This window comes from Pseudomonas sp. UF-293 (assembly GCF_058245595.1).
Genome location: NZ_JBSICA010000017.1, coordinates 57,672 through 115,342, shown reverse-complemented (window position 1 = coordinate 115,342; position 57,671 = coordinate 57,672). Strand labels below are relative to the sequence as shown.

The window sequence follows — 57,671 nt, the reverse complement described above, 5'->3', positions numbered from 1 at the left end:
CGAGATCGCCTGCCTGCTGCTGGACCTGCGCATGCCCGGCCTGTCCGGCATCGATGTCATGCGCGAGCTGCCGCGACAGATTCCGGTGATCTGCATGTCCGCCCATTGGGACGAGGCAGCGCTGGCCGAAACCGGGCATTACCAGGCGTTCGAGTGCCTGTGCAAGCCCTTCGAGGAAGAGGATCTGCTGGCGGCACTTGACAGGGCCCTTCAGCGCTGACGCTGATCGATTCAGCTGTCTTGCGTGGTTTTTTCAGCCTCTTCGATGGCCGGCAACGATGCGGTCATTTCAGCGTGACACACCGCCAGAATCTCATCGGCCAGCGCCGAGTCGTCCGGGCAGGCTCGCGACAGCATGATCGCCCCGACCGCACGGGCCAGCAGGTCGATCATCCGGGTTCTGCCCTCACCTTGCGGTGCATCCGCTGCCGTCGGGTATTTCTCGCCGAGCGTCTGCAACGTGCGCTCCATGCCTTCAGCGAACGCCGCTTTCACATCCCCCGACTGCCTCGCCGCATCGCCGCACAGCGCCGCCATGGTGCAACCGGTGGAACGGCCGTCGCGATGGTCGCGCGACACGTACACATCGATGAAATCCTGCACGCTCATGCTTTCGGCGGCGGCCGTCGATTGCGCCAGGCTATTGGCCGAGGCTTCGGCCATCAGGTCGGCCTTGGAACCGAAGTGTTTGTAGAAACCACCGTGAGTAAAACCGGCGGCCGCCATCAGGTCGGCCACGCCGACCCCGTCATAGCCGCGCTCGCGGAACATCAACGAAGCGGTTTCGACAATGTGCTCGCGATTGGCCTGAGCCTGAGCCTTGGATACGCGCATGTTGAATACCTCCAGCGCTGAAAAATCATGGGCCGATGATACATAGATGTTGGCCATAATCAAAACTGTTGACAGTTTAGATTTCGGTCATCATCCTAAAAGCCCGCAATCAGTCATTTACTGAAAAAGAGCCCACACCATGACTACTCGCCCTACTGTTCTGATCACTGGTGCCTCCTCCGGCATCGGCGCGGTCTACGCCGCACGTTTCGCCCAACGCGGGCACGATCTGGTGCTGGTCGCCCGTGACCAGGCGCGTCTGGACACCCTTGCCGCCGGTTTGCGCGCTGAACACAACGTCAATGTTGAGGTGCTGCAAGCTGACCTGACCCGTCTCAGCGATCTGCAAAGCGTCGAGGCGCGTCTGCGTGACGACGCGCGCATCGGCATCCTCGTCAACAATGCCGGCGCCGCGCAGTCCGGGACCTTCATCGAGCAGAGCACCGACAGCGTGGCGCAACTGGTCGCGCTCAACACCACGGCGCTGGTGCGTCTGGCCAGTGCTATCGCCCCGCGTCTGGCCAAGGCCGGCGACGGCGCGATCATCAATATCGGTTCGGTGGTGGGCCTGGCGCCGGAGTTCGGCATGTCGGTGTATGGCGCGACCAAGGCGTTCGTACTGTTCCTCTCCCAGGGCTTGAGCCTGGAACTGTCGCCACAGGGCGTGTACGTGCAAGCAGTACTGCCCGCCGCGACCCGCACGGAAATCTGGGACCGCGCCGGCATCGACATCAACACCCTCAGCGACATCATGGAAGTCGGCGACATGGTCGATGCCGCTCTGGTCGGTTTCGACCGTCGCGAAGTCGTGACCATCCCGCCGCTGCACGAAGGCGAGCGCTGGGATGCCCTGCAAACCGCGCGGCAGGGTCTGTTGGGGCAGATTCGCCAGTCGGCTGTTGCGCAACGTTATCTGACTCAGGCCTGACCTCATCCACACCCGCCGCTGTGCCGGCGGGTTTCTACCGACAAGAGCATCCGCAATGAAGGCATTTTTCATCGAGCGCTACGGCAAGCAGAACGGCCGGATCGGCGACGTCCCGGAACCGCAGGTCGGCGCACACGACGTGTTGATCCAGGTCCACGCCAGCAGCGTCAACCCGCTGGATCTGAAGATTCGCAGCGGCGAATTCAAGATGATCCTGCCTTATCAAATGCCTTTGATATTGGGCAACGATGTCGCCGGCGTGGTGATAAGCACCGGTGCGGCGGTCAAGCGTTTCAAGCCGGGCGATGGGGTTTATGCGCGGGCGCCTGAAAACAGGATCGGCACGTTTGCCGAACGCATCGCCGTCGACGAACAAGCGGTCGCGTTAAAACCCGCCAATCTCGCTATGACCGAGGCGGCTTGCATGCCGCTGGTGGCGTTGACCGCGTGGCAGGCACTGGTCGAAGTCGCCGGGCTGCAAAAAGGCCAGAAAGTGCTGATACACGCCGGCTCCGGTGGCGTCGGCACGCTCGCCATTCAACTGGCCAAACACCTTGGCGCTTTTGTTGCGACCACTACCAGTAGGGCGAATGTCGAGTGGGTCAAGGCGCTGGGCGCTGATGTGGTGATCGATTACAAGCAGCAGGATTTTGCCATTGAGCTGCGCGACTACGACGTGGTGCTCAACAGCCTCAGCGGCGACGTACTGGAGAAATCGCTGAAGGTGCTGAAACCGGGTGGGCAACTGATTTCCCTGTCCGGGCCGCCGACTGCGCAGTTCGCTCAGGAGCAGGGCTTGTCTTGGCCACTTGGGCTGGTCATGCGCCTGCTCAGCAGCGGCATTCGCCGTAAAGCACGCAAACACGGGGTGGGTTATTCGTTTCTGTTTATGCGTGCCGATGGCGTTCAGTTGCAGAAAATCACTGCGTTGATTGAGGCTGGGGTGATCAAACCCGTGATCGATCGCACCTTCCCGTTCGATCAGATAGCTGACGCCTTGAACTATGTCGAACAGGGCCGGGCCAAGGGCAAGGTGGCGATCACTGTTGATCAGGCTTCGCAATAAATGCCAGAGGACGATCAACAACTGCCCCCGGACCCTGAATTCGATCCACCGCCGTTGGAAGAACCTCAGCCGCAAAAACCACCCCTGATCGAATGGCGACCGCTGCTGCTCGAGCCTTGAGAAAACCGTCTCGCCTTGCATTTTGCCCAACCTGCACCACGCTTGATTCACAGAAGTGCACGTTTTCATGGCAAAACTGCGGTTAACTGAATGGTTAGTTACCGCTATAATCCCGCGCTTCATTCAAACGGGACTTTCAATGTGAACCACAGTCAACGCGTCTCAGGCGTTTCAACGTTCATTCTGGTCGGCCTCGGCGTGATCATCGCCCTGCTCGGCCTGGCGCTCGCAGCCGGCGGTGTGAAGCTGGTCAGCCTGGGCGGTTCCTGGTACTTCCTGATCGGCGGTCTGGCGATGACCGTTTCCGGCGTGCTGATCGCCCTGAGGAAAACTGCAGGCGCCTGGCTGTTCGGCGCATTTCTCGTGGCCACCGCGATCTGGGCCGTCGCTGACGCCGGGCTGGTGTTCTGGCCGGTGTTCTCGCGGCTGTTCATGTTCAGCGCGATCGGTATGGTCGTCGCTCTGGTCTACCCGCTGCTGGCGCGAGCCAATGGCCGCGTGGCCGGTCGTGGCGCGTATGCCGTGGCCGCTGTGTTGGCGGTCGGTGTGGCCGTTGCGGCGGGCAACATGTTCGTCGCTCACCCGACGGTTGCCGCGACTGGCACTGGCCCGGGCCTGACTCCGGTCGAGCCGGCCAAGGCGCAGAAAGACTGGGCGCACTACGGCAACACCGAAGGTGGCAGCCGCTTCGCCGCGCTCGATCAGATCAACCGCAACAACGTCGACAAGTTGAAAGTCGCGTGGACCTACCACACCGGTGACGTCGCCGAGAGCGATGGCAACGGCGCCGAAGACCAGCTCACCCCGCTGCAGGTCGGCAACAAAGTCTTCATCTGCACCCCGCACAACAATCTGATCGCCCTCGACGCCGACACCGGTAAAGAGCTGTGGAAGAACGCGATCAACGCGCAATCGAAAGTCTGGCAGCGCTGCCGTGGCATGGCCTATTTCGACGCCACTGCGACCATCGCTCAGCCGAGCAACTCATTGATCATCGAAGCCAAACCGGCGCCGGCTGCCAACTGCCAGCGTCGTCTGCTGACCAACACCATCGATGCTCGCCTGATCGCGGTCGATGCTGACACCGGCGAGTTCTGCCAGGGTTTCGGCAACAACGGCCAGGTCGATCTGAAGGCCGGTCTGGGTGATGTTCCGGACAGCTACTATCAGTTGTCGTCCGCACCATTGATGGCCGGCACCACCGTGGTGGTTGGCGGTCGTGTTGCCGACAACGTGCAAAGCGACATGCCCGGCGGTGTGATTCGCGGTTTTGACGTAATCACGGGCACCATGCGCTGGGCGTTCGACCCGGGCAACCCGCAGGAGCGCAACGCACCGGCCGACGGCAAAACCTACGTGCGCAGCACGCCGAACAGCTGGGCGCCGATGTCCTACGACGCGGCGACCAACACGGTGTTCCTGCCGATGGGCAGCTCGTCCACCGACATCTATGGTGTTGAGCGCAGCGAACTGGACCACAAGTACGGCGCCTCGATCCTCGCGCTGGACGCCAGCACCGGTGAAGAACGCTGGGTGTTCCAGACCGTGCACAACGATCTGTGGGACTTCGACCTGCCGATGCAGCCGAGCCTGATCGACTTCGACAAGGACGGCCAAAGCGTTCCGGCGCTGGTCATCGGCACCAAGGCCGGGCAGATCTATGTGCTCGACCGGGCCACGGGCAAGCCACTGACCGAAGTCAAAGAAGTACCGGTGAAAGCCGCGAACATCCCCAACGAGCCGTACTCGCCGACCCAGCCGAAATCCGTGGGCATGCCGCAGATCGGTGCGCAGCACCTGACCGAATCGGACATGTGGGGCGCCACGCCGTACGACCAGTTGCTCTGCCGCATCGACTTCAAGAGCATGCGCTACGACGGCCTGTACACCGCACCGGGTACTGACAAATCGCTGAGCTTCCCGGGTTCGCTGGGCGGCATGAACTGGGGCAGCATCTCCACTGACCCGGTGCACGGTTTCATCTTCGTCAACGACATGCGCCTGGGTCTGTGGATCCAGATGATCCCGTCGCAAAACAAAGGCCAGGCCGCTGGCGGTGGCGAAGCGCTGAACACCGGCATGGGCGCTGTGCCGCTCAAAGGCACGCCATACGCGGTGAACAAGAACCGCTTCCTGTCGGTGGCCGGCATTCCGTGCCAGGCGCCTCCGTTCGGCACTTTGACCGCGATCGACATGAAGACCCAGAAAGTCGCGTGGCAGGTTCCGGTCGGCACCGTTGAAGACACCGGTCCACTCGGCATCCGCATGCACCTGCCGATCAAGATCGGTCTGCCAACCCTCGGCGGCACCCTGTCGACCCAGGGCGGCCTGATCTTCATTGCCGGCACCCAGGACTTCTACCTGCGCGCCTTCAACAGCGGCAATGGCGAAGAAGTCTGGAAAGCCCGTCTGCCGGTCGGCAGCCAGGGCGGCCCGATGACGTACGTTTCGCCGAAAACCGGCAAGCAGTACATCGTCGTCACCGCTGGCGGCGCACGCCAGTCGACCGATCGTGGCGATTACGTAATGGCCTACGCCCTGCCGTAACTCGCTGCTGCACGACCAACCTCCTCCAAGCGCGCGGTGCCCCAAAGCACCGCGTCGCCGTTTTATTGCGTTAAAGATTTCAGCAGGAAGGATTCACATGTCATCGGCTGTTCGCTTTTCTCGTACCAAGCTTTCCACTGGCCTGTTGCTGGGCCTGAGCTGCACCACTGCCCTACCCGCGCTGGCCGCCAGCGACTCCGATCTGCTGACCCGCAGCACCCTCACCGGTGATTGGGGCGGCTTGCGCCATCAACTCGATGAAGACGGCATCAAGTTCACTGGCGATTACAGCGGCGAAACTGCTTACAACGCCGACGGCGGCCTGCACCGTTCGGCGCGCTACTCGCAGAACATCAAGCTCGGCGTGCAGTTTGATCTGAGCAAGATTTATGGCGTCGACAATGCCGGCAAGGTGCAGCTGACGATCAACGACCGTCGTGGCAACAGCGCTTCGGAAGATCTGGCCGGCAACCGCTTGCCGATTCAGGAAAACTACGGCGGTCTGTACACGCGCCTGACTGAACTGAGTTACGAGCGCAGCCTGTTCACCCCGGCGCTCAATGTGAAGCTCGGCTACATGGCGATGGGCAACGACCTCGGTGGCCTCGACAGCGGCATTCTGTGCAACTTCATGAACGCCGGCTTCTGTGGGCACCCGCTGAACATGTCCGGCGGCAGCGGCTGGACCAACTACCCCAACGCGCGTCTGGGCGTGCGGGTCAAATACGATTTGTCGCCGTCCTGGCAATTGCGTGTGGCGGCGTTCAACGTCGACCCCGAGAGCAATGGCAATTCCAGCCGCGCCTGGCATCTGGGGCCGAAGCACACCACCGGCACTGTCGTCCCGATCGAGCTGGTGTACAAGCACGCCGGCGAGCTGCCGGGCGAGTACAAGGTCGGCTATTACTACGACAGCTCCGACGTAAAGCGCATTGGCAGTGACGATGAAGTCTCAGGTCGTGGTGGGCATTATCTGCTGATCGATCAGGCGGTGTGGCGCTCGCCGACCTCCGAAGGCCGCAGTCTGCATGCGTTCGGTCAGTATTCGGCGGCCAGTGAAGCGGCTTCGCCGTTCAGCAAGTGGTACGGCACTGGCGTGGTTTTGTACAAACCGTTCGAAGGCCGCCCGCGTGACACCCTGGCGCTGGGCTATGGCCGCGCCGTGCCGAACCCGCGCAGCCGCGATGTACAGCAGGATGCCGCGCTGGCCAGCGGTGGCGCGTACCCGAATCTGGACAGCGCCGAGCAGTTGATTGAATTGGGCTACGGCTACCAGGCCACCCCATGGCTGACCCTGCGGCCGAACCTGCAATACATCATCGAACCGGGCGCGTTTTCCGGCCAGGACATCGACAATGCGCTGGTGGTGGGCTTGCAGGTCAAGGCTGCGCTTTAAGAGTTGTAGTGAATGTGCTGCCGCCTTCGTGGGCAAGCCCACTCCCACAGGGCTCGGCGGCGTGCATTAAATCCCCGCCCAACACCACGCCACTGTGGGAGCGAGCCTGCTCGCGAAAGCGCCGGGTCAGCCGACTGTGATGTTGGATGTGCCGCCGCCTTCGTGAGCAAGCCCACTCCCACAAGGGATTTGGGTCAGGCAGGAGAATTGGATTCGCCGCTGCAATTGTGGGAGCGGGCTTGCTCGCGAAAGCGTCGGGTCAGGCGACTGCGATGTTGAATGTAACGCCGCCTTCGTGAGCAAGCCCACTCCCACAGGGCTCGGCGGTGTGCATTAAATCCCCGCCCAACATCAAACCACTGTGGGAGCAGGCTCGCTACCACAGGGCATACAGCGGGCTTGCGTCGGGCGGGAAATTAATTCCTGCCATCGGTGAATTATTTCGTGTCTGCATGTATCTGAGCCTGAAGAGCCGGCGCCATCATGGAGATGGCATCGCAGCGGTAATCTGGATCAGCGAGCGGGAACAGCGCAATGAAATCACGCAAGAACACTGTCAAACCGATCGGTTTGAAAGACATCACCATTGTCGACGACGCCAAGATGCGCAAGGCGATCACCGCCGCCGCACTGGGCAACGCCATGGAATGGTTCGACTTTGGCGTTTACGGCTTTGTCGCCTATGTGCTCGGCAAGGTCTTCTTCCCCGGCGCCGATCCCGGCGTGCAAATGATCGCCGCGCTGGCGACGTTCTCCGTGCCGTTCCTGATTCGTCCGCTTGGCGGGCTGTTCTTCGGTGCACTCGGCGACAAATACGGGCGGCAGAAAGTCCTTGCCGCGACCATCGTCATCATGTCCCTGAGCACCTTCGCCATCGGTCTCATTCCCTCCTATGCCTCAATCGGCATCTGGGCGCCGATCCTGCTGTTGCTGGCGAAGATGGCTCAGGGTTTCTCAGTCGGTGGCGAATACACCGGTGCCTCGATCTTCGTCGCTGAATACGCCCCGGACCGCAAGCGCGGTTTCCTCGGGAGCTGGCTGGACTTCGGCTCGATCGCCGGTTTTGTCTTCGGCGCCGGCGTGGTGGTGGTGATTTCGACGATTCTCGGTGAACAGCGCTTCGAAGAATGGGGCTGGCGGATTCCGTTCTTCCTCGCCCTGCCGCTGGGCATGATCGGCCTGTATCTGCGTCACGCCCTCGAGGAGACCCCGGCGTTCCAGCAGCACGTGGAAAAACTCGAACAAGGCGACCGCGAAGGCCTCGCCGGTGGCCCGAAAGTGTCGTTCAAGGAAGTCGCGACCAAACACTGGCGCAGCCTGATGACCTGCATCGGCGTGGTCGCGGCGACCAACGTCACCTATTACATGCTGCTCACCTACATGCCGAGTTACCTGACGCACAACCTGCATTACAGTGAAAACCACGGCGTACTGATCATCATCGCGATCATGGTCGGCATGCTTTTCGTGCAGCCAATGATCGGTTTCATCAGCGACAAGATCGGCCGCAAACCCTTCATCGTGGTCGGCAGTATCGGCCTGTTCATCTTTGCCATCCCGGCGTTCATGCTGATCAACAGCGGCAGTATCGGCCTGATCTTCTGCGGCTTGCTGATTCTCGCGGTGCTGCTCAATTTCTTCATCGGCGTGATGGCCTCGACACTGCCGGCGATGTTTCCCACCCATATCCGCTACAGCGCCCTGGCCAGTGCCTTCAACGTTTCGGTGCTGATCGCCGGTCTGACTCCGACCGCCGTGGCCTGGCTGGTGGAAAGCACCAACGACCTGTACATGCCCGCCTACTACCTGATGGTCATCGCCGTGGTCGGCCTGGTCACCGGCGTAACCATGAAAGAAACCGCCAACAAACCCCTGCGCGGCGCGGCCCCGGCGGCCTCCGACCTCGAAGAGGCCAAGGAGCTGCTGCAGGAGCACCACGACAACATCGAACAGAAAATCGAAGACATCGATGCCGAAATCGCCGCGCTGGAAGCCAAGCGCAAGGAACTGGCGCTCCAGCATCCGCGCATCGATTGATCAGTGCAGCGTCGGCAATCGGTCCGACGCCGCGCCGAGCTCGAGCTAGCCTTGAACCCGGTCGCATGCTTCAAGGAGTTCATATGTTCAAGCTGATGAGAAGTTCGGTCGCTGGCGGATTGCTCTTCGCCAGCCTCCAGGCCGAAGCCGGCGGCATCATGATTTACCAGGCCGGCCACGACGGTGGCAACGCCTTGAAGTAACTGCCCGGCTCCAGCTTCTTCATCAGCCACCAGCTCGATGAGCGTTCCTCGATCGGCTTCGGCATGTACGGCAATTCTGGTCTGGCGCTGGACTACGACGATGAGTGAGGTCGGCGCCTCGCCAGGAATGGTTGCACGAAACAGCATGATGCAGCGGTTGACCACTTTCAGTTCTACCGCTTCGTCCGTTGCTGTCGTGGTGTCTTCCAGTGCCTGGCCGAGCCCGGAGCCAGCACCATCAGCCTGTTAGGCATTTGCCGTACCTTATGGCTGATTGTCGTGAGAGGTTTCGTCCAGCACTTCGCTGACGTCGGCCGGCTGATAGACCCAGCCGATGAACAATTCATAACCGACCGCCAGAATCACCGGCCCGGTGAACAGGCCGATGATGCCGCTGGTGACCATGCCGCCCAGCGCGCCAATCAGCACCACCGGCATCGGCACGGCCACGCCACGCCCGAGCAGCATCGGCTTGAGCACGTTGTCGGAGAGCCCGGCGATCACCATCCACACGGCGAATATGATCGTGCCGGGACCGACGCCGTCATGGGCGAAGACGAACACCACCACCGGTACGGTAACCAGCAGCACCGGCAGTTGCATGATGCCCAGCAGCAACACCATCAAGGCCAGAATGCCGGCAGCGGGCACACCCATGATCACCAGTGCCACGCCGATCAGGATCATCTGGATAAAAGCGATACCGACCACACCCTGCGCCACCGCGCGAATAGTCGAGGTGCACAATTGAGCGATCTGCGGGCCACGCATCGGCCCGGAAATCCGCGTGGTGATCGCCACCGCTGTGCGATGGCCGCGTTCGCCGTGGGTCATGATCAGTCCGGCGACAATCAGCGCCACGACAAACACCACGATGCCTGCGCCGACGCCGGCGGCCTGATGCAAAAGCACCCGGCCCCAACTGGTCAGATGCGGCGCGAGCTCCTTGAACACCCAGCTCAGATCCTGCGAGGCGTGCATCCAGATGCCATACAACGGCGCACCGATCAGCGGCCAGTCGGCGACATTGGCTGGTGGCGGCGGAATCTCGAACTGCCCCGCTTCCACCGTATGCATGCCCGCCTTCACCGAATCGGCCACGGATGCGCCGAGCAGGCTCAGCGGCACCATCAAGATGACCAGGCCAAGCAATACCAGCACAATCGCCGCCCAACCGTAGCGGTTGCCCAGTTTGGCACCGAGTTTCTGGTTCAGCGGATACAGCGTCACCGCGAGGATCAGCGCCCACAGCATCACATTCAGAAACGGATGGAAAATGTCGTAGCAGAACAGCACCAGGGTCGCGATCAAGCCGGCGCGGATCAGCACGTCGAGCAAGGCTTTGGAACTGTTGAAGGCAATCAGCGGTTTTTCTTCCATGGCAACATTCCTGAGCGGTGCAGCATTCGGGATGCTGCTGAGCCTAGAACATGTTGGCCCGGTCTTCCTGTGAGGCGCGGGATTATCGGTTTTAACCAGACGATGTGGGAGCGAGCCTGCTCGCGAAAGACGTATTTCAAAGCCGTGACCCTTTGCATCTGCCGGCGCCTTCGCGAGCAGGCTCGCTCCCACAGGGCTTTGCGTTAATCCTCAATCTCAACCCGCCCACAAATCCAGTGCGGGAGCGAGCCTGCTCGCGAAAGCGCAAGGTCAGGCAGGACGAATGCTCAGGCCATCTACCAACAAAACCATCACCCCACCGATTACTCCGCCCGCCGCTTGGTGTTAAATAGGCGCCAGTCTTGACCTTGTCGCTTAAAGCCGTGCAACGAGAACCGCTATGAATACTTCTGCCCAGAACACCCGCGCTCTACAGGTGACCCAATGATCGAAGTCACCGAAGTCTCCATCGCGCAATTGCGCGCCGCCCTCGAATCCGGCCAGACCACTGCTGTGGAGTTGGTGCAGGCCTATCTGGCGCGCATCGATGCCTACGATGGCGCCGATACGCCGACAGCCCTCAACGCCGTCGTCGTGCGCAATCCTGAAGCGCTGAACGAAGCCCGTGCCTCCGACGCCCGCCGTGCCAAAGGTCAAACCCTTGGCCCGCTCGATGGCATTCCCTATACCGCCAAAGACAGTTATCTGGTCAAGGGCCTGACCGCCGCCTCCGGCAGTCCGGCGTTCGCCGATCTGGTTGCTCATCGCGACGCTTTCACCATCGAGCGCCTGCGCGCGGCCGGCGCGATCTGTCTGGGCAAGACCAACATGCCGCCGATGGCCAATGGCGGTATGCAGCGTGGCGTTTATGGCCGCGCGGAGAGCCCGTACAACGCTGCTTACCTCACCGCGCCGTTCGCCTCCGGCTCTTCCAATGGTGCCGGGACCGCCACCGCTGCGAGTTTCGCCGCGTTCGGTCTGGCTGAGGAAACCTGGTCCAGCGGTCGTGGCCCGGCGTCAAACAACGGCCTGTGCGCCTACACCCCGTCGCGCGGGGTCATTTCGGTGCGCGGCAACTGGCCGTTGACCCCAACCATGGACGTCGTCGTGCCGTTCGCGCGAACCATGGCTGACCTGCTCGAGGTACTCGACGTAGTTGTCGCCGAAGACTCCGACACCCGTGGCGACCTGTGGCGTCTGCAACCGTGGGTGCCGATCCCGCGCGTCAGCGAAGTGCGCCCGGCTGCGTACAGCGAACTGGCCGCAGATGCCAAAGCCCTGGCCGGCAAACGCTTCGCCATCCCGCGCATGTACATCAATGCCGACCCGGACGCCGGCACCAGCGAAGCCCCCGGCATTGGCGGTCCGACTGGCCAGCGCATCACTACCCGCGCGTCAGTGATCGACTTGTGGAAACAGGCGCGTCAGGCCCTGGAAGCCGCTGGCGCCGAAGTCATCGAAACCGACTTTCCGCTGGTCTCCAACTGCGAAGGCGACCGCCCTGGCGCGCCAACCGTGTTCACTCGTGGGCTGGTGTCGAAAGAATTTCTGCATCATGAACTGTGGGACCTGACGGCCTGGGCGTTTGACGATTTCCTGCAAGCCAACGGCGACCCGAAACTAAATCGTCTGGTCGACGTTGACGGGCCGAAAATCTTCCCCCACGACCCCGGCACCCTGCCCAACCGCGAAGGCGACCTGGCCGCTGGCATGGACGAGTACGTGCGCATGGCCGAACGCGGCATCACGCCGTGGAATGAAATCCCTACCGTGCCTGATGGCTTGCGCGGTCTGGAGCAGACCCGGCGCATCGACCTCGAAGACTGGATGGAAAAACTCGGCCTCGACGCTGTTCTATTTCCGACTGTTGCCGACGTTGGCCCGGCGGACGCCGATGTCAATCCAGCCTCGGCGGACATCGCCTGGAGCAATGGCGTCTGGGTGGCCAACGGCAACCTCGCGATCCGCCACCTCGGCGTACCAACGGTCACCGTGCCGATGGGCGTCATGGCCGACATCGGCATGCCGGTTGGCCTGACTTTCGCCGGCCGCGCCTACGACGATTCAAACCTGCTGCGCTACGCCGCCGCCTTCGAATCCACCGGCAGCAAACGCCAGATCCCACCGCGCACGCCACCGCTGTCCTGATCGAGGCAACAGCAAGCCCGCTCTCGGCATTGATCAAGTGTTGAGGACGGGCTTACTGATCCGCAGTCTGCATCCCTGCTCGCGTCGATTTGCCCAGCGCATGGGCAAAAAACCGTCCCGCTTCGGAAATCAGGTTGCGGTGAATATCCTCGCGATCGACTCCATCAGCATCGGTGCACAACGCCGGCATGGCGCGAATCTGCTCTTCATTGCATGGCGCCAGAAACACGAAGTGCCCTGCCCCGGCCAGCAGTTTGAAGTCCGGCGCGGTGGGCAGCTTGCGCGCGAGGGCGGCAGCGTTTTTATCAAAGGCCACCAGTTTGTCGCCGTCGCCGCTGTAGAGCAGCACCGGTACGTGCACGTCAGCGAGGGTATGACGGCCGAATTTCAGGCTCAGCGGCGCCATCAGCAGTAACGCGTGAACCCTTGGATCGGCCACCGGTTGCAAATCTTCGCGATCGACAATCAGCTCACCCTGGGTGTTGCAGGCGTCGTGATCGTCCGGGCGTTCCTGGCAATAGCGCCGTAGACGATCAAGATCCGGTTGCGCCCCGGAAAGAATCAATGCGGTCTCGCCACCAGCCGAATAGCCAATGACCCCGACCTGATCAGCATTGACGAACGGCGCCAGCATGCTGTCGCCGAGCGTCGCGGTGATCGCTTGGGAAATCTGAATTGGTCGCCCATATAGATTGCTCAACGTGCCGAGACGGCTGTGGTCCCGCCAGTTGTCGCCGGGATGAATCACCGCCACCACTACGAAACCCTTGCGCGCCAGCGATGTGGCCAGATCATGCAAGGCCAGCGGCGTGCCGGTGTTGCCGTGGGAGAGCATCAACATCGGAAAGCGGCCGATGGCGACTTTAGTGTCTTCTCCGGCCTCGACCGAGTAACCCTCAAGCAAACTCATGTGCTCGCGGTCACTGGACGGGTAAAAGGCGATAGCGCGCATCGGTTGCAGATCGAGCGGGTCGAGAAAGGTCATCTCGTGATAACCGACGCTCCAGACAGGGTGCCGCCCCGGCGCGGCCTGCACTGAATTCAGGCTGCCCAGCAGGCAAATCAGCAACATTGCACAAAGATGCCTCATGAATGCCCCACCCTGTTGGACCACATCATCGGATGTGTTGGAACTGCATAACCCGGGCCAGATTATGTAACAGCTGGAAACAAAAAACTCCGTATTCGGCCCTTGCGGAACCAGAATACAGAGTTTTTTGCGGATTACCTGAACATCAGCTGTTCTTTACGCAAGCCTTACGCGGCTGCAAACAGTTGCTCGCTGATCTTCGCTTGAGCAGCGCTCATGGCGTTGTTGCGCACTTCTTCGCCATAGGCCAGACCTTCAGCGCGAACGATTTCGATGTCGGTGATGCCGAGGAAGCCCAGCACCAGCTTCAGATATTCCTCGTGCGCGATGCCGCTGGCCTGACCGGCGTGGATGCCGCCGGAGGTCGACACGATGACCACTTTCTTGCCACCGCACAGGCCTTCAGGGCCGGCTTCGGTGTAGCGGAAAGTCTGGCCGGCGACGGCAATACGGTCGATCCACGCTTTCAATTGGGTTGGCACAGTGAAGTTGTACATCGGCGCGGCAATCACTACAGCGTCGGCAGCGATGAATTCGGCCAGAGTCGAGGCACTCAGCTCGGCTTCGTGCTGTTGCGCAGCGTCGCGCAGTTCGGCGGTGGTGCCAGCGGCGACCAGCGTGGTCGACGAGAAATGGCTGATGGCATCGGCAGCCAGATCGCGATAAGTGACCACGGCGCTCGGCTCGGCGGCTTGCCAGGCGTCGGCGACCTGACGGCTCAACTGACGGGAAGCAGAGTTGTCGCCCAGAATGCTCGAATCGATGTGCAACAGTTTCATGTGGGTTCTCCTGAAAGAATCGCCGGTGGCGACGGAATGGAGACAATCCTACGCAACAAACCAATAGCTGATTAGTCGCCGGCAATGCGATAGTTCGTCCCATTGATAGAACGACTGGAAACGCGCATGCAGGACCTTAACGATCTTTACTATTTCGCCAAAGTGGTCGAAGCCGGCGGTTTTGCCGCCGCCGGGCGATTGCTCGGAATTCCCAAGTCACGGCTTTCGAGGCGGATTGCCGAGCTGGAAGAACGTCTCGGCGCGCGTCTGCTGCAACGCACCACCCGCCAACTGAATCTCACCGCTGTCGGCGAGCGCTATTTGCGCCACTGTCAGGCGATGTTGCTGGAAGCGGAAATGGCTGACGAAGCCGTGGCGAGCATGTCCAGCGAACCACGCGGGCGCTTGCGGGTGTCGTGTCCGACCGGACTCGCCCATGAAATGCTGCCGACGGTGATCAGCGACTTTCTTGGCAAATTTCCGCAGGTGCAACTGGAGGTCGTGCTGCTCAATCGCCGTGTGGATCTGGTCACTGAAGGCATCGATGTCGCCTTGCGGGTGCGCGATCACGGCGATGAAGATCCGTTGCTGGTCACTCGACGTTTGCGTCAGGCCCAGGCGGTGGTAATCGCCAGCCCGGATTTCATGCAAGGCAAGACCATCAATCATCCGCAGGACCTCAAGAACCTGCCGGTGCTCGGCGCGCTGGAAGCTGATCGCATGGTCCATGTGCGTCTGCTCGACCAGCAGGGCAAGAGTGTCGATCTGAGCATGGAAGCGCGGCTGGGCATCGATGACTTTGTCGTGCGCAAGGCCTGCGTGCTCGCCGGTCAGGGTTTCACCGTGCTGCCGATGATGTTCTGCGAGACCGAACTGCGTAACGGCACGCTGGTGCAGGTGCTGCCGGAATGGTCATTGCCCGGCGGCTGGTTGCAAGCGGTGTATCCGCACCGGCGCGGGGTGATGCCGGCGGTGCGTGCATGGATCGATCATCTGGTCGAATCGTTCGATGCCTGCGGGGAGCGGTTGTTATGAAACAGGGAAAGATGAGCGAAGCCGAGGTTGGCGCATTTTGTCTGGCTCTGCCGGGCGCGCGGGAAGATTACAAATGGGGCGGCGTGCGGGTGTTCTCGATTGCCGGCAACAAGATGTTCGCCTTGCAGGGATTACGCGGCGATTCGCTGGCGTTCAAGGTCGACAAGGATCTGTTTCTCGGCCATTGCGACCGCCCGGGGATTCATCCGGCGCCGTATCTGGCGCGCGCGCAGTGGATCATCATGCACCCGCCCTACCCGCTGAGTGCCGAGGAATTGCAGGGGCTGTTGCAGCGATCACATCAACTGGTGGTGAGCAAGTTGCCAAAGAAAACCCAAATCGGCCTGCGTTTGTAAGCACGCAAATCCTGTGGGAGCGAGCCTGCTCGCGAAGGCGGTTTGTCAGGCGTCTCATCAGCGAGGATGAGATTGCTTTCGCTAGCAGGCTCGCTCCCACAGGGGATTTTCGGTGGACTTTAGATCAGCGACAGCAAGTTCGATCCGAGAAAAATCTGGTCAATCCAGAACACCTGATGCAGCAGCACGATCACCCAGAACAGAATCTGAAACGACACCTTGCGGGTCTTGTGCCGAAACACTTGCTGCGCGATCAACGCACCGGGCCAGCCGCCCGCCAGTTCTACCGCATGCAGGATGTTTTCCGGGGTGCGCCAGGCATCGGCGCGGGCCTTGCGCTTGTCGGCCCAATACAGAAAAAACGCCAGCACACTGACAATCCCGTACGCCGCCAGAGGCACCCGCGAGATGCCGCTGAGCCACATCGACAGTGAGCCGAACAGCGGCAGCGCGCAGACGATCAACAGCACCACAAGCTTCAACTTCACATGCTGAAGGCGCCCGCCAGAAGCTCGTCCTTGCGGGCGCTGCGCGCGCGAATCGTTCATGGCTTGGCCGCCGACCAGTCCACCCAGCCGAACTGCCAGGTCGCCAGAATGAACAGGCCGAACGCTATTCGGTACCAGGCAAACGCTGCGTAGCTGTGGTTGCCGATGAACTTCAGCAAACCGCGCACAGCGATCATGGCGAAGACAAACGCGGTGACGAAACCAATCGCGAATACCGGGAAATCCGCTGGCACAAACAGATCACGGTATTTGTAGCCCGAATACACCGCCGCACCCACCATGGTCGGCATGGCGAGAAAGAATGAAAACTCGGTTGCAGTCTTGCGCGACAGGCCGAACAGCAAGCCGCCAATGATCGTCGAGCCGGAGCGCGAAGTGCCGGGAATCATAGCCAGGCATTGCGCGAAACCGATTTTCAGCGCATCGGTCCAGCGGATCTCGTCAACGGTTTCGGCGTGGACTTCATGCTGGCGCTGTTCGGCCCACAACATGATGACCCCGCCAACCACCAGCGCTGCCGCCACGTTGATCGGGTTGAACAGGTATTCGTGAATCAGATCGGCGAAGATCACACCCAGCACCACCGCCGGCAGGAAGGCGATCAGCAGATTGGCGGTGAAACGCCGTGCGCTTGGCTGGGTCGGCAAGCCGATCACCACGTCGAGGATCTTGCGGCGAAACTCCCAGACCACCGCGAGAATCGCGCCGAGCTGAATAATGATGTTGAACGCCATGGCCCGTTCGCCGCCGAAGTTCAGCAAGTCGGCGACGATGATCTGGTGTCCGGTACTCGAAATGGGCAAAAACTCCGTCAGCCCCTCTACAACTCCTAGAATCAGTGCCTGCAAGGCGGTCCAAAGATCCATCAATCCCCCAGAGAGCGATGCGCAAGGCATGCCCCGATAGTATTTTTTCGTTCACTGCGTCCAGCGTAGCCGGTAAAAGCTGTAGCGATTGCGCGCACAGGATCCACACGAAACGGTAAAAATTCCGTGAAATGTCAAAACCGGATTCAGGTTTTTGCGCGCGGGGCCGAAATCCTAACAGACAAGCCTCAATAGCGCTCTGCGCGTTGGAAGGCTTGAATCGCGCGGTCCCGGACACTCAGCTGTGGCCGGATGCTGGCGATCATTTATTACAAGAACAAGAATCCCGGAGTGACAGCGTTATGAACAGCTTGCGCAGTGTGTCGATCAGCCGACGCTTGTGGCTCATCTTGATCGTGGCGGTGGTCATGTTGCTGACCTTGGGCGTGCTGATGCTCAAGCAGATCCACGACGACCTCTACCACGCCAAGGCGCAGAAAACCCAGCACGTGGTGCAGACCGCCAGCGGCCTGCTCACGTATTACCAGGGTCTGGAGACCGCTGGCACCCTGACCAGGGACGCGGCGCAAAAGCAGGCACTGACGGCGATCCGTGGCCTGCGCTATGACCAGAGCGACTACTTCTGGATAAACGACCTCACGCCCGTGATGGTCATGCACCCGACCAACCCCAAACTCGAAGGCCAGAACCTCTCGGCGATCCGCGACCCGGACGGTTTTGCGGTGTTCAACGAGATGGTCGCCATCGCCAAGGCCAAAGGCGCGGGCATGGTCAATTATCGCTGGCCGAAACCGGGAGCGACTGATCCGGTGGCGAAGACTTCGTACGTGAAGCTGTTTGAACCCTGGGGCTGGGTGATCGGTTCCGGTGTGTACGTCGACGATGTGCAGGCCGAGTTCCAGGGGCAGATGATCAAGGCCTCGGCAATCGGTCTGGCGATTGCGCTGATCATGGCGCTGCTGGTGATTCTGATCGCGCGCAGCATCGTTCGTCCGTTGCAGGAAACCGTGAATGCCATGGCCAACATCGCCAGCGGCGAAAGCGACCTGACCCGCAGCCTCGATACCCATGGCAAGGATGAAGTCACCGAGCTTGCCCATCACTTCAATGCCTTCACTGCCAAATTGCGCCGAGTGATTGGAGATTTGCAGATCTCGGCCAGCGCCCTGGGCCAGTCATCCAGCGAGCTGGGTAACGATGCCTCGCAGGCACAGCAGCGCAGTCAGCAGCAATCGCAGCAAATGGAACTGGTGGCCACGGCGATCAACGAAGTCACCTACGGCGTGCAGGACGTGGCGAAAAACGCAGAACATGCCGCCGCAGAAATGCGCGACGCGGAAGCGCAGGCGCAGCAGGGGCAGATCAACATCGACGGCAGCCTGCAGCAGATCGACAAGCTATCCGGCACGATCGATCAGGCGGTGGAAGTGATCCGCACGCTGGCGGCCGAAAGCACGCAGATTGGCAGCGTGTTGGAGGTGATTCGCTCGATTGCCGAACAGACCAACCTGTTGGCGCTTAATGCGGCGATTGAAGCGGCGCGTGCTGGTGAACAAGGTCGCGGGTTTGCCGTGGTCGCCGATGAGGTCCGATTGTTGGCGCAGCGCACGCAGAAATCGACGGCGGAGATTCAGTCGATGATCGAGCGTTTGCAGAACCACTCCGAAGCTGCGGTGAAGGTGATTGGCGACAGCAGCAAGGCTTCGCAATTGACCATTGAACAGGCGGGACTGGCCGGGGCGAGCCTCAATGCGATTGGCCAGGCGTTGCGTAATCTCAACGGCCTGAATGCTTCGATCGCCAGCGCCACGTTGCAACAGGCGCATGTGGTTGAGGACATCAACCAGAACGTCACCCAGGCGGCCGGGCTGTCGCACAGCACGGCGTTGGCGGCGGAACAATCCAGTGCAGCCAGTCTGCGCCTTGGGCAACTGAGCGAACAACTGAACGGGTTGCTTCGGCAGTTCCGGGTCTGACTCAAAACCTGTGGGGTAGTCTGGAATCTGCGCATATCCTTAACCCCTGTGGGAGTGGGCTTGCCCACGAAGGCGGCGGGTCAGGCGAATTTTATGCGTCTGACACACCGCCTTCGCGAGCAAGCCCGCTCCCACATCAGATTGTTGGGGTTGTCGGGAATTTGCGGACAACCACAAATCCTGTGGAAGTGGGCTTGCTCACGAAGGCGGCGGGTCAGGCGAATTTTCTGTGTCTGACTTAATGCCTTCGCGAGCAAGCCCGCTCCCACATCAGATTGGTGTGGTTGTTGGGAATTGGGGACAACATCAAATCCTGTGGGAGTGGGCTTGCTCACGAAAGCGGCAGGTCACGCGAATTTTCTGTGTCTGACTTAATGCCTTCGCGAGCAAGCCCGCTCCCACATGAGATTGGTGGGGTTGTCGGGAATCTGCGGACAACATCAAACCCTGTGGGAGTGGGCTTGCTCACGAAGGCGGCGGGTCACGCGGAGAAGATGTCGACTGGACGGGCCCTTTCGCGAGCGGGCTCGCTCCAGCAGGGTTCTTCAGTGTTTGGGTGAATGCAGTACAATCCGCCCCCTTCTTCATTCCCCCAAAGGAATCTTCATGTCCGGGCTTGAACTGTTCGCCGCTGCCCTCGGTGTCATCGCCGTGTGGCTGACGGTCAAACAGAATCCGTGGTGCTGGCCGATCGGGCTGGTCATGGTGTTGCTCTACAGTTGGATCTTCTTTGAGGTGAAGCTGTATTCGGACATGTTGCTGCAAGTGGTCTACGCCGCGCTGCAAATCTACGGCTGGTGGCAGTGGACCCGCGCCGGGACGATGCATGACGGGCGCCAAGTCACCCGCCTCGACACGTGCTCAATTCTGCGCGGCCTCGGCGTCGGGGCCATCGGCAGCCTGCTGCTGGGCGCAGCGATGGCGCACTGGACCGACGCCGCACAGCCGTGGCTCGATGCGGCGCTCACCGGTTTCAGTCTGGTGGCGCAACTGTGGATGGCGCAAAAACGCCTGCAATGCTGGGCGCTGTGGTTTGTCCTCGATGTCATTTTTGTAGGCCTGTTCATCTATAAAGGTCTGTACCTGACCGCAGGCCTCTATGGGCTGTTTACCCTGCTCGCGGTGCAAGGCTGGCGTGAATGGCGCGCTGATCCGGCGTTGCGCACATGAAAGTCGTTGTTCTCACCGGCCCGGAATCCACCGGCAAGAGCTGGCTCGCGGCAGGCCTGGAGCAGCGTTTCGGCGGTGTGCGCGTTGATGAATATGTGCGTCGGTTTATCGAAGAAAACCCACGCGACACTTGCCTCGCGGACATCCCTGAAATCGCCCGAGGCCAGTTGCAATGGGAAGATCAGGCGCGAGCGAAGCAACCCTCACTGCTGATCCTCGACACTCACCTGCTGAGCAACATCCTCTGGAGTCAGACCCTGTTCGGCGATTGCCCGGACTGGCTTGAAGCCGAATTGCTCGCGCGCCATTACGACCTGCACCTGCTGCTGTCGCCGCAACAGATCGATTGGACCGAAGACGGCCAGCGCTGCCAACCGGATATCAAGGATCGCATGGCGTTCTACGAAGCCACTCGTGACTGGTTGACTCAGCATCAACAGCCGCTGCAAGTTATTGAAGGCAACTGGGTCGAACGCCAAGCCCAAGCCTATGCGGCGGTCGAGCATTTGCTGTCCCGCTGAGCCGCCACGGCGGCATTCGAGCAAATCTGTCCGTTTTTGAAACACTCCTGATCGCGCAAAGCCCCGTCCAAACGCTGTTCATCACTCCGTCATGCGACCTGTTACGCTGATGAAACACATCGGCGCAAACCCTTGTGCCAGAGCTTTCCGGTGCCAATCGCCGGCCAAGCGCTCCTTCCTGTGTTTCAGCGGTGAAACAGTGGCCGCGACACCATAACTTCCAAAGCCGCCAAGCCATTGAAATAACAAGACATCCCAAAACCGGCACAGCTTTCGCTCTCTCCTTCACAACGCTGAAACCCAGCCCACTGAAGAAGGAATTGCAGCCGTGGGGAATTTCAATAAAAGCCTGACCTGCCTCCTGCTGATCGGATCAGCCGCCAGCGCATTGATCAGTGTCAGTGCCCAGGCCGAAGGCAATGGAGTGATCGTCCTCAACCGCGACGTTCAGCCAATCCCGATCGGGCGCAACGGCGGCAAAGATCCCTATCCAACCACGGTCAACGCCAACCCTTCGGCGCGGATCAACCAGACCCTCAGCAGCACCGAACTCACTGACGGTGATTTCGCCAGCGTCGCCAGCGGCTCATCGATTCGCGGCAACATGACCACGCCCAGTTCCAACCTGCCCGGCATGAACACCCTGACCAACCAGAACGGCCTGCCTGGCATGCGCACGGGCAGCGGCGGCGGCTCCGGGGCGTCGATCTCCAACACTGTCAACCGGGCGATGAGCACCGGCCTGGCGCCTCTGACTCGCATGGCCGGAGGCCAATGACATGAATCGCACCCTGCTGCTTCTCGCCCTGCTCGGCTGCACCAGCGCCATGGCCGATTCGGCTTCAGTCAACAAGGCCAATATTCAGGATTCCGGTGCGCAGTATCGCGGCAACTTCAACGTCAACCAGGCCGCCGGTGACCAGATGCAACAGGCCAACACCAAGGCGATTGCCATCGGCACCGAAGCCCATGCCACCACCAACGTCAGGCAGACCATCGACACGCCCGCCAGCCGCGCCATCGACGCGAGCGCCAATATCGGCGGCAATTCTTTCAGCAATGGCAACGGCATCCTCGGTGTGAACCAGGGCGCCGGTGCCAACAACCAAATGGCCAACGTGACGCGCGTCAGCATCAGTGCCGGCCCGCAAAGCGTTGACGACAGCGCCCTTTCACAACAGAACGTGGCGTTTGTACCGAGCTCAGGAGCAACTGGTACCTCAATCGGCAGTCGCCAGGTCACGACCAGTGATCAGGCCTTCACCGGCAGCCGCGGGGTAATCCAGGTGAACCAGAGTGCCGGGGTGGGGAACCGAATGGCTAACACCCTGAGCATCCGGGTCGCAGACTGACCCAAACAAAAAGCAGTGCAATTAGAAAAGTCCCAACACTTAACCAACTAATAAGCACGACGGAGAAACACCATGAAACCTACAATGGCTCTCAAACCACTGGTTTTCGCACTCGCAGCAGTGATGGCAATGGCAGCACAGGCCGGCGGCCGTGGTGACGATAACGGTCATGGTAACGGGCACGGCAATGGTCACGGCCAGCCACAAGGTCCGAATCTTGAACAACTGCTGCAGATCACCGCAGGCGCCGGCGCCGCTGTACTTGACGCACAAAACAGCGACGGCAACGTGGTGAAAAACCAGGGCACCCTGAACAATGCCAATGCCAGCGACTCGCTCAACGGCTCCAACGGCAACATGGGTGCCAACGTGGCCGCCGGCGACGCCAACCAGCAGGACAACGCTGCTGCACTGGCCACCGCTGACGAAAGCTTCATCTTCGGTAATGCTGTTGCCGCCTCGAGCGCGACTCAGGTGAACAACAACAACTACGTGAAAAACTCGTCCACCTTCAACAACGCCACGCTCAACAATGCAGGTAACAATGGTTCCGGCAACATCGGCATCAACGTGACCGCCGGCAACTTCAACCAACAGAAAAACAACCTCGCCATCGCCGTTTCCGGTGGTCGTGTAGCGCAGGCTGCTGCCTCTGCCAACCAGTCCTCGACTGGCCTGGTCGTGGAAAACAAAGGCGTGCAGGCTTACAAAACCGACACCCTTACCGGTACTTACGCAGCCGCTGGCGTATTCAAAGCCAAAGGCACCGCGACCATCGAAGACGACAACCATGGCGGTTGGGGTAACCGTGGCGGCGGCCACGGCGGCAACGATGATCAGAAAGCCAAGTTCGAAGCCGTGGGCAGCTTTGGCCTCGCTGGCGTCACCACCCAACAAGTGCTGACCAAAGATGGCTGGAAAACCCCAGTCGTCAACAACGCCAACATGACCAACTCGATGAACAACTTCTCCGGCAACGGCGGAGCCAACGTCTCGGCGGGTGTGGGCAACCAACAAAGCAACTCGCTGTCCATCGCCGCAGGTTGCAAAGCCTGCATGTAATCGCGATCGAAACGAAAGCCCCGGCAACGGGGCTTTTTTCCCAGGTTCCACAAGGCGTATTCGATCATGCGGACTCCTGCCCTCCTCGCTCTGCTTTGTCTGTGTGGCCTGACTCAGGCGGCGCAGATGCCGGTCGCTGCCCTGCCGGGTGGCGTGCTGGTCTACAAGGACGTGCAAAGCATTCGTGAGCGCAAGTTTGCCGACATCGTCGAACAGAAAACCGATTTCAGCTGCGGCGCTGCTGCACTGGCAACGGTTCTGCGCCAGGCCTATTGGCTCGACGTCGATGAGGAGCACATCATCAAAGGCATGCTGGTCAACGCTGATCAGGACCTGGTGCGAACCCAGGGTTTCTCCATGCTCGACATGAAGCGCTACGTAGAAAGCATCGGCATGCGCGCCCGTGGCTACCGGATCCCGCCCGAGAAACTCGAAGCGGTGACCATTCCGGTGGTGGTCCTGATGGACATTCGCGGCTACAAGCATTTCGTCGTCCTGCAGCGTTCGGACAAGGATTGGGTCTACATCGGTGACCCGGTTCTCGGCCACAAGCGCTACAAGCACGACGACTTTGTCAAAGGTTGGAACGGCATCGTCTTTGCCATCGTCGGCCCCGGTTACGACAAGGCCAACGCCTTGCGCAGCCCTCCCGTGCCGCTGACGGCGAAGAACTCGCTGGACAGTTTCAACCCGGTCAAAGATGCGGAATTGATGGATTTCGGGTTCATTCAGAGCGACTTCTTTTAATCGCCGAGTTAGAGAATGGGACTGGATGTCCCGGGAGCAGCAGATGAAAAGCTCATACTGGCTGGCCGCCGCCTGCCTGGCAGCGAGTGCGTCAGGTTTAGCCCATGCCGGATTCAAACCCATCGAAATCAAGGACCAGGAGCTCGCCGAGCTGCGCGGTCGTTACGTCATGCCGGGGCGGATCATCAGCTTCGGCATTGTCATGAGCAGTACCTGGCGCAACGCCAGCGGCGATTTGATCGGGGCTGCGACTTCGATGCAGATCCAGGCTGCAACGGTCAAACCGGAATTCTATGTCTCGACCATCAAGGAGTCCGGCAACGGCAGTACGCCCACATTGGGTACCGGCACTGTCATCGGTGGCGCCGGCCTCAACAGCAGCCAGGGCGTGACGCAAAGCGTGCGCGCCGCCGGCGATGGCAACACCGCCAACAACAACGTCGCGATCAACGTCAGCGAAGCCGGTCAGGCGCCGGCACTGGTACCGTCGCAAGGCCAGGCTCTTATTGCCGGGCAGACCATCACCGGCAGCAACGGTGCCGGCAGCGTCGCGGTTTCGGCCAATGGCGGTGGCGTGCAAATGGCTATTCAGGCCAGCGGTAATCAAGGCACCGCGCTGCAACAGGTCGCCCAGGGCGGGCTGCTGCAGAACACCCGTTTGCTGGGCAGTGCCAACGTGGTCAACAACCTTACGCAGCTCAACGTCGTACTTAACAATAACGGCAGAAGCGCCGGTGCACTGGACTGCAACCTGACTCAACTCGGGGCCCTACGCAATATCGGATATTGAACTACGCTGAGTCTCGATCATTGGGCTAAAAGGGACGGCTTATTCATGTATCGATCAGTATCACTGCGTGCTGCAGTGTGTTTGAGTACCCTTCTCCCGGCGGCAATGCTGCAAGCAGCACCCGACGCCGATGTAGAAGCCCTGAAACGGGAACTTCTGGAACTGAAACAACGATACGAACAACAACAACAAGCGCTGGCGGTACTTGAACAACGGGTCCGCCAGGTAGAAGAGACACCCGCCGCCCCACCGCCAAAACGGCTGGCCAAATCGCCGTCCGACATGAAAGGCAATCGCGTCGCTACCGGAGCCGCCACAGGCACCGGTGCGGCCGCTGCATCGGGAGGCGCCGCCGGGGGCAGTGGCGCTTCCTACGGTCAATCGCTGGCCGATGATTCGCAACCGGCGCAGAGCGTTTCCAACCTGTATGACGAAGCCAGCGGCTTTTTCGGTGGCGGCAAGTTCAGTTTCGAAACCGGTGTCACCTATTCGCGCTATGACACCCGCCAGTTGATCCTGAACGGGTTCCTTGCGCTGGATTCGATCTTCCTGGGCAACATCAACCTCGACCGGATCAAGGCCGACACCTGGACCCTCGACCTCACCGGTCGCTACAACTTCGACAATCGCTGGCAGTTCGACCTGAACGTGCCGGTGGTGTATCGCGAGTCGACGTATCAATCCGGCGGCGGCAATCAGGGCGCTGCAGGTGTGACCACCGAAGAAACCGTGACCAAGGATCCAACCATTGGCGACGTCAACTTCGGTATCGCCTACAAGTTCCTCGACGAGTCGGTCAACACCCCGGACGCCGTCGTCACCTTGCGCGTCAAGGCGCCGACCGGCAAAGACCCGTTCGGCATCAAACTGCGCCAGACCGACGCCAACTCCAACCTGTTCGTGCCCGACACTCTGCCCACCGGCAACGGCGTCTGGTCGATCACCCCGGGCATCTCGCTGGTCAAGACGTTCGACCCGGCGGTGCTGTTCGGCAGCCTCTCCTACACCCACAACCTCGAGGAGTCGTTCGACGACATCAGCTCCACCGTCAACCAGAAAACCCCAGGCAAAGTGCGCATCGGCGACAGCTTCCAGATCGGCGCCGGCATCGCCTTCGCGCTCAACGAGAAGATGAGTATGTCGTTCTCGGTCTCCGACCTGGTGCAGCGCAAGAGCAAGCTGAAACAGGACGGCGGCGATTGGGAATCGGTGGTGTCCAGTGATGCCAATGCCGGCTACTTCAACGTCGGCATGACCATCGCGGCCACCGACAACCTGACGATCGTGCCGAACTTGTCGATCGGCATGACCGATGATGCGCCGGACTTTTCGTTCAGCCTGAAATTCCCGTATTACTTCTAAAAGCAAAAGATCGCAGCCTTCGGCAGCTCTTACATACGGATTGCGTAATCCCTGTAGGAGCCGCCGAAGGCTGCGATCTTTTGATCTTCAGCCAACTAACGAATCTGATGCTTATGCAACAACCGATAAAAAGTAGGCCGCGAAACTCCGAGGACTTTCGCGGCCACACTCAAATTATCACTGTGCCGATTCAACACATCACACAACGCCTGCCGTTCCGCCCGGGTCTTGTAATCCTCCAGCGTGCCCATCGGCGTGGCAATCGAATGCTGGCTGATCAAGCCCAGATCCCGCGCCTCGATCTGCCGCCCCTCAGCCAACACCAACCCACGCCTTACCCGGTTGGCCAGCTCGCGCACATTCCCTGGCCAGTCGTGCTTGCCCATGGCTATCAACGCATCTTCGCTGAAGCTTCTTGGCCGGCGCCCGGTTTCATGGCTGTAGAAGTGCGAAAAGTGGTTGGCCAGCATCGACAGATCGCCATGGCGTTCACGTAGTGGTGCGGTCACCACTTGCAGGACGTTGAGCCGGTAATAAAGGTCTTCACGAAAGCGTTTCTTCTCGATCGCTGCTTCCAGGTCCACGTGGGTCGCCGCGAGCACTCGCACGTCCACCGGGATCGGCTGACTGCCCCCTACCCGTTCAATGTGCTTTTCCTGCAGAAAGCGCAGCAGATTGGCCTGCAATTCCAGCGGCAGGTCGCCGATTTCGTCGAGGAACAACGTGCCGCCATTGGCCGCTTCGATGCGTCCGACCTTGCGCTGGTGGGCGCCGGTGAACGCACCTTTCTCGTGGCCAAACAGTTCGGACTGAATCAGATGCTCAGGAATCGCGCCGCAGTTGATGGCTACGAACGGTTTGTTGTGGCGCTGGGACTGCCGGTGCAGGGTGCGCGCAACCAGTTCCTTGCCGGTGCCGCTTTCGCCGCGAATCAAAACCGGCGATTCGGTGGGGGCCAGTTTGCTCAGCAGTTTGCGCAGTTCGCGGATCGGCTTGCTGTCGCCGAGCAATTCGTGCTCCGGCTGATCGACATGAATCGTACCCTGCCCGCGCAGGCGCGCCATGCCGAACGCGCGGCCCAGGGTGACCTGGACGCGTGAGACATCGAAGGGCAAGGTGTGGAAATCGAAAAACCATTCGCAGACGAAGTCGCCGACGTTCTGCAAACGCAGGACTTCCTGATTGAGCACGGCGATCCATTCGGTGCCGCTGCGGCTGATCAGCTCCTTGACCGCTTCAGGGCGTTCAAGGTGAAACGGTTGCAAGCGCAGCAGGCCGACGTCGCAGGCTCGCGCGCTGGCATTCTCCAGATTACAACTGTCGACATCCCAGCCTACGGCGCGCAATCCGGGCAACAGGCGATAGCAGTCGTCGCAGGGATCGACCACCAGTAAACGTCTCGACGCAGGCGCTTCGCTCATGACTGTTCCTTGGCGCCAAACATTGGAAATGATTGTAAAAACAGTCATTTGGCAGACCCGGTTGTAACACTAGCAAGATTTTGACGGGTGCTTGTATCGATTGCTTATAGGGGGGTTATTAAAAGAGTTATAAGAAAGTTGGTTGTTAGTTAGCTATCGACTATTTGATTTGCCCTGACTTGTGCTGACTCATGTCGAAAATTTCTTTGTTTGATTTGTGACCCACCCCCCGGTTGCGTGCATCAGTACAAGTAACCCGCCGCACGGTAAGCCCAACCGCCGGCACATCACTTGATTGGGCGCTAATAGAGAGAAGACCCCATGACTGCCCCGCTGCGTATCAACGAAGCTCTTTTGATTGCCAACCACGCCTTCAAGCCTTTTCAGTGCGTGGCCTGGGCGCCACAAGACGGCAATGGCGAACTGAGCCTGACCGTCGTCGACCGCACCAACTCCCATATCGGTCGCAAACAGATTCCGAGCAGCGCCTATTCTGACCCGGCGCAACTTGAACAACTGCTGCAGCAGGCCCGCGCCGAGCTGAGCGAAGACGGCCACACGCTGCAATCATGGTCGATGCCGCACTGATAACCGAACAAGGGCGGATGACGTTAAAGTCATCCGCCCTTGTTGTATACATCGTCGAATAAGCAACGTACTTGCAGTGCAGTTTCAACCAAAGTACTTGGCTCGCTTGCGACTGGTTCAACAAGACACTGTTCTGGCACAGTGCGACCGTCGTTCTGTTAGTTGTTGCAGTTGTACTTCTCGCGGTTCAGGGATTGAATGTTTCGCTCGTGCAGTCAGCCGCCCAATCACTGGGTATCGGCTCACTCGCAAGGAGACGCGTGCATGTCCACCCTGAGCACCTATGCGCTGCCTACTGCATGGAACAACCCCGGTTCGCTCGACTCGACATTCGCCATTGGCGGTGTTGCGCAGGTGTACTTCGCCGGCAGTTTGTCCAGCCAGACCCAACATGTCGCGCTCGATGCACAGGGTCGGATTCTGGTCGCCGCCAAAGTCGGTACGCCCAAGGGAAGTCGATTCGGCCTGGCGCGGCTGCTAGTTGATGGTTCGGCGGATTTGTCGTTCGGCATTCAGGGCAGCGTGATCGACAGCTTTGTCGAGGGCTTCGAAGCCAAGGCCGGTAAGGTTCAGGTGTTAGCCGACGGCAGGATTCTTCTGGCCGGCCTGCATTATGAAGATACCCATCGCACCCTGCCCGCCCTCGCCCTGTTCGAGGCCAACGGCCAGCCAGACCGAACCTTCGGTGATGACGGTATCCAGATCGTGCGCCTGCCCGGCGAACTCTCCATGGGCACCCGCGACAACTGGCTGCCGCCGGGCGTGCCAGGTGTCGAAGCCTGTGACTTTGCGGTGCAGCAGGACGGCCGCATTCTGCTGATCGCCAACCATCATTTCAGCCTCGCCGATCACGCCGGGATGCTGATTCGCCTGCATCCCGATGGCCGTCTCGACGAATCTTTCAATGGGCGCGGATTTGTCGTGGTCCGGCACCTGCTGCTCAATACCTGGCTGAGTACGCTGCTGTTGAAGAAGGATGGGCGCGTCGTCGTCGCAGGCTCCATCGACTTTCCTCAGCAAGGCCTGCTGGCGGTGTATCGGCCCGATGGCAGCCTGGATGAGCGCTTCGCCGTCGACGGCTTCATGGCCTTCAAGGCCCACGGCAATAGCGCTCAGGTCAGCCAGATCATTGAATCCGACGACAGACTCTATTGTTTCGGCAGCAGCCGCGATCCGATCCGCTGTTTGACGTTCGTCCTGCACGCCAACGGTCGACCGGACCTGCACTGTCATCATGGCCAGCCACAGGTGTTGGACATCGGCCCCAGCGGATGCCAATGGAACGCCGCCCAGTTGATGAGCAACGGCCGGATAATTGCCGTAGGCGCCACCATCGGCGGCGTTGAGGCCGACTTCATGGTCGCCCGCTATCTGCGCAATGGCAGCCTCGATCCAGCGTTCGGACAAGGCCACGGCTGGCTGCGCACGCGACTGGGGCGAAGTCTCGACGCAGCCAGTTCGCTGGCCGTGCAACCGGACGGGGCCATTGTTGTAGGCGGCTATTCACTGGATGGCAACTACCGGGCGATGGTTGCGCGTTATCTGAATCCATAAATCGGCTGCACGCACACTTTCACCGTCTGTCGGTTAGATAGCCGTACCTGTAATTTCTGACAGTAGACGAATACTTCGATCAGGCATCAGATATCGAGGCGCGCAAATGGCTGCGTGTACGACTGAAAAAGGGAATTTCAAAATGACCGATCAAGAGAAATTATCAGCACCACTAACGCCTGCCGCCATTACGACTCACTCCACGACAGGCAATGTTCCAGTGATACGCGAGGTCACCAACGGTAAAGGCGAATCCATCCCCAACGGTGGCATCAGCAGAGACGGCAACCTGCAGATCAGCGGCTCGGCTCTTCCGGGAGAACATGTGCATATATCGGATGCGGGGCTTCCCGTTGCCGTAGTAATTGCTAACGTGCAGGGCGACTTCATCGTGGCACTGGCCAATGTGCAAACGGGCCAGCATACGTACATAGCGAGAAATGCCGACGGGGTCGTCTCGGCTCCTTGGACAGTCACCGTCGCCTCCGAGGTGCAGAGCGCGCCGGTAATTGAAGTGGTCTACGGGCCTGACGGAAAGGTTGTCCCCGACGGACAGAGCACATTTCATGATGAACTGAACCTGATCGGCCAAGGCATACCTGGCCAAGTAGTGGAGCTATTGTGCAACGGGACGGTGATTCGGCTTCTGAATATTGACTCGATCGGGCATTGGAGCGCCAATGTCACAGGACTTCAAACGGGCATTCAGCGCTTTGTAGCACGAGCACCCAACGGGCTTGAATCAGCCTCATGGCAAGTTGCAGTAATCAAACCGCTAGCGCTGAAAATCAAGTTCGTGATCGGTCAGGAGCAGTTTCAGGAGATCGAGAATCATGGCGTCACAACTGATAGGGCTGTCACGATTATCGGTACGGGCATCCCTGGCGAGACGGGCTGGATTGTTGACTACCACAAGGATCTCGTCTCTTGGGCAGTCGATGATCGCGGAATCTTCAGCGCAACAGTAACGGATCTTGCCGTAAACCATGTGCACACTTTGCGGTGTAAGTCCGATTCGGGCCGCCTGTCGGCGCCCTGGGCAATTCGAGTGGTTGCATCAAAGATCTAAGCGTCGATCCATGCATCAGCGTTGAAGCATCACAGATCCACGGCGTAAGGGCGCCGTGGATCCTTTGGATATAGAGCCCGCGCCGCATTTAAAATGCGCGACCGTTCTACCTATCGCATCCCGAAACCTTGATCTTCCTTGAAACATCCGGCAACTTTCGCGCTTCTAAATAAAAGGAGCAGCCGATGTCCGGTTCAATCGCCCAGGCGTTCGCGCACAACTTCCTCGGGCAATCGCCACGCTGGTACAAGGCGACCATCGTCGGTTTTCTCATTCTCAATGCCGTGGTGCTGTTCACCATCGGTCCGGTTGCGGCAGGTTGGCTGCTGGTGATCGAATTCATTTTCACCCTGGCCATGGCGCTTAAGTGTTATCCGTTGATGCCGGGCGGCCTGCTGTTGATTGAAGCGTTGCTGCTGAAGATGACTACGCCGCAAGCGCTTTACGATGAGTTACTGCACAACTTTCCGGTGATCCTGCTGCTGATGTTCATGGTCGCTGGCATTTACTTCATGAAGGATCTGCTGCTGTTTCTCTTCTCGCGGCTGCTGTTGGGCGTGCGCTCGAAAGCGATTCTGGCGCTGATGTTCTGCTTCTTGTCGGCATTTCTTTCGGCATTTCTGGATGCGTTGACCGTGACGGCGGTAATCATCAGTGCGGCTGTCGGTTTTTACTCGGTGTATCACCGGGTCGCGTCGGGCAACGATCCGCGTCAGGACAGCGAATTCGGCGACGATCAGCATTTACCGTCGCGACACCATGAGGACTTGAATCAATTCCGCGCATTCCTGCGCAGCCTGTTGATGCATGGCGCGGTTGGCACGGCACTCGGCGGGGTTTGCACCTTGGTGGGTGAGCCACAGAATCTGTTGATCGGCCATGAGATGGGCTGGCATTTCGGCGAGTTCTTCCAGAAAGTTGCCCCGGTGTCGCTGCCGGTACTGGCGGCGGGTCTGGTCACTTGCGTGCTGCTGGAGAAGCTGCGCTGGTTCGGATACGGCACGCTGCTGCCGGACAACGTCCGCGCCGTGCTGGCGAACTACGCCGCCGAGGACAACGCCAAACGCACGCCTCGCCAGACGGCGGCGCTGCTGGTGCAAGGGGCGGCGGCGCTGATCCTGATTGGTTGCCTGGCGTTTCACTTGGCAGAAGTCGGCCTGATCGGATTGATGGTAATCGTGTTGATCACCGCGTTTACCGGGATCACCGACGAGCATCGTCTGGGCAGCGCGTTCAAGGACGCCATGCCGTTTACTGCACTGCTGGTGGTGTTTTTTGCCGTGGTGGCGGTCATTCACGATCAGCATCTGTTCGTCCCACTGATCCAGTGGGTGTTGGCGCTGCCGATGGATCAACAGCCGGGCATGTTGTTTATCGCCAACGGCTTGCTCTCGGCGATCAGTGACAACGTATTCGTTGCGACCATTTACATCACCGAAGTGAAACAGGCTTTTCTTGCCGGACACATGACTCGCGAGCACTTCGAGACATTGGCGATTGCGATCAATACCGGCACCAACCTGCCGAGCGTGGCGACACCTAATGGTCAGGCAGCGTTTCTGTTCCTGCTGACCTCGGCGATTGCACCGCTGGTGCGGTTGTCGTACGGGCGCATGGTGTGGATGGCGGTGCCGTATACCGTGGTGATGGGTCTGCTGGGCTGGTATGCCGTGAGTTACTGGCTCTAAGCAACACTGAACAAACCTGTGGGAGCGGGCTTGCTCCCACAATCGTTTTTGTGGGTCACCGGGCTTTTGCAGGCGCCGCGAAAACCTGTGGGAGCGAGCCTGCTCGCGAAGAGGCCGTGTCAGGCAACGAATCTGTTGGATGACACACCGTTTTCGCGAGCAGGCTCGCTCCCACAATGGTTTTGGTGTTGGATCAGCGCGGGAGGATGTACTTCGCGATCGCCAAAGCCACGCCATCTTCGGTGTTCGGCGCGGTGACGACGTCAGCCTGGCGCTTCACCGCCTCTTCCGCCTGACCCATGGCAATCGAAAAGCCAGCGCATTTGAACATCGCCGGGTCGTTGCCGCCGTCGCCGATGACAGCGGTTTGCTCCAGCGGCACGCCGAGGTATTCGGCGATGGTCGTCAATGCCGTGCCTTTGTTGGCCTCAAGCGCCGTAACGTCGAGATACACCGGCTGCGAGCGCGACACTTGCGCCATGCCGTTGACCTTGGGCAACAGCTGCGCCTCCAGCTCAATCAGCAACTCAGTGTTGTTGCTGGTAGCGACGATCTTGTCGATGCGCTCCAGATACGGTTCAAAACTCTCGACCACCACCGGCGGATAGCCGAGCCCGCTCTGTTCACGTGGAACCATCGACCCGTACGGGTCCTTGAGCAGCCAGTCGCCGCCGCTGAACACCCAGATTTCCACCTCCGGCTGATCGGCAAACAGTGCCAGCGCGATCAGCGCCGTGGTTGCCGGCAAATAGTGAGCAGCCAACAGCGTACCGTCCGGTTTGACGATGGTGCCGCCGTTGAACGCCGCTGTCGGCAGATCCACGCCCAGCGCTTCGATCTGTTGCAGCATGGCTTTCGGCGGGCGCCCACTGGCGAGGCTGAACAGCACGCCGGCCTCGCGCAAAGAGCGCACTGCGTCGATGGTGCGCTGGTTCAGTGAGTGATCCGGCAGCAACAGCGTGCCGTCCATGTCGCTGAGCAGAAAACTTATGGGTTGTTTCGGCAAATCACTCATCCCAGGCCGTGCCAGACGCGACCATCGCGAGTCAGAAGATCTTCCGCTGCTTGCGGGCCATCGTCACCAGCCGCATACAATTCGACACTGGCGTCCTGCTGCCAGGCATCTAGGAATGGCTGCACAGCTCTCCAACCGTTCTCGATATTGTCAGCGCGCTGGAACAGGGTCTGATCGCCGGTCAGGCAGTCGTAGATCAAGGTTTCGTAGCCGGTGGAAGGCTGCATCTCGAAGAAGTCCTTGTAGGCAAAACCCAGTTCGATGTTCGCCATGTTCAACGCCGGCCCCGGCCGCTTGGCCAGCAGATCGAACCACATGCCTTCGTTTGGCTGGATCTGGATGCGCAGGTAGGTCGGTTGCAACTCGTCGACTTCGGTATCGCGGAACTGCGCGTACGGCGCCGGTTTGAAGCAGATGACAATCTCGGTATCGCGTACGCTCATGCGCTTGCCAGTGCGCAGGTAGAACGGCACGCCGACCCAGCGCCAGTTATCGATCATCACCTTCAGCGCCACATACGTTTCAGTGGTGCTCTCGGGCGAGACGTTGGCTTCTTCGCGATAACCGTTCAATGGATTGCCGTCGCGCTCGCCCGCCGTGTACTGGCCGCGCACCGAGTTGGCCCGCGCTTCCTCAATGGACCAGGGGCGGATCGCCCCGACCACTTTGGCTTTCTCCCCACGTACTGCATCGGCGCCGAATGCGGCCGGCGGTTCCATGGCGACCATGGCCAGCAGCTGGAACAGGTGATTGGGCACCATGTCACGCAGTGCGCCGGTGTGTTCGTAAAAACTGCCACGGGTTTCTACGCCGACGGTTTCCGCTGCCGTAATCTGCACGTGGTCGATGTAATGGTTGTTCCAGAACGCTTCGAACAGGCTGTTGGAGAACCGACTGACCAGAATGTTCTGCACGGTCTCCTTGCCCAGGTAATGATCGATGCGATAGATCTGCTTCTCGCTCATGACCTTGAGCAGGCATGCGTTCAAGGCTTCGGCGGTGTGCAGGTCGGAGCCGAACGGCTTCTCGATCACCACCCTTCTGAACGCTTCGGGAGTTTCTTCAAGCAGACCGGCGCTGCCGAGGCGGCGCACCACTTCACTGAAGAAACGCGGCGCGGTGGCCAGATAGAACACCGCATTGCCAGTGCCGCTGTCGGCGATTTTCGCCGCCAGGGCTGAATAAGTGCTGTCGTCCAAGAAATCGCCCTGGACGTAGCTGATGCCTTTGGCGAGCTTGGCCCACAAGACCGGATCAAGCATCTGATCGCCCTTGCCGACCTTCGCCGCCACTTCGGTACGGATGAAGTCTTCGAGCTTCAGCGCGAAGGCTTCATCGGTAATGGCGTTGTGGTCAACGCCGACGATCCGCAGATTGTCGTCGAGCAGGCCGTCGCGACTGAGGTTGTACAGCGCCGGCATGAGCAAACGCTTGACCAGGTCGCCGTGGGCACCGAACAGGAACAGCGTGGTCGGTGGTGCGGGTTCTGCCTTGGATTTTCTGCGGATCGTACGGGTCATTTTTTCGCGGTCTCCACGTGGCCACCGAAGCCGAAGCGTTGTGCCGACAGGATCTTGTCACCAAAGGTGCCCTGGCCGCGCGAGCGGTAACGAGAGAACAGCGAGTTGGACAGCACCGGTACCGGCACCGCCTGCTCCATGGCCGCCTCGATGGTCCATTGGCCTTCGCCGCTGTCAGCGACAGAACCGGAGAAACCGTCGAGCTTCGGATCGCTGGCCAGCGCATCGGCAGTCAGATCCAGCAGCCACGAAGAAACCACGCTGCCACGACGCCAGACTTCAGCGATATCGGCCACGTTCAGGTCGAAACGCTGATCTTCCGGCAAACGCTCGCTGGATTTGGTCTTGAGAATGTCGAAGCCCTCGGCGAACGCGGCCATCATGCCGTATTCGATGCCGTTGTGAATCATCTTCACGAAGTGCCCGGCACCGGCAGGACCGGCGTGGATGTAGCCGTGCTCGGCACGGTGGTCATCGGACTTGCGGTCCTTGGTGCGCGGGATGTCGCCCATGCCTGGCGCCAAAGCGGCAAACAGCGGGTCGAGACGCTGCACGGTTTCGGCGTCGCCTCCGATCATCATGCAATAGCCACGTTCCAGGCCCCAGACGCCGCCGGAGGTGCCGACGTCGATGTAGTGCAGGCCCTTCTCGTTCAAGGTCTTGGCCCGACGAATGTCATCCTTGTAGTTGGTGTTGCCGCCGTCGATGATGGTATCGCCGGGTTCGAGCAGTTCGCTCAGGGTGTTGATGGTGTCTTCGGTCGGCGCGCCAGCCGGCAGCATGACCCAGACAGCGCGCGGCTTGTCGAGGCCGGCAACCAGGGCTGGCAAGTCTGCGACGCCGGTGGAGCCCTCGGCGACCAGGTTATCGATGAAAGCGGTATTGCGGTCGTAAACAACGGTGGTGTGCCCGTTGAGCATCAGACGTCGCGCAATATTGCCGCCCATGCGGCCCAGTCCAATAATCCCGAGTTGCATGTGCTGATGCTCCTTACTACAAATAAATGTGTGTCATTGGTTATAGCCCAACGCGACTGATGGAGGTTAGTCCAGAGCGTTGCGATGAAGTTTCCGGGCATTGTGCCCGATCCAGAGTGATAACGCCCCGAATCCTGCCGAAGACACACCGACCATGAAAAATAAAAAAGTTCCCTTCCTGGGCAAAAGAAATCAAAATTGGCGCCGATAGTAAGTCAAGCGCCTCAAAACGAGGAGTGACTTACAGTTGATGCACGCCATTTGCGAGGTGAGCAATGGGCACAGTACACACAGCAATGCCGCCACAAACCCTCTACGTTACGATCCGTCGCGATGAATTGCGCCAGTTGAAAGACGAGCGCGACCAGTTGAAGCACGAATTGGCGCAATTGCGCGCATTGACCCAAGGCTCGCAGCCGCAACCGCGTCCGGTTGTGCAGCGCGCGCCTCACGCCTGATCCCCCGCCTGCTACGGGAACGGCCATCGTCGTTCCCGACACGTTGTACCTCTGACCGCTTGATGCCAGATAAACGCAGCGCTTAACAAATCTTTCACATGTCCTTGGGGATACTCCGCCCCATTCTGGCCGCACCTGCGCGTACGGCCTCTGTTCGTCGGTGTCATGGAAGCGTTCCGGCGTGGGTTTGATGATTGAGCTGGAGCGCTGAATGGCATTGTTCAAACGCAGCAAAACGACTGCGAACGGTTTCGACTGGGCTGGATTTATCTGGCTGTTCGTCTTCTTCTGGTATTTCTCGGGTATCACCCAACTGCTGATCCAACTGACCGGCACATCCGGCTTCACCGGATTCCGCCAGGCTTTCGTGATGAGCGCGCTGTGGCTGGCGCCGATGTTGCTGTTCCCCAAACACACTCGCCTGCTCGCCGCCATCATCGGCGTAGTGCTGTGGGCCTGCTCGATGGCCAGCCTCGGTTACTTCTTCATTTATCAGCAGGAGTTCTCGCAAAGCGTCATCTTCATCATGTTCGAGTCGAACGTGTCGGAAGCTGGCGAGTACATGACTCAGTACTTTGCCTGGTGGATGATTCCGGCGTTCCTCGCCCATACCGCATTTGCTTACTTTTTGTGGACCCGTCTGCGCCCGGTGTACATGCCGCGCGGTCGCGCGCTGGTCGCGGCGACGGCCATCGTGGTTGCCGTGGTCGGCTACCCGCTGGTCAAGCAGACCCTGCGCATGGGCACCTTCGCCCAAGGTTTCGAGAAATTCGAAACCCGCATCGAACCCGCCGTGCCGTGGCAGATGGCCGTGGCGTATCACCGTTATCAGGAAACCCTCGCCGACATGCAGGGCATGCTCGACAGTGCGAGCAAGATCCCGCCGCTGAAAAACCTCAAGGACACTTCTGCCGGTCAGCCGGCGACTTTGGTGCTGGTGATTGGCGAATCGACCAACCGACAGCGCATGAGCCTCTACGGTTATCCGCGCAACACCACGCCGGAACTGGACAAGCTCAAGGATCAACTGGCGATCTTCGACAACGTCATCACCCCGCGTCCCTACACCATCGAAGCGTTGCAGCAAGTACTGACCTTCGCCGATGAGCAGAACCCGGATCTGTACCTGTCGACGCCGTCGCTGGTCAGCGTGATGAAACAAGCGGGTTACAAGACCTTCTGGATCACCAACCAACAGACCATGACCAAGCGCAACACCATGCTCACGACTTTCTCCGAACAGGCCGACGAGCAGGTGTACCTGAACAACAACCGCAACCAGAACGCCGCGCAGTACGACGGTGACGTCATCGAGCCGTTCAACAAGGCGCTGACTGATCCGGCTGAACGCAAACTGATTGTCGTGCATCTGCTCGGCACGCACATGAGCTACCAGTACCGTTATCCGCCGACTTTCGACAAGTTTCAGGATCGCCAGGGCGTCCCTGCCGGCGTACGCGACGATCAACTGCCGACCTACAACAGCTACGACAACGCGGTGCTGTACAACGACTTCGTGGTCTCGAGCCTGATCAAGGACTACGCCAAATCCGATCCAAACGGCTTTTTGCTGTACCTGTCCGACCACGGCGAAGACGTCTTCGACTCGGCCGGCCACAGCACTCTCGGGCGCAACGAAAACAAACCGACCGCGCCGATGTACACCATCCCGTTCATGGCCTGGGCCTCGCCGAAATGGAAACAAAACCACGACTGGAACTTCGCTGGCGACCTCAGCCGCCCGTACAGCAGCTCGCAGTTCATTCACACTTGGGCGGATCTGGTCGGATTGAGCTCGGATGAATTGGATCGCAGCAAGAGCCTGGTCAGCGACAGCTTCGTGCCGCGCAAGCTGTTGATTGGCGATCCCTATCAGACGGCGAAACGCTCACTGATAGATTTCAGCTTGATGAAACCCAAGCAGCCTGCCCCGGCAGAGGTGGCACAGAAGTAAACCGACAAAGGGCCCGTGAGGGCCCTTTTTTGTATGCGCTGATCGGCCTGCTGCGTCGGTACTCCGCTCTGAAATACCTCGCAATATTTGCCCTCAACCCGCGTTAACCCATCGTTAATGGCCGCGACGCAGACTCTGTTCCGCGGTCTGCTTCACGGACGAACCGACTCCCACTTGTTCAGTAGGAGGCAACATGAAAACCACCACCATCATCTTCACCACCCTGCTCGCCCTCGGTTCCACCAGCGCCTTCGCTGAAGGCGGCGCCGAGCGTATGCGTTATTACTACGACAATTTCCCGGTCCAGCACGCGCAAGGCGAGCAAAAGGCCGACGTCGCTGCGAAAGAAATTCGCGTTCCTGCTGACCAGACGGCGCAGGTGACCGAGTCTTATCGCGACTGAATTTCACCGAGCAACCGATGAACCTTCCGTGGCTCCGCTCTGGCCCGGGAGATGACAGTTAGGCGCCCTGATTGGGCGCCTTTTTTTATGTTCGGGCTGGTGATTTGCAGTGAGGGCTTTTCAGGCCTGTAAATCCTTTATCCAGAACAGCATTCGCCCATGATCTGGATTGAACATCCCCGGTGCAAAGCCGAATTTGCGATACGCCCCATGCGCCGCAGCATTGCCTTCCAGCACCTCCAGGGTGATTTTGCAGCAACCGCGCTGGCGGGCGATTTCCTCGACTTTCTGCAGCATTTTCTGGCTTAGCCCCAAGCCACGGAATTTACCAACCACCGCGACGTCATGAACGTTGACCAGCGGTTTGCAGGCAAAGGTGGAGAAGCCCTCAAAACAGTTGACCAGCCCGGCCGGTTCGCCGCCAACAAAGGCCAGCACGCTGAACGCATGAGCTCGGCGCGCGAGTTCTTCGGGTAACCGCTGAAGAAGCTCCGGCGCGATCGGATGACCGCCGCCCATGGGATCTTCGGCGTAGTGGTTGAGCACGATGCCGATGGCTTCGGCGTGCACCGGGTTGCTGTAGCTGGCCTGAAGTACGAGTATTTCTGCGGAATCCATTTCCATCCCCGATAAACAAAAGCCCCGGCGCGCAAGGTGCTTGCTGGAAGGCTGATGGGGACATTAGCTTGGGTTTGAATGGGTGGGCAATCGGAAATTTGAAGATCAAGAGATCGCAGGCTCGTTGCAGTCGTCAGCTCCTACGCGAGTGCATCGAGGCTGCGACCTTTTGCAGTCAGTGGCCCCAGATGAGCTCTTCAGTCCAGCCCAGTTCGGCGAAGTCTTCAGCGCGCAATGCGCTTTCGCCGACGCAGAAAAACTCATCCAGTTGCGGTGGCTTCACCGTCGTGCCGCTGAGCATTGCGTGCACCTGGCCACGATGATGAATCTGGTGTTCGAACAGATGCGAGAGCATGCGCAGGCGGCTGTCATGTTGCGGCATGTCGCGGGCGATGGTGACGATCCTCGGCAGATCAGCATCCCTCAGTTGCTCGCAATAAGCGATCAGACGCCGGTCGACGCGAGCCTGCTCTGCACGCAGCGCCGCAGCGTCGGTGAACGGCTCGTCTTCATTGAAGAAAACGTAGCAATCCGGGTGCGGCTCGTCCCCGCGCAATTCGCGCTCCAGCGCGTCGACGTAGAACCAGTCGCAGGTGAGGATGTGGTTGAGGGTCAGGCGGATGCTGGGGAAGAAACTCACCCGTGGCGCGACCAGTTCAGCGCCATCGAGCCGGGTCCAGGCCTTGGCCAGGCGATGATTGGCCCAGGCATTCTGGTAAGCCATGGTCAGCAAATGATGGGACAGCGGTTGACTCATGTCGGTGTCCTCCTCTTTCAGGCTTCGGCGAAACGCTGCAACTGCATCTCCTGCAACCGGCTGAGGGTGCGGCGGAACGGGAATTCCAGATAGCCCTCGGTGTAGAGCGCGTCCATCGGCACGCTTGCCTCGACGTACAGCGGCACCTTGCGGTCGTAGCATTCATCGACCAGTGCGATAAAGCGGCGTACGCCATCGTCGTGTACTGACAACTGCGGCAGCTCCCGATCGCCGGCGACCACGCGCTCGGCGCCGTCTTCGGTACCGCGCGCGATGCGTCCCTCGCGCTTTCGTGCACTGAGGTTCGGCACTTCGCTCAAGAGAATAGCCCGGTAGCGATCACACAGCGCGATGAAGTCCATGGCGGCGAAAGGTTGTTCGCACAGATCGCTGTAACGGCACCACACTACGGATTCACTGGCCTGTACCACGTTGAGCATGCGATGACCCACTGCGACTGGTTCTTCACTGCTGATTTCATCCGAAATCAGTGATTTGAACACGGCAGCCAGCGCACTCGGCGAATCGGTCGCGCTGACGAAATAGCGCTGTTCGATCGTCCCCGGATGCAGGCGATGATCCTCGGCGCCATTGACCGGGACAACTTGCATGTGCGCCTTGATTGCCGCGATTGCCGGGGTAAAGCGGTCACGATTGAAGCCGTCGGCGTACAGATCATCCGGGGGCAGATTCGACGTGCAGACCACCACCACGCCTTCGTCGAACATCACCTGGAACAAGCGCCCGAGGATGATCGCATCGCCAATGTCGTTGACGAACAGTTCATCAAAACACAGCACGCGTACTTCGCCAGCGAGTTCTTTGGCCAGCGCGCGCAACGGATCGGCGATGCCGCTCAGTTGGAATGAGCGCTGATGGACCCAACCCATGAAGTGATGGAAATGCTGACGCCGCGCCGGTACGCGCAAGGTTTGATAGAACTGATCCATCAGCCAGGTCTTGCCGCGCCCGACCGGCCCCCACAGGTACACGCCGCTGACCGCACGGGCATCGGTGTGCAAGGCTTCGTGGCATTTCTGCAAGGCCCAGACCGCGTGTTCCTGGGCTTCATCCTGGATGAAGCCCTTGTGCTCAACGGCGTATTGCCAGGCACTGAGGGGGGAGTCGAAGTTCATGCGCGGGAGTATGCCACGTGGAATTCTCCATTGCTGATTGACGCACGTGGACGATCATTGTGAGAGCGAGCCTGCTCGCGAAGGCAGCCTGTCAGTGACCGAGATGCAAACTGACCCAGCGCTTTCGCGAGCAGGCTCGCTCCCACAGAGCCCAAAAACCTGACCTTTCAGGCAGTTATTGCTCGTTGCCCTCGCCGCCCGCTTGCGGCATTCTGCGCACCCATTTTCTGACCCGGCCCCGCCTCGCGGCGCGCACCTGACCATGACCGCCTCTGACAAAGCCCCGCGCAACAACGACCTGATCTACGGCCTCAACGACCGTCCGCACCTGACCGCCACCGTGTTCGCCGCGCTGCAACATGTGCTGGCAAGTTTCGTTGGCATCATCACCCCTACCCTGATCATGGGCGGCGCGCTGGGCCTGCAGAGTGAAATCCCCTACTTGATCAGCATGGCGCTGTTCGTCTCCGGCCTCGGTACCTTCGTGCAAGCCAAGCGCTTCGGCCCGGTCGGTTCCGGTTTGCTGTGTCTGCAAGGGACCAGTTTTTCCTTTATCAGCGTGATTCTCAGCGCCGGGTTCATGGTCAAGGCGCGTGGCGGCGGTACTGACGAAATCCTCTCGACCATCTTCGGTGTGTGCTTCTTCGCAGCATTCATTGAAGTGGTACTCAGCCAGTTCATCGGCAAGCTGCGCATGTTGATTACACCGGTAGTGACCGGCACGATCATCACCCTGATGGGTCTGTCACTGATCAAAGTAGCCATGACCGACATCGCCGGCGGCTTCGGTGCGCCCGATCTGGGCGCGGCCAGTCATGTCTTTCTCGCGGCGTTGGTGATCGGCACTATCGTCGTGCTGAACCGCGTCGACGTGCCGTTTCTGCGGCTGGGCGCGATCGTCATCGGCCTGACCCTGGGTTACGTGGTGGCATGGCTGATGGGCACGGTGGATTTCGCTTCGATGCCCGAGGTGCCGCTGGTCAGCGTGCCGGTGCCGTTCAAGTACGGTTTCAACTTCGATTGGGTGGCGTTTGTGCCGGTAGCGGTAATTTTTCTGGTGTCGCCACTGGAAGCGGCCGGCGACCTGACCGCCAACTCGATGATCTCGCGACAACCGGTCAAAGGCCCGCTGTACATCCGTCGAATCAAATCCGGGCTGCTCGCCGATGGTCTCAACTCGGCCATGGCGGCGGTGTTCAACAGCATGCCCATGGTGACTTTCGCGCAGAACAACGGCGTGATCCAGTTGACCGGAGTGGCCAGCCGTTACGTGGCGTTTTTCATCGCCGGGCTGCTGGTGTTGCTCGGTTTGTTCCCGATGATCGGCGCGGTGCTGCAACTGATGCCGAAACCGGTGCTTGGCGGCGCGGAGCTGGTGATGTTCGGCACCGTCGCCGTGGCCGGGATCAAGATCCTCGCCGAGGCCGGTCTGCATCGGCGCAACATGCTGATCGTGGCGATTTCGCTGGGCATGGGCCTGGGCATCGCGGCGGTGCCGGAAGTCCTGCGCGAACTGCCGCAAGCACTGCGCAACATCTTCGAATCGCCAATCACTGTCGGTGCGTTGTGCGCTATCGTGCTGAACATCTTCCTGCCCGAAGAATTCATCGAATTGGAAGAAGACGATTTCGACCCGGAAGCTTCGATTCTGCAGGTCATGGAAAACCCCGACGTCGCCGCCAAAGGTGAACCCGGCCAAGCGGCGGCTGTCGCACAGTTGAACCGCTGACGTCGCGCCTGGAAAAAAGGGCTGCACCGGCGACGGTTCAGCCCTTTTTTGTCGAGAGATTCTTATGCGCCGCGTCCACGCCGTCATCCTGTCGCTCCTGCTGTTGTCGCTCAGTGCCTGCGCGTTGTTTCCCAACCGCGACCCGGTGAACATCAACGTGGTCGGCCTTGAGCCGCTACCGAGTCAGGAACTGGAAGTGCGCTTCGCCATCAAGCTGCGCGTGCAGAATCCCAATGAGACGGCGATCGACTACAACGGCATCGCGCTGGATCTGGAGGTCAATGGGCATTCGCTGGCTTCCGGTGTGAGCGATCAGAGCGGTTCGATCCCGCGTTTCTCTGAAGCCATTGTCACGGTGCCGGTCAGCGTCTCGGCGTTCTCGTTCCTGCGCCAGACCTTGGGCCTGAGCCAGACGCAAAGCCTCGATAACTTGCCCTACGTGCTGCGCGGCAAACTGGCCGGTGGGTTGTTTGGCACAATGCGCTTTACCGACAGCGGCAAATTGAGCCTGCCCAAGGCGAGTGCGGCGACTTGGTAGTCAGCGGTCTCAATCGGCAGAACAACACACAACCCCTGTGGGAGCGAGCCTGCTCGCGAAGGCGGTGTTTCAGGCGACTACGATGCTCATGCTGCCTACGTCTTCGCGAGCAGGCTCGCTCCCACAGGTTCTCTGCAAGTTTCAAGGTCAGGAGTTGAACCGCACCCCCGGCTTCGCACGCTCATCAACGGTCAACTCGAACACATCCGGGCGCGCATAGTGGCCGACCACATCGTAGTCATACCGTGCGCGGACCAGTTCCTCCGTGTCGATTTCCGCTGTCAGCAATCCCGCCTCGCCACGCAGCGGTCCCGCCAGTACATCACCCATCGGTCCGACGATCACACTGCCACCGGCAATCAAAGGTCGATCCCCGGGCCAATTGGCAATCTCCACACCCAACGCATTCGGCGAGGCCTGCACCTGACAGGCGCTGACCACGAAGCAGCGACCTTCGTGGGCGATGTGGCGCATGCTGACCTGCCACATCTCGCGCTCGTCCACGGTCGGCGCGCACCAGACCTCAACGCCCTTGGCATACATCGCCGTGCGCAGCAGCGGCATCATGTTTTCCCAGCACACCACGGCGCCGAGCTTGCCGACCTGGGTGTCAAACACCGGCAAAGTCGAGCCGTCACCCTTGCCCCAGATCAGTCGCTCGGTTCCTGTAGGCATGAGCTTGCGGTGTTTACCGATCAGTCCTGCCTGAGGGTCGAAATACAGCACCGTGCAATACAATGTGCTACCGGCGCGCTCGATCACGCCGATCACCAGATTGGCCCCGGTGCGCGCTGACAATCCGGCCAGCGCTTCGGTTTCCGCGCCCGGTACATCAATGGCATTGGCAAAATAACGTGCGAAGGCCTCACGCCCCTCGGGCAGTCGATAGCCCAACTGGGTGCCGAAGCCCTCGCCCTTCGGATAGCCACCGAGCAGGGCTTCCGGCATCACCACCAGCGCCGCGCCGGATTCGCGGATCGCGTCTTCCCAGCTGAGAATCTGGTCGAGGGTTTCGCCCTTGCCCCCGGGCAAGGCGCCGATCTGCAGCGCAGCAACTATGGATTTGGCCATCGTGTTTACTCCATCAGGTTCAGGTGTTGCCGATTCTCCAGCGGCACGCGATCATGAATAAAGCCCTTCGCGCTGCTGAATGATATGAGCCAAATGAATATCGCCAACATCGACCTCAACCTGCTGAAAGTCTTCGAAGCGCTGCACGAGGAATCCAGCGCCAGCCGCGCGGCCCTGCGCCTTGGCGTAACGCAATCGGCAGTCAGTGCGGCATTGCGCCGTTTGCGCGACGTCTATGGTGATCAGTTGTTTGTACGCACCGGGCGCGGGCTGGCGCCGACCCTGCAAGCCAATCAGCTCAAACCCGTAATCAGCGATGCCCTGAACAAATGTCGGCAAAGTCTGGCCATGCTCGACCCGGCGGCCAATCACTATGACGGGCGCTCGGTAGCGATTGGTCTGTCAGATGATTTTGAAATTGCCTACGGGCGCCACTTGATCGAAGAAATCGCTCGTCGCGCGCCGAAACTGCGGCTGATCTTTCGCCAGACCCACAGCCAGATCGTCGCCCGTGCGTTGATGGAACGCAGCATCGACCTGGCGATCACCGCCGGCGGCTTCGCCGAGCGCCTGCTCAGCCGGCAGGTGTTGGTGGAAGGTGGCTATGCGTGTCTCGTCGACCCGAGCAGTCTCGCGCCAGGCCAGCAGCAGATCGAGCTGCAGGAGTTCGTTGAACGTGAGCACATTCTGGTGTCGTCGGGTGGCTTTATCGGCATTACCGACGAAGGATTGGCGGCGGTGGGTTTGAGCCGGCGAGTCTGCGCCTCGACCACGCATTTTGCCGCGCTGCCCTTTCTGCTCAAGGGCAGTCAGGCGGTGGCGACCATTCCAGCCCACGCCGCAGAAAGTATCGCGGCGTTGAGCGGGTTGGCATTGCTGCCCTGCCCGTTGGCTTTGCCGCGCTATCCGGTGGAGCTGGGCTGGCGCACCAGCACGCAGATCGATCCGGTGCTGGTCAAGGTTCGCGAAGCGATTGCCGCCACGTTCAGCCAAGTGTGAAGCGGGTTATTTGTTCGCCGCCATCAGGCGATTGACTTCGCTGCGCACCATGTTGGCGAACTCCGGTGGCGACATGCCGTCCAGCTCGGCGCGGACCCACTCGGCCCATTTGCCCTTGCGCTTGGAACGCTCGCCAAACAGACGCGCGGCTTCGCCTTTGGCTTTGCCCAGATTGTTCTGCCAGAGTTCGAACAGACGGGATTTCTCATCTTCCAGCGCGGCGCGCTCTGCGAGGGATTTGTCGGCCAGATTGAAACTCATGGGGATTTGTCCTGCTGCGTAAAATGGCGACATCTTACACGCTCGCTGCAAATCTCCGGTGCAGGTTTTTCCCTTCTCCACGAATGACATGCAACTTTTCGCCTGCCGCTACACTCCATTGGTCACTGTCCATTCACCTGCAAGGAGTCACCCAATGGCCCGTAAAACCGCCTCGCAAGCTGCCGAAGAGCAAATCAAGGATCAAGCTTTCAGCGAGCTTCAGGCTCTGATTGAAGAATCGGACAAACTGCTCAAGAGCAGCGCTTCACTGGTAGGCGAAGAAGCGGAAACGCTGCGTGCACAAATCGCCCAGAAACTGCAACTGGCGCTCGACTCGGTGTCCAGCGTGCGCGACCGCACCAAACCTGCCGTAGAAGCGACTGAAAACTATATCGGCGGCCATCCATGGCAGACCGTAGCGATCTCCGCCGGATTCGGCCTGGTGGTGGGCCTGCTGCTCGGCCGTCGCTGAGTTCAGCGTCACAAGAAAAGGCGAACCTCGCGGTTCGCTTTTTTTATGCCTGCGCGACCGACTCCCCTGCCATTTCACGCAACTGCCGCAACGTTTGCTCATCCAGACCGATCCCCTGTGCCATCGAGCGACTGCGCTGCAGATGCCGTCGATCCCCCGGAAGACGCTTGAGCCCGACGCCGTGCATCTGCCGCACCAGCTCCTCGCTGCGCTGGGCGAAACTCTGTCCTGCCGCCTTGTTCGGATCGATCACAATCAATAGCTGACCGGTCCACGGTGTTTTCGCGCCGGGATGGTTGGACCAATCGAATTCGAAGGAAAAATTGCCGCCGGTCAACGCCGCCGCCAGCAGCTCGACCATCATCGACAGCGCCGAACCCTTGTGCCCGCCAAACGGCAGCAACGCCCCGCCCTCGAGAATCGCCTTGGGGTCCTGGGTCGGTTGGCCGAGACTGTCGACGCCCATCCCGGCCGGAAGCTTTTCACCTTTGCGCGCGGCGATCTGTACATCGCCATGGGCGATGGCGCTGGTGGCGAGGTCGAAAACAATCGGCGCGGCATTGGCCCTTGGCGCGGCGAAGGCGATCGGGTTAGTGCCGAACAACGGCCGGTCGGCGCCATGAGGTACGACGCAAGTCATGCTGTTGACCACGCTCAACGCCACCAGACCTTCATCGGCGAACGGTTCGACATCCGGCCACAGTGCGGCGAAATGGTGCGAGTTACGAATCGCCAACACCGCGATCCCGGCATGACGGGCCTTTTCCACCAGCAGCGGTCGGGCCGCCGCCAATGCCGGCTGCGCAAAACCATTGCCGGCATCGACGCGGACAAACCCAGGCGCAACGTCTTCCACCTGTGGTACCGCATGGCCGTTGACCCAGCCGCTTCGCAGCGTCGAGACATAACCGGGCATACGAAATACGCCGTGGCTATGAGCGCCATCGCGCTCGGCGCCGGCGCAGTTGGCCGCGAGCACGCGCGCCACTTCGCTGGAAGTGCCGTGCCGCAGAAATATCGTTTCAAGCAATTGCGTGAGTGCTTCGAGGGACAACGAGGACGAGCCCTGATCGTGTGGCGCAGACATCTGAAGCTCCAGAATGATTATTGGAGGGAACAACAGCGTACGGTCGTTTTGCCCACCGATTAACTGCGCCCGAGCTGTCGGCTGTCAACCCTTGGGTTGATCGACCTTGCGGTCGCCGTCCGGATGCACATTCAGCGTGGGCGGGTGCGGTAACTGAATACCGCAAGCGCGGCCGGCCACGGATCTATGGTTGAGTCCCTGCCCGATGGCGCCCCGTTCAGAGTCCTTATGATGTCCAGTTCGCCCGCACCACTGTTGTTTCCCGACATTTTGAAATCCCCCGGCCTGCATCCCGCTCTGGCCAAAGCGCATGGTCTGAACAGCAAAGACTTCAGCTGGCTCGCGCATGTGCAGCTGGCGACCCACGCCCTGCGCAGTGAACAGACCCCGCCAATGCTCGCCGAGCGCATTTTGCTCAACGCCGAGAAGCAATCACCTGTAGCGCTGGCTGGCAGTTTCGTCCTTGGCACCGGGCCGGATGACGGTGGGGTGTTTCTCTATACCCCCTACGATGGCCTGAAAAAATTCAGTGACGATCAGGCGCTGTCGCAGGCGTTGCAAACGCGCTTGGAAAATGCGGACGAAGAGGACGATCTGCTGGCCTTTCTCACGGTATCGATGCGCAAGGAGCTGGTGGAAAAGCGCGGCATAACGATGACCCGCGAAACGATCACAGGGGATGTGTTCGACGACCAGTCGACGGCCATCAATGCCCAATTGGGCGCTTGCGCGAACGATATGCTGGACGAGCTCAAACGCCTGCCTTTGCTCACCAGCCTGTTGCAAAGCGTTCTCGACGAACAACTCGAGACGCACTTTGGCGACTTGCAGCAATCAGCTACACGGGTCAGTTTTTACCCGACTACTGCGCAGACCGCCGGTGAAGTCAGGCAGCCAACCCAGTCGCTGTCGCTGAGTGAAGCGCTGCTACTGCACTTTCGCCGACAGGGCTGGCCGCCGGGCCAGACCGTCGAGTTCGACCACCCCACCCATCCATCTACGGCAGATGATCAGTCAGCCTGGTCAACTGCGATCAAGTCAGCATCGGGCAAGCTGACCATTCTGCTTTTTCGGCAACTGGAAACGTACTGGAATGCCGCCTCATTCTCGGGCTCGCCACGACGCGCGTTCTTCAGCCGGACGCTGCAGGATCAGGCCCGTGCGGACCTGATGATCAAACGCGAAACGGAAATCCTCTCCGCCAGCGAGTTCGATGCCCTGCACACCTTGATCCGCGAGCCTGCCGTGGCGGTGCAGCGTCCGACCTTTGAAACCGTGTGTTTAAGCGAAGAGACGGCTTCCGTCGAGTTGGCCGGCTCGCTGATGATCAATCATGACAAGGCTTACCTCTACACGCCCAGCCAAGGCATGCAGGTGCTCACGAACTACGTCGATCTTCAGCGGACGCTGACTGCCAAACTCGCTGCGGCTGGCCATGAGGACGAACTGTACGGGCTGATGAGCCTGGAGGAACGCGATCGCTATCTGGGTTTCACCAACGCTCGGGTGTCCGGCGAAAACATCGCCGGCGAGATCATGACCACGCTGTTCGAGGCGATCATTACCAAACAACGGCAGAACGTCGAATTTGCTTTGCAGTGTTTTCGCCAGAGCGAACGTACCACCGACATTCATGCGCTGTTCGATAAGGCGCTGGATATCCGCTCGATGATTCACCAACGTCTGCTCAAAATTGACGTCCATGCGCGCTGGAGCACCCGACCGTTGTTTTCCAGCACTCCACCAGCCTCGCGCGTCCAGGCAGACAAGGCCCGACAACTGGCAAGAAGCCTGAACGCCACATTGGACAGTCTCGCCAGCAGCTTCGCAGAACAGCCGACCCTGACCGACAGTGAACATCGGGCCTTTCTGCAAAGCATCCGCTGGAAGCTGGCGCGCGCATTCGAGGATGGCCTGCGCAGTGAAGTGCAGATGCATGGTCTCAACGATTCTTCGCCGAGTATTGAGCGGAAAATTGTCGAAACCGTCTTGGATGCCAGGCGCACGACACGTAACGATCGTCAGTCAATCAACGGTTTCCGCCCGGACGCCTGGTCACTCTCACTGACCTGCTCCGACCAAGGCAGCGTGCTGCCGCTTGCGTATTGTCTGCTGATGACCGAACGCGGCGGGATGGACGTCGCGCATTCCGGGCTCTGCGTGCTCTGGACACCGGCCGCAGGCCTGGAATCGTTCAAGGATATCGACACCGCGCGCGCGCAACTGCAGCGCCGACTGGACGACAACAACCAGAGCCACACACTGTTGGAAAATCTGCCGTCAGCGCAACGTCGGCTGGATCAGCAATACACGCTAGGCACTTTCCTGTTGATCGAAGACAGCGTCGCAAGCGAGCGCATGCAATCGGCCATTGAACATTACCTGGCGGAGTGTGAGCTGTTGCGCACGTGTATCAAGGACAAACAAACGCTTGCAAACTTCCTGGAGCGCATGAAAACCAGAGGTATCAATACCAATCTGCGTCGGGCCATTGACCTTGCGCAAACGGTTTCCACTCACTTGGACTACCCCGACTGGTTGCGCATGGCGCCAGTAACAGAGCAACGTACACACCTTGCGCTGCTGGATGAAGTGCGTCGCGCGTTTCGTGACGGCAAGGATTTTCTCGACGACGTCCCGGCCTTGGCTACCCATGTCGAGCAGACCCTCAAAACATTGCTCGACGCCAGATTTCCCGGCAATGGACTAAAGCCTCAGGACATCCAGATCACCCCGAACCTGACCCTCGCCGGACCCGCCTGTGACCTGTTGGAGTTTGCCCTGCATCATTACAACGTTGTGCAAGGTACTGGTTTCAAGGTGGCCTCGAAAACGGCCACGGCATTACCGGAAAAATTTGACCCGTCCGCCGTGCGCCAACTGCTGCAGTCGCTGGAGGTAGCCACGACCTACACGCGCAAAGTGACCGAAGCGCTGACGGCGGACAATGACGCTGCGCGCGCCCGTAAACAAAGGTTCTTCCGTCAGTTGCCCTGGCAGTTGATCCAGCACGCACATGCGTTGAAGTTGCAACAACAACTGTCAGATACCGGGTACGACTATGTGTGCCAGGTGCTCGATATGCCGGACGGGATTGCGCGTGCAATGGTCGAGGGTGCCGATGCGATTGTCAGTCCCCTGGCGTTGATCAAAACCGCGCACGCCGATCCCGTTGAGGCGCCAGGCATCTATGTCTTCGGGCCTGGCGCGGGAACAAGCGGCCCACGGGTGCTCTATGCGCCCTACTCCAGGTTCGTATTTCGCGAGTTCGAGAATCAGAGCCAATTGATCGATGCGCTGAACACGCCCGGGCATTTTCAGGATCTGGTTATCCGGCGTCTGCCGGTCTCCCAACAAAGTGTCTTCAAGAATCTGCTGAAAACCACCATCGGCCAAACCAGCGAAATTACCCTTCAGGACAACGCCATCCAGGGCAATGCACTGGAACAATTTCACAAAGACACCCTCAGCCTCTTGCCGCGACTGCTCAGTAGCCAGCCGCAGATCAATGCCCAATCCGATTGGGAGGCGGCCAAAGTTCTGTTCAGCCATGGGGTCCGTCTGGTTCCGCACTTGCTGCCTGGAAAACTGGCGTCGCTGTTTTTCCTCTGGAAAAGCTACCAGGACTTCAAGGAGTCGGCCGATGACCTTCAGGATCATCACTGGGCCAACGCTCTCAAGACTTTCATTGCCGGTGCGATTTCCATGCTGAGCCTGGGTCGCCTGGCCTGGGATTCGGAACCGGAACCGGAACCCGCAGTGTCCGGGTTTGCTGCTGAGCCAGAGCCAACCTCGTCGACGCCAGCCGAAACCCGCACAGATACGCCGGTGCAGGCTGTCTCGCGCTGGTCCAAGGTCCCGCCAGCGACGTCCTCTCGAGCCAACCTGCAGCGCTTCGAAACCGCCACGGCGCTGAAAGACCTGAAGCTTGAGAACAATAAGCTGGTGTATGCGGACGCCTCGAAATCGCACAAATACGCGGCAATTGCCGGCAAGGTCTATCCGGTGGTGCAATCGGACAACGTCTGGTTTCTGCGCGAACCGAATGGCGGCGAAGGGCCGGCGCTTGAACAGAAAAATTCCAGACTGGTTGTTGCACGCCCCGGCCATTCCATTCAGCGCTGCCGATCAAAACGCAGCAAGATGCAGCAAGAAGAAGTCGAGCGCAGTCGTTCAATCCTGATGTACGTTCAGGCCCAGGGCATGACGCAGATCCATCGGCTATATCCGGCCAGGGCCTTCGTCATACAGCAGGCAGTCGGCCGGGCGCGAACCTATGCCCTGAACTGCCTGCATAACTTCGTGGTGCATCGCGACAATCTGGGTGGCACTCGGGTAGAAACCGTGCTAAGGCAGTTCTTCGAAGTGCCGCAAGTGACTCCCTTCCTGCTGCGCAAGATCGAAAAGGTGATTCTGCCGATTTGTCGCGAGCTGACCGACCCCAAAGATGATCTGCTCTATACCGAGCGTTTTTTTGCCGGGCTCAATGCCTACTACGACGACGATACCGTGGCCTTTGTGTTCAAAGAGGACAAGCGACGGATTGTCCACCTGACCGAACATTTCTTTAATCCGGGAATGGATGCCTATACACCTGTGTTGCCTCCCAGGTTCAACGTTGACTCCCACGCACGTGCGGTCACGTTGATCCACGAGCTGTCGCATCTGATTTGCGACAGTGAAGACTTGGCCTCCGTCGAAGCGATTGCGCCTCACACGAATCTCATTGACACAACTTCATCGGACGGGCGGCTGCTCAAAGCCGATCTTGAAAGCCTGCGCAAATCCCTTTCGCGATCTACGGCGCCTTCGCGCCTGTTCAGTGAGAAAAAACCGAACGGCACACGCGTGGGGCTGGACCAGTTGCCGATGCGCATCAACGAATACAGGAAGATTCTCAAACTGACCAAAACCACGACGCTCGCCGATGCACGCAAAGCATTTCGCAATCCGCTAGAGACTGAGCCGCGCATCGAAGTGATTCTGGCCAACGCCGACTCGATCGCGTTGCTGATCAGCGAACTGGGGCAAGTCCTCGATCCGCTGCCGGCGCCAATCCCCTTACCGGCACCTGTAACCAGCGGGACGTCGTCTTCATAAACGCTGTTACAAAAAATGCGCTGGCTCGACGCCAGCGCATTTCGTACATACAACAAAGGTGTAACGGTGCATTAGTCCTTCTGATCACGCAACACGTTACCCGACGCCCCATCGATGCGGAATTCATAAACGATGCCATCGGCCTTGCGCCCTTCGCCTTCCCAGTAACCGTCATTGTCGGCACCGATCTCATAGACCTCGACATAACCGGCCTTGGTCTTGGCGACTTCGATAGCTTTTTCGATGGTGATCCAGCCCGCGCCTGGCTTGTCCGCGAGGGCGGCACCGGCGCTGAGCAAACCGGCGGTGGCAATCAGGGCTGCGAATGTCTGTTTGATCATTTTTTCACTCCATTTATGGATAGTGGGCAGTTGCTTCCTGTTTTTTTGGGCGCCACAGGGAAAAATAAGTTCCACGTTGATGGGTAAATGCCATGACGGATGTTCTCGGCAGCCTGCCGGCGAGGTTAGAATGAGCGAAATCAGGACGAGTCAATGACCCAAGACACTCTCTCGGAAGCCGAATACGATGCGATCACCGATGCCGCCGCGCACTGGTGTATGCGTCTGCACGCCGCTGACTGCACGGACGAGGAGCGTCGCGCATTCCAGGAATGGCACGATGCCCATCCCCTGCACGCCTTCGAATACGAAGCGATGCAGGAAATCTGGGAAGTCGCCGGGGACCTGCCTCGAACCGAGCCGGGGGAACTGGCCGCACAACGCAAACCGTCGCGCCCGTGGCGCAAGTTCGCGGTCATCGCTGGCGCCTGTGCCCTGGCCTTGCCACTGGCGGCCTATAGCGGCTGGAGTCTGGGCTGGTTGCCCGACAGTTATCAGCATTACACCGCGACCGACAGTGTGCGTCAGATCACCCTGAGTGACGGCAGCCAGCTGGAACTCAACCTGAACACCGACCTGACCTTCAGCAATTACAAACATGAACGTCGCGTCATCCTGAACAACGGCGAGGCGTTTTTCCATGTCAGTCACGACACGGCGCATCCGTTCGTGGTGCGCGCCGGGGAAGGCAGGATTCGCGTCACCGGCACCCGATTCAACGTGTGGATGTATGAGGATCAGGTTCGCGTGAATCTGGTCGAAGGTTCGGTGCTGGTCAGCAGCAATCGTGACCTGCCGGGTGACGGTTTGCGCCTGACGCCTTCGATGCAGGCACGCTACCGGCATGGCGATTACGCACCGCAAATCAGCCAGACCTACCCTGGCGACACCTCGCTGGCATGGCGTAGCGGCCGATTGATACTCGATAACCTTGCCCTGCACGACGCCCTGCCGCTGATCAACCGATACCTCGACAAACCGTTGATGCTGGCCGACACCGCTACTGGCGCGATTCGGGTGGGCGGCGTCTACAACATCAAAGAGATGAACAACCTCGCCAACAGCCTGCCGAAAGTACTGCCGGTCTACCTGACCCGCAACAAGGAAGGCAACCCGGTGATCAATTCGATGCCGCAGCGCCCATCCAAAAGCTGAAGGCCGCGTCCCTTGCGGGAGGCGGCCTTCGTTTGTTTCGGGCTATGCCTGGTTTACTGCGCGGCCACCTTCCCTGCCTGATTCTGTACCTGTTGGATGGTCTGCACCTGATAGTGCGGGTCTGCCTGAATCTGCTGCTCGGTAAATGGCAGCACACTCCACTGTTTCTTCGAAAACGCTGCAGTCTGGTCCCGTGAATATATCGACATCGGGTCGCTGGACAGCGAGAACGCCAGCAGCCCTTGGGCATGTGGGCCTTTTTCGTCGAAGCTCACCACTTGCAGATAGCTGGTGCCGCTGACCACCTCAAGTTTGCCGTCATCACGGGGCACGCTCTGCATCGCGTTGTAGATGCCCAGTGTACCCGGCCCGCCATGAATAGGCGTTTGCTGCCCGCCGCTGCTGACCACCTGGATATCGCCCCAGCGCATGTCCGGCTTCAGGCCCATTTTTCCAACCTGCTCGACCGACGCCAGCATCGCCTCGCGCAGCGCTTTGGCAACCGCCGGTTGCTCGACCGCCAGACCACGCGGAGTGTTTTGCGCATCGGCGGGATTGAATGCCACGCGCCATATATCCGGCGATTCGAGCAGCGCCTGCATGATGTTCTGGAAGTGCACCAGACCGAGCCCGGCATCCAGATTGGCGCGGCCGTCCCAGGCTTTGAGGCTGACGCAGGCAGATTTGAGCGTCTCGGCATCGCTGCCCAGATCGGCTGCGCAGAACCTCAGCAGATCCGGCATGACCTGCGAGGCCAGATAAACCTGATCGTCCATGACCATGTGCTGCAGATCCTTGATCGCCAGCGGGCCTTGTTTGTTCAGGTCAGCCAAACGATCAAGGGCGAATCGCGAGCGCAGGCCAAGCGGTTGGCCGTCCTGACTGATGAGCGGCGAATAACCGGTGAGCGGACGCGCCGGATTGGCCAGCCATGCGGAATCGTTGGAGTGCTGGACGAAATCCTTGCGCAGCAATTGCGGTAACTGGCTGGAAGCGAATATGCCCTTCTGCGCCGCTTGCGGATCGATATCCCAGGCGCAGCCGCTGTTGGAGCCGTCCAGGACAATCATGCGCAGACCGAGGCGTGGGTCGCTGCACTTGGCCAGTTTCTCCGCGCTGACGTTCGGCACCACCGACAGGTTCATGTACAGCGTCTGCCCCTTGTCATCCACTGCAAGGGTATTGACCCACGGGATGCCCTGAATCTGCTGCACCGCGCCTTGCAGATCCTTGAGACTGCTGGCCTGGTTCATCGCATACCACTGTTTCAGCACGCGATCATTTTCCAGGTTGGCATCGCGCAGGCTGTAGGCGTATTGCTTGTCCCAATCGAGCTTGCCCGGCCATTGCACGATCGGCCCGAATTGCGAACTGTAAATATCGCGGTCCACCGGCACGACCTGGCCGTCAGCCTGCTTGACCTGCACGGTGACGGTCTGTTTGCTCAGGGGCAGCGACTTGCCGTCGAGCAGGTAACGGGTCGGATCTTGCGGGTCGAGTTGCAGACGATACAACGTGAAGTGTTTCGACGAATCGACGGTGTGGGTCCAGGCCAGATGCTGGTTGAAACCGATGTTGATCATCGGCAACCCCGGCAAAGCGGCGCCCATGACATCAAGCTTGCCAGGAATGGTCAGGTGCATCTGATAGAAGCGCATGCCACCGACCCAAGGGAAATGCGGGTTGGCCAGCAACATGCCGCGGCCGTTGAACGAACGCTCGCTGCCAACTGCCACGGCGTTGCTGCCGCGATCCAGAGCGAAACGTCGCTGACGCGCGTCGGCCAACTGGAACGCCTCGGCGTCGTGCTTGACCTGCGCGGTCGCTTGCGGCGGCGTCGCGCCAGCAAGGGCTTCAGCGAACTGGCCCACACCGCCTTCAACCAGTAGGCGCCGCGTCAGCTTGACCAGATCCTCGGCGTGGATATCACGCACCCATTCACCCTGGCATTGCTGCGGCAACCCTTGCGGACGACGTTCAGCCAGATAACGGTTGTAACCGGCGGCGTAACCCTCGACCAGGTCGCGCACCTGAGCCGGTTGCGCTTGCCAGAATGCTTTGACCGCATCAGGTGTATTGAGCCAAGTGAAGAACACATCACTGACGCGGTTTTCCCGTTGCTCGACTGTGAACTGCTCGGGACCGAAATACCGCGAGCGCTGACCATTGACGGTCACGATCTCGTTAGCCAGCAGACACAGATTGTCCTGGGCGTAGGCGTAGCCGATGCCGAAACCCAGACCGCGTTCATTCTCGGCGCGAATGTGCGGCACGCCAAACGTGGTGCGGCGAATGTCCGCGCGGGTGTCCGCAGCCGGACTCAGCGCGTGGGCCGACAGGCTCAGCCCGAATAAAGTGCCGGCAAGGGCCAGCCCGGTGAGTTGCCTGGAAATAATCACGCTCGCTCCTGATCGATAGGTCGATTGCCCCTGCGTCCACGCGCAATGAGCCTGTCGAAGAAACGAAGCTGAGGAAAAAAATTTAGCAGGCAATCCAATCAAGCAAGGCCGGCATCACAAGGCCGAGACGATTTTGCGACGAAATTTCTACATCTTTTCTTTCATGATTTGTCGAGCTGAAACGTCTTGTTTAGAGAGCGCAACAAAACCTTTCCCGATCTGGCTCTGAAAAGGAGTAATCGCATGTACAACTCGCAACTACCATCGGACGGTAGCCAGACGCCACAGAGCGTTTCCATGAGTTCGCACACCGGCAATTTCACCCAGCGCGGCGAGCGTCCGGGCAATGAGCGTATCCGGGTTCTGCTGAAGAGTTTCGGCCTGCGCACCAGCCTGATTCGCTTGAAAGTCATCGACGCCCTGCTGGTGGCGGCGCAGAGCGATCGTCGCCTGGGCGTGCGAGGCGTGCATAGCCAGTTGCTCGACCTGGACGTGCCGTTGTCGTTTCTCAGCGTGCGCGAAGTACTTAAACGCTTGTGCGCCGAAGGCGTGATCACCTTCAACGCCGACAAGAGCTACAGCCTGCACCCGCAGGCTGCGGCGGTCCTCAATCACGATTGAGGCCCCGGGTGCTCGCCGTCAGGGTTTGACCTTGCGGCGCATCACTCCGTTGATTACCACCACCACGACCGCCACGCCGATTGCCACGTACTGGAAAGTCTTCTCGGTGATCATGCCGGCGTTTTGCAGCCAGGACAGGCCCAGCATGATCGCCAATACGGACAGAGCGATCAGAATCGAGTAAATCAAGCGTTGCTTCTGGGTCATTGCGGTTTCCTGAAACGTTGGAATGTATACGCTTGCCGGATTTCGGTCTTGCCGGGATAAGCGGGGCCTCATGTTACCGCCACTGAAGGTTTTTCGCTGCATGGCCGGCCAACCCTGCGTTTCGGGCCGCTCTGCCGATTTGCTGCCGACAATGCCCGCACCGTCGCGGGCATTGTTGTTTCTGCGTGAGTGGCAGCCAGGTAAACATGTTTGCCACTGCGCCAAACGTTTAAACATTCCGTAAGTTTTTGAAATCTGCTGACGCAGCAAACGCCTAGGTGCTCCGTGCGTCTGCGCC

51 protein-coding genes and 1 pseudogene (1 of these 52 only partly in view) are annotated in these 57,671 nt (G+C 59.8%); 33 read left to right on the top strand and 19 right to left on the bottom strand.

The annotated features are described in order from the left end of the window. Positions 1–220: the 3' portion of a response regulator transcription factor gene (locus tag AC4IHP_RS18290; protein WP_460119131.1), read on the top strand. The gene continues 176 nt to the left of window position 1, outside the view; only the last 220 of its 396 coding nucleotides appear in the window; its start codon lies off the left edge, out of view; its stop codon occupies positions 218–220. Positions 221–231: 11 nt separating this feature from the next. On the opposite strand, the gene AC4IHP_RS18285 is transcribed toward AC4IHP_RS18290, so the two are convergent. Continuing rightward, on the bottom strand, positions 232–834 hold the full coding sequence (locus AC4IHP_RS18285; protein ID WP_490832374.1) for a TetR/AcrR family transcriptional regulator: 603 nt from the start codon (positions 832–834) through the stop codon (positions 232–234). Positions 835–973: 139 nt separating this feature from the next. Between AC4IHP_RS18285 and AC4IHP_RS18280 the strand changes: the two genes are divergently transcribed. The 6 genes and pseudogenes from AC4IHP_RS18280 to AC4IHP_RS18255 all read left to right on the top strand — a co-directional run. Further along, positions 974–1,762, top strand: a complete 789-nt coding sequence (locus AC4IHP_RS18280) for an SDR family NAD(P)-dependent oxidoreductase (RefSeq protein ID WP_460119127.1) — start codon at positions 974–976, stop codon at positions 1,760–1,762. Between the two features lie 55 nt (positions 1,763–1,817). Further along, complete coding sequence (locus AC4IHP_RS18275) at positions 1,818–2,828, top strand: NADP-dependent oxidoreductase (protein ID WP_490832373.1); 1,011 nt, start codon at positions 1,818–1,820, stop codon at positions 2,826–2,828. A gap of 261 nt (positions 2,829–3,089) precedes the next feature. Then, positions 3,090–5,495, top strand: a complete 2,406-nt coding sequence (locus AC4IHP_RS18270; RefSeq protein WP_490832372.1) for a glucose/quinate/shikimate family membrane-bound PQQ-dependent dehydrogenase — start codon at positions 3,090–3,092, stop codon at positions 5,493–5,495. A gap of 97 nt (positions 5,496–5,592) precedes the next feature. Next, a complete protein-coding gene (locus AC4IHP_RS18265; protein WP_490832371.1) occupies positions 5,593–6,891 on the top strand; it encodes a carbohydrate porin in 1,299 nt (432 codons plus the stop codon). A gap of 534 nt (positions 6,892–7,425) precedes the next feature. Beyond that, entirely contained in the window at positions 7,426–8,928 is a 1,503-nt protein-coding gene (gene proP, locus AC4IHP_RS18260; protein ID WP_490832370.1) for a glycine betaine/L-proline transporter ProP, read from the top strand. A 173-nt stretch (positions 8,929–9,101) separates the two neighbouring features. Beyond that, positions 9,102–9,236: pseudogene (locus AC4IHP_RS18255) on the top strand (transporter); the annotation flags it as partial. A gap of 159 nt (positions 9,237–9,395) precedes the next feature. Here AC4IHP_RS18255 and AC4IHP_RS18250 read toward each other — a convergent pair. Continuing rightward, a complete protein-coding gene (locus AC4IHP_RS18250; protein ID WP_460119117.1) occupies positions 9,396–10,511 on the bottom strand; it encodes an AI-2E family transporter in 1,116 nt (371 codons plus the stop codon). A gap of 444 nt (positions 10,512–10,955) precedes the next feature. Between AC4IHP_RS18250 and AC4IHP_RS18245 the strand changes: the two genes are divergently transcribed. Then, the gene (locus tag AC4IHP_RS18245; protein ID WP_490832369.1) at positions 10,956–12,659 is read left to right on the top strand and encodes an amidase; all 1,704 of its coding nucleotides are present in this window, start codon (positions 10,956–10,958) and stop codon (positions 12,657–12,659) included. A 52-nt stretch (positions 12,660–12,711) separates the two neighbouring features. On the opposite strand, the gene AC4IHP_RS18240 is transcribed toward AC4IHP_RS18245, so the two are convergent. Beyond that, a complete protein-coding gene (locus AC4IHP_RS18240) occupies positions 12,712–13,749 on the bottom strand; it encodes an alpha/beta hydrolase family protein (RefSeq protein ID WP_460119113.1) in 1,038 nt (345 codons plus the stop codon). 167 nt (positions 13,750–13,916) lie between these two features. After that, positions 13,917–14,528: an FMN-dependent NADH-azoreductase gene (locus AC4IHP_RS18235; RefSeq protein ID WP_490832368.1), complete on the bottom strand. Its 612-nt coding sequence runs from the start codon at positions 14,526–14,528 to the stop codon at positions 13,917–13,919. 126 nt (positions 14,529–14,654) lie between these two features. Here AC4IHP_RS18235 and AC4IHP_RS18230 point away from each other — a divergent pair, with 126 nt between their 5' ends. After that, positions 14,655–15,563: a LysR substrate-binding domain-containing protein gene (locus tag AC4IHP_RS18230; protein WP_460119109.1), complete on the top strand. Its 909-nt coding sequence runs from the start codon at positions 14,655–14,657 to the stop codon at positions 15,561–15,563. Continuing rightward, a complete protein-coding gene (locus tag AC4IHP_RS18225) occupies positions 15,560–15,919 on the top strand; it encodes an MmcQ/YjbR family DNA-binding protein (protein WP_460119107.1) in 360 nt (119 codons plus the stop codon). The genes AC4IHP_RS18230 and AC4IHP_RS18225 overlap by 4 nt, the downstream gene beginning before the upstream one ends. Before the next feature lie 119 nt (positions 15,920–16,038). Here the strand turns inward: AC4IHP_RS18225 and AC4IHP_RS18220 are convergent, their stop codons facing one another. Beyond that, entirely contained in the window at positions 16,039–16,467 is a 429-nt protein-coding gene (locus tag AC4IHP_RS18220) for a DUF1294 domain-containing protein (RefSeq protein WP_460119105.1), read from the bottom strand. Beyond that, positions 16,464–17,294, bottom strand: coding sequence for an undecaprenyl-diphosphate phosphatase (locus AC4IHP_RS18215; protein ID WP_490832367.1), 831 nt, complete (start codon positions 17,292–17,294; stop codon positions 16,464–16,466). The genes AC4IHP_RS18220 and AC4IHP_RS18215 overlap by 4 nt, the downstream gene beginning before the upstream one ends. Positions 17,295–17,596: 302 nt before the next feature. Between AC4IHP_RS18215 and AC4IHP_RS18210 the strand changes: the two genes are divergently transcribed. The 9 genes from AC4IHP_RS18210 (at position 17,597) to fapF (ending at position 26,235) form a co-directional block, all read left to right on the top strand. Then, positions 17,597–19,231 (top strand): methyl-accepting chemotaxis protein, encoded by a 1,635-nt coding sequence (locus AC4IHP_RS18210; RefSeq protein WP_490832366.1) that lies wholly within the window; start codon positions 17,597–17,599, stop codon positions 19,229–19,231. Positions 19,232–19,837: 606 nt separating this feature from the next. Further along, complete coding sequence (gene pnuC, locus AC4IHP_RS18205; protein WP_490832365.1) at positions 19,838–20,401, top strand: nicotinamide riboside transporter PnuC; 564 nt, start codon at positions 19,838–19,840, stop codon at positions 20,399–20,401. After that, on the top strand, positions 20,398–20,922 hold the full coding sequence (locus AC4IHP_RS18200; RefSeq protein ID WP_490832364.1) for an AAA family ATPase: 525 nt from the start codon (positions 20,398–20,400) through the stop codon (positions 20,920–20,922). Before pnuC ends, AC4IHP_RS18200 begins: the two co-directional genes overlap by 4 nt. Positions 20,923–21,250: 328 nt before the next feature. Next, complete coding sequence (gene fapA, locus AC4IHP_RS18195; RefSeq protein ID WP_024012918.1) at positions 21,251–21,700, top strand: functional amyloid chaperone FapA; 450 nt, start codon at positions 21,251–21,253, stop codon at positions 21,698–21,700. 1 nt (position 21,701) lies between these two features. After that, positions 21,702–22,274: a fibril amyloid subunit FapB gene (fapB, locus tag AC4IHP_RS18190; protein WP_490832363.1), complete on the top strand. Its 573-nt coding sequence runs from the start codon at positions 21,702–21,704 to the stop codon at positions 22,272–22,274. 72 nt (positions 22,275–22,346) lie between these two features. After that, complete coding sequence (fapC, locus tag AC4IHP_RS18185; RefSeq protein WP_460119092.1) at positions 22,347–23,336, top strand: amyloid-like fimbrin subunit FapC; 990 nt, start codon at positions 22,347–22,349, stop codon at positions 23,334–23,336. Positions 23,337–23,402: 66 nt separating this feature from the next. After that, entirely contained in the window at positions 23,403–24,083 is a 681-nt protein-coding gene (fapD, locus tag AC4IHP_RS18180) for a fibril amyloid maturation endopeptidase FapD (protein ID WP_024012915.1), read from the top strand. 43 nt (positions 24,084–24,126) lie between these two features. Then, positions 24,127–24,873, top strand: a complete 747-nt coding sequence (fapE, locus tag AC4IHP_RS18175; protein ID WP_460119089.1) for a fibril amyloid subunit FapE — start codon at positions 24,127–24,129, stop codon at positions 24,871–24,873. A gap of 45 nt (positions 24,874–24,918) precedes the next feature. Then, positions 24,919–26,235, top strand: coding sequence for a fibril amyloid transporter FapF (fapF, locus tag AC4IHP_RS18170; protein WP_129998705.1), 1,317 nt, complete (start codon positions 24,919–24,921; stop codon positions 26,233–26,235). A gap of 95 nt (positions 26,236–26,330) precedes the next feature. Here the strand turns inward: fapF and AC4IHP_RS18165 are convergent, their stop codons facing one another. Further along, a complete protein-coding gene (locus AC4IHP_RS18165; RefSeq protein WP_460119085.1) occupies positions 26,331–27,656 on the bottom strand; it encodes a sigma-54 dependent transcriptional regulator in 1,326 nt (441 codons plus the stop codon). A 321-nt stretch (positions 27,657–27,977) separates the two neighbouring features. On the opposite strand from AC4IHP_RS18165, the gene AC4IHP_RS18160 reads away from it, so the two are divergent. The 4 genes from AC4IHP_RS18160 (at position 27,978) to nhaB (ending at position 32,555) form a co-directional block, all read left to right on the top strand. Beyond that, positions 27,978–28,244: a hypothetical protein gene (locus AC4IHP_RS18160; protein ID WP_095179983.1), complete on the top strand. Its 267-nt coding sequence runs from the start codon at positions 27,978–27,980 to the stop codon at positions 28,242–28,244. Positions 28,245–28,508: 264 nt separating this feature from the next. Further along, entirely contained in the window at positions 28,509–29,798 is a 1,290-nt protein-coding gene (locus AC4IHP_RS18155; RefSeq protein ID WP_490832362.1) for an NHL repeat-containing protein, read from the top strand. Positions 29,799–29,940: 142 nt separating this feature from the next. Beyond that, entirely contained in the window at positions 29,941–30,867 is a 927-nt protein-coding gene (locus AC4IHP_RS18150) for a hypothetical protein (RefSeq protein ID WP_490832361.1), read from the top strand. Between the two features lie 185 nt (positions 30,868–31,052). Further along, positions 31,053–32,555: a sodium/proton antiporter NhaB gene (nhaB, locus tag AC4IHP_RS18145; RefSeq protein WP_490832360.1), complete on the top strand. Its 1,503-nt coding sequence runs from the start codon at positions 31,053–31,055 to the stop codon at positions 32,553–32,555. 193 nt (positions 32,556–32,748) lie between these two features. Here nhaB and AC4IHP_RS18140 read toward each other — a convergent pair whose 3' ends face one another. From AC4IHP_RS18140 to gnd, 3 genes are read right to left on the bottom strand one after another with little or no spacing between them, the layout of a single operon-like run. Continuing rightward, positions 32,749–33,570 carry an HAD family hydrolase gene (locus AC4IHP_RS18140; RefSeq protein ID WP_490832359.1) on the bottom strand — a complete coding sequence of 274 codons (822 nt, stop codon included), beginning with the start codon at positions 33,568–33,570 and terminating at the stop codon, positions 32,749–32,751. Next, the gene (gene zwf, locus AC4IHP_RS18135) at positions 33,567–35,090 is read right to left on the bottom strand and encodes a glucose-6-phosphate dehydrogenase (RefSeq protein WP_490832358.1); all 1,524 of its coding nucleotides are present in this window, start codon (positions 35,088–35,090) and stop codon (positions 33,567–33,569) included. The genes AC4IHP_RS18140 and zwf overlap by 4 nt, the downstream gene beginning before the upstream one ends. After that, the gene (gene gnd / locus AC4IHP_RS18130) at positions 35,087–36,067 is read right to left on the bottom strand and encodes a phosphogluconate dehydrogenase (NAD(+)-dependent, decarboxylating) (protein ID WP_064362242.1); all 981 of its coding nucleotides are present in this window, start codon (positions 36,065–36,067) and stop codon (positions 35,087–35,089) included. The genes zwf and gnd overlap by 4 nt, the downstream gene beginning before the upstream one ends. A gap of 275 nt (positions 36,068–36,342) precedes the next feature. Between gnd and AC4IHP_RS18125 the strand changes: the two genes are divergently transcribed. The 3 genes from AC4IHP_RS18125 to AC4IHP_RS18115 all read left to right on the top strand — a co-directional run bounded on the left by AC4IHP_RS18125 (position 36,343) and on the right by AC4IHP_RS18115 (position 38,882). After that, complete coding sequence (locus AC4IHP_RS18125; RefSeq protein ID WP_016774671.1) at positions 36,343–36,525, top strand: DUF6026 family protein; 183 nt, start codon at positions 36,343–36,345, stop codon at positions 36,523–36,525. A 211-nt stretch (positions 36,526–36,736) separates the two neighbouring features. Beyond that, on the top strand, positions 36,737–38,479 hold the full coding sequence (locus AC4IHP_RS18120; protein WP_460119073.1) for a phosphoethanolamine transferase CptA: 1,743 nt from the start codon (positions 36,737–36,739) through the stop codon (positions 38,477–38,479). A gap of 193 nt (positions 38,480–38,672) precedes the next feature. Then, complete coding sequence (locus AC4IHP_RS18115) at positions 38,673–38,882, top strand: hypothetical protein (RefSeq protein WP_490832357.1); 210 nt, start codon at positions 38,673–38,675, stop codon at positions 38,880–38,882. A 120-nt stretch (positions 38,883–39,002) separates the two neighbouring features. Here the strand turns inward: AC4IHP_RS18115 and AC4IHP_RS18110 are convergent, their stop codons facing one another. The 3 genes from AC4IHP_RS18110 to zapE form a co-directional block, all read right to left on the bottom strand. Beyond that, entirely contained in the window at positions 39,003–39,500 is a 498-nt protein-coding gene (locus AC4IHP_RS18110; protein ID WP_460119069.1) for a GNAT family N-acetyltransferase, read from the bottom strand. A 175-nt stretch (positions 39,501–39,675) separates the two neighbouring features. Then, positions 39,676–40,257 (bottom strand): DinB family protein, encoded by a 582-nt coding sequence (locus tag AC4IHP_RS18105; protein WP_490832356.1) that lies wholly within the window; start codon positions 40,255–40,257, stop codon positions 39,676–39,678. Positions 40,258–40,274: 17 nt separating this feature from the next. Then, a complete protein-coding gene (gene zapE / locus AC4IHP_RS18100; protein WP_490832355.1) occupies positions 40,275–41,393 on the bottom strand; it encodes a cell division protein ZapE in 1,119 nt (372 codons plus the stop codon). A 262-nt stretch (positions 41,394–41,655) separates the two neighbouring features. Between zapE and AC4IHP_RS18095 the strand changes: the two genes are divergently transcribed. Both AC4IHP_RS18095 and AC4IHP_RS18090 read left to right on the top strand, forming a co-directional pair. Then, entirely contained in the window at positions 41,656–43,122 is a 1,467-nt protein-coding gene (locus AC4IHP_RS18095; protein ID WP_490832354.1) for a nucleobase:cation symporter-2 family protein, read from the top strand. Positions 43,123–43,186: 64 nt separating this feature from the next. Then, the gene (locus AC4IHP_RS18090; RefSeq protein ID WP_073474543.1) at positions 43,187–43,660 is read left to right on the top strand and encodes an LEA/WHy family protein; all 474 of its coding nucleotides are present in this window, start codon (positions 43,187–43,189) and stop codon (positions 43,658–43,660) included. A 147-nt stretch (positions 43,661–43,807) separates the two neighbouring features. Here the strand turns inward: AC4IHP_RS18090 and AC4IHP_RS18085 are convergent, their stop codons facing one another. Beyond that, complete coding sequence (locus AC4IHP_RS18085) at positions 43,808–44,731, bottom strand: carbon-nitrogen hydrolase family protein (RefSeq protein ID WP_490832353.1); 924 nt, start codon at positions 44,729–44,731, stop codon at positions 43,808–43,810. 84 nt (positions 44,732–44,815) lie between these two features. Here AC4IHP_RS18085 and AC4IHP_RS18080 point away from each other — a divergent pair, with 84 nt between their 5' ends. Beyond that, positions 44,816–45,730 carry a LysR family transcriptional regulator gene (locus AC4IHP_RS18080; RefSeq protein WP_490832352.1) on the top strand — a complete coding sequence of 305 codons (915 nt, stop codon included), beginning with the start codon at positions 44,816–44,818 and terminating at the stop codon, positions 45,728–45,730. A gap of 6 nt (positions 45,731–45,736) precedes the next feature. Here AC4IHP_RS18080 and AC4IHP_RS18075 read toward each other — a convergent pair whose 3' ends face one another. Next, on the bottom strand, positions 45,737–45,991 hold the full coding sequence (locus AC4IHP_RS18075; RefSeq protein WP_003224595.1) for a hypothetical protein: 255 nt from the start codon (positions 45,989–45,991) through the stop codon (positions 45,737–45,739). Positions 45,992–46,145: 154 nt separating this feature from the next. Here AC4IHP_RS18075 and AC4IHP_RS18070 point away from each other — a divergent pair, with 154 nt between their 5' ends. Then, a complete protein-coding gene (locus AC4IHP_RS18070) occupies positions 46,146–46,463 on the top strand; it encodes an ElaB/YgaM/YqjD family protein (protein WP_016774661.1) in 318 nt (105 codons plus the stop codon). Positions 46,464–46,506: 43 nt separating this feature from the next. On the opposite strand, the gene AC4IHP_RS18065 is transcribed toward AC4IHP_RS18070, so the two are convergent. Continuing rightward, positions 46,507–47,550: an Ldh family oxidoreductase gene (locus AC4IHP_RS18065; protein ID WP_460119058.1), complete on the bottom strand. Its 1,044-nt coding sequence runs from the start codon at positions 47,548–47,550 to the stop codon at positions 46,507–46,509. 231 nt (positions 47,551–47,781) lie between these two features. On the opposite strand from AC4IHP_RS18065, the gene AC4IHP_RS18060 reads away from it, so the two are divergent. Continuing rightward, entirely contained in the window at positions 47,782–52,650 is a 4,869-nt protein-coding gene (locus AC4IHP_RS18060; RefSeq protein WP_490832351.1) for a dermonecrotic toxin domain-containing protein, read from the top strand. A gap of 71 nt (positions 52,651–52,721) precedes the next feature. On the opposite strand, the gene AC4IHP_RS18055 is transcribed toward AC4IHP_RS18060, so the two are convergent. After that, positions 52,722–52,991 (bottom strand): PepSY domain-containing protein, encoded by a 270-nt coding sequence (locus AC4IHP_RS18055; RefSeq protein ID WP_426159407.1) that lies wholly within the window; start codon positions 52,989–52,991, stop codon positions 52,722–52,724. A gap of 153 nt (positions 52,992–53,144) precedes the next feature. Here AC4IHP_RS18055 and AC4IHP_RS18050 point away from each other — a divergent pair, with 153 nt between their 5' ends. Next, entirely contained in the window at positions 53,145–54,146 is a 1,002-nt protein-coding gene (locus AC4IHP_RS18050) for a FecR family protein (RefSeq protein WP_490832350.1), read from the top strand. Between the two features lie 53 nt (positions 54,147–54,199). On the opposite strand, the gene pvdQ is transcribed toward AC4IHP_RS18050, so the two are convergent. Beyond that, complete coding sequence (gene pvdQ, locus AC4IHP_RS18045) at positions 54,200–56,545, bottom strand: bifunctional acylase PvdQ (RefSeq protein WP_490832349.1); 2,346 nt, start codon at positions 56,543–56,545, stop codon at positions 54,200–54,202. Positions 56,546–56,788: 243 nt separating this feature from the next. On the opposite strand from pvdQ, the gene AC4IHP_RS18040 reads away from it, so the two are divergent. Continuing rightward, positions 56,789–57,166, top strand: a complete 378-nt coding sequence (locus AC4IHP_RS18040) for a fe2+ zn2+ uptake regulation protein (RefSeq protein WP_415762529.1) — start codon at positions 56,789–56,791, stop codon at positions 57,164–57,166. 18 nt (positions 57,167–57,184) lie between these two features. Here the strand turns inward: AC4IHP_RS18040 and AC4IHP_RS18035 are convergent, their stop codons facing one another. Next, positions 57,185–57,373: a hypothetical protein gene (locus AC4IHP_RS18035; RefSeq protein ID WP_016770563.1), complete on the bottom strand. Its 189-nt coding sequence runs from the start codon at positions 57,371–57,373 to the stop codon at positions 57,185–57,187. Positions 57,374–57,671 lie beyond the last annotated feature (298 nt).

Coding starts and splice junctions, on each gene's coding strand:
- AC4IHP_RS18285 (WP_490832374.1), bottom strand. CDS start 834: ATGCGCGTATCCAAGGCTCAGGCTCAGGCCAATCGCGAGCACATTGTC.
- AC4IHP_RS18280 (WP_460119127.1), top strand. CDS start 974: ATGACTACTCGCCCTACTGTTCTGATCACTGGTGCCTCCTCCGGCATC.
- AC4IHP_RS18275 (WP_490832373.1), top strand. CDS start 1,818: ATGAAGGCATTTTTCATCGAGCGCTACGGCAAGCAGAACGGCCGGATC.
- AC4IHP_RS18265 (WP_490832371.1), top strand. CDS start 5,593: ATGTCATCGGCTGTTCGCTTTTCTCGTACCAAGCTTTCCACTGGCCTG.
- proP (WP_490832370.1), top strand. CDS start 7,426: ATGAAATCACGCAAGAACACTGTCAAACCGATCGGTTTGAAAGACATC.
- AC4IHP_RS18250 (WP_460119117.1), bottom strand. CDS start 10,511: ATGGAAGAAAAACCGCTGATTGCCTTCAACAGTTCCAAAGCCTTGCTC.
- AC4IHP_RS18245 (WP_490832369.1), top strand. CDS start 10,956: ATGATCGAAGTCACCGAAGTCTCCATCGCGCAATTGCGCGCCGCCCTC.
- AC4IHP_RS18240 (WP_460119113.1), bottom strand. CDS start 13,749: ATGAGGCATCTTTGTGCAATGTTGCTGATTTGCCTGCTGGGCAGCCTG.
- AC4IHP_RS18235 (WP_490832368.1), bottom strand. CDS start 14,528: ATGAAACTGTTGCACATCGATTCGAGCATTCTGGGCGACAACTCTGCT.
- AC4IHP_RS18230 (WP_460119109.1), top strand. CDS start 14,655: ATGCAGGACCTTAACGATCTTTACTATTTCGCCAAAGTGGTCGAAGCC.
- AC4IHP_RS18225 (WP_460119107.1), top strand. CDS start 15,560: ATGAAACAGGGAAAGATGAGCGAAGCCGAGGTTGGCGCATTTTGTCTG.
- AC4IHP_RS18220 (WP_460119105.1), bottom strand. CDS start 16,467: ATGAACGATTCGCGCGCGCAGCGCCCGCAAGGACGAGCTTCTGGCGGG.
- AC4IHP_RS18215 (WP_490832367.1), bottom strand. CDS start 17,294: ATGGATCTTTGGACCGCCTTGCAGGCACTGATTCTAGGAGTTGTAGAG.
- AC4IHP_RS18210 (WP_490832366.1), top strand. CDS start 17,597: ATGAACAGCTTGCGCAGTGTGTCGATCAGCCGACGCTTGTGGCTCATC.
- pnuC (WP_490832365.1), top strand. CDS start 19,838: ATGTCCGGGCTTGAACTGTTCGCCGCTGCCCTCGGTGTCATCGCCGTG.
- AC4IHP_RS18200 (WP_490832364.1), top strand. CDS start 20,398: ATGAAAGTCGTTGTTCTCACCGGCCCGGAATCCACCGGCAAGAGCTGG.
- fapB (WP_490832363.1), top strand. CDS start 21,702: ATGAATCGCACCCTGCTGCTTCTCGCCCTGCTCGGCTGCACCAGCGCC.
- fapC (WP_460119092.1), top strand. CDS start 22,347: ATGAAACCTACAATGGCTCTCAAACCACTGGTTTTCGCACTCGCAGCA.
- fapD (WP_024012915.1), top strand. CDS start 23,403: ATGCGGACTCCTGCCCTCCTCGCTCTGCTTTGTCTGTGTGGCCTGACT.
- fapE (WP_460119089.1), top strand. CDS start 24,127: ATGAAAAGCTCATACTGGCTGGCCGCCGCCTGCCTGGCAGCGAGTGCG.
- fapF (WP_129998705.1), top strand. CDS start 24,919: ATGTATCGATCAGTATCACTGCGTGCTGCAGTGTGTTTGAGTACCCTT.
- AC4IHP_RS18165 (WP_460119085.1), bottom strand. CDS start 27,656: ATGAGCGAAGCGCCTGCGTCGAGACGTTTACTGGTGGTCGATCCCTGC.
- AC4IHP_RS18160 (WP_095179983.1), top strand. CDS start 27,978: ATGACTGCCCCGCTGCGTATCAACGAAGCTCTTTTGATTGCCAACCAC.
- AC4IHP_RS18155 (WP_490832362.1), top strand. CDS start 28,509: ATGTCCACCCTGAGCACCTATGCGCTGCCTACTGCATGGAACAACCCC.
- AC4IHP_RS18150 (WP_490832361.1), top strand. CDS start 29,941: ATGACCGATCAAGAGAAATTATCAGCACCACTAACGCCTGCCGCCATT.
- nhaB (WP_490832360.1), top strand. CDS start 31,053: ATGTCCGGTTCAATCGCCCAGGCGTTCGCGCACAACTTCCTCGGGCAA.
- AC4IHP_RS18140 (WP_490832359.1), bottom strand. CDS start 33,570: ATGAGTGATTTGCCGAAACAACCCATAAGTTTTCTGCTCAGCGACATG.
- zwf (WP_490832358.1), bottom strand. CDS start 35,090: ATGACCCGTACGATCCGCAGAAAATCCAAGGCAGAACCCGCACCACCG.
- gnd (WP_064362242.1), bottom strand. CDS start 36,067: ATGCAACTCGGGATTATTGGACTGGGCCGCATGGGCGGCAATATTGCG.
- AC4IHP_RS18125 (WP_016774671.1), top strand. CDS start 36,343: ATGGGCACAGTACACACAGCAATGCCGCCACAAACCCTCTACGTTACG.
- AC4IHP_RS18120 (WP_460119073.1), top strand. CDS start 36,737: ATGGCATTGTTCAAACGCAGCAAAACGACTGCGAACGGTTTCGACTGG.
- AC4IHP_RS18115 (WP_490832357.1), top strand. CDS start 38,673: ATGAAAACCACCACCATCATCTTCACCACCCTGCTCGCCCTCGGTTCC.
- AC4IHP_RS18110 (WP_460119069.1), bottom strand. CDS start 39,500: ATGGATTCCGCAGAAATACTCGTACTTCAGGCCAGCTACAGCAACCCG.
- AC4IHP_RS18105 (WP_490832356.1), bottom strand. CDS start 40,257: ATGAGTCAACCGCTGTCCCATCATTTGCTGACCATGGCTTACCAGAAT.
- zapE (WP_490832355.1), bottom strand. CDS start 41,393: ATGAACTTCGACTCCCCCCTCAGTGCCTGGCAATACGCCGTTGAGCAC.
- AC4IHP_RS18095 (WP_490832354.1), top strand. CDS start 41,656: ATGACCGCCTCTGACAAAGCCCCGCGCAACAACGACCTGATCTACGGC.
- AC4IHP_RS18090 (WP_073474543.1), top strand. CDS start 43,187: ATGCGCCGCGTCCACGCCGTCATCCTGTCGCTCCTGCTGTTGTCGCTC.
- AC4IHP_RS18085 (WP_490832353.1), bottom strand. CDS start 44,731: ATGGCCAAATCCATAGTTGCTGCGCTGCAGATCGGCGCCTTGCCCGGG.
- AC4IHP_RS18080 (WP_490832352.1), top strand. CDS start 44,816: ATGAGCCAAATGAATATCGCCAACATCGACCTCAACCTGCTGAAAGTC.
- AC4IHP_RS18075 (WP_003224595.1), bottom strand. CDS start 45,991: ATGAGTTTCAATCTGGCCGACAAATCCCTCGCAGAGCGCGCCGCGCTG.
- AC4IHP_RS18070 (WP_016774661.1), top strand. CDS start 46,146: ATGGCCCGTAAAACCGCCTCGCAAGCTGCCGAAGAGCAAATCAAGGAT.
- AC4IHP_RS18065 (WP_460119058.1), bottom strand. CDS start 47,550: ATGTCTGCGCCACACGATCAGGGCTCGTCCTCGTTGTCCCTCGAAGCA.
- AC4IHP_RS18060 (WP_490832351.1), top strand. CDS start 47,782: ATGTCCAGTTCGCCCGCACCACTGTTGTTTCCCGACATTTTGAAATCC.
- AC4IHP_RS18055 (WP_426159407.1), bottom strand. CDS start 52,991: ATGATCAAACAGACATTCGCAGCCCTGATTGCCACCGCCGGTTTGCTC.
- AC4IHP_RS18050 (WP_490832350.1), top strand. CDS start 53,145: ATGACCCAAGACACTCTCTCGGAAGCCGAATACGATGCGATCACCGAT.
- AC4IHP_RS18040 (WP_415762529.1), top strand. CDS start 56,789: ATGTACAACTCGCAACTACCATCGGACGGTAGCCAGACGCCACAGAGC.
- AC4IHP_RS18035 (WP_016770563.1), bottom strand. CDS start 57,373: ATGACCCAGAAGCAACGCTTGATTTACTCGATTCTGATCGCTCTGTCC.